At 74.8% G+C, this 55,652-nt stretch carries 57 protein-coding genes and 1 tRNA gene (2 of these 58 running past the window's edge); 13 read left to right on the plus strand and 45 right to left on the minus strand.

Going from position 1 to position 55,652, the window contains the following annotated elements:
* Positions 1-763, minus strand: partial view of a hemolysin family protein gene (locus tag AC4OR8_RS16810; protein WP_492166740.1) — the 5' portion only. Its footprint begins 728 nt before the window's first position; the window shows 763 of its 1,491 coding nt (coding positions 1-763); it begins with the start codon at positions 761-763; its stop codon lies off the left edge, out of view.
* Between the two features lie 463 nt (positions 764-1,226).
* Here AC4OR8_RS16810 and AC4OR8_RS16815 point away from each other — a divergent pair, with 463 nt between their 5' ends.
* Positions 1,227-2,816: a DUF1800 domain-containing protein gene (locus tag AC4OR8_RS16815; protein WP_492166741.1), complete on the plus strand. Its 1,590-nt coding sequence runs from the start codon at positions 1,227-1,229 to the stop codon at positions 2,814-2,816.
* Positions 2,817-2,827: 11 nt separating this feature from the next.
* Positions 2,828-4,099 (plus strand): DUF1501 domain-containing protein, encoded by a 1,272-nt coding sequence (locus AC4OR8_RS16820; protein ID WP_492166742.1) that lies wholly within the window; start codon positions 2,828-2,830, stop codon positions 4,097-4,099.
* 22 nt (positions 4,100-4,121) lie between these two features.
* Here AC4OR8_RS16820 and AC4OR8_RS16825 read toward each other — a convergent pair whose 3' ends face one another.
* Positions 4,122-4,976, minus strand: a complete 855-nt coding sequence (locus tag AC4OR8_RS16825; protein ID WP_492166743.1) for an NAD(P)-dependent oxidoreductase — start codon at positions 4,974-4,976, stop codon at positions 4,122-4,124.
* Between the two features lie 9 nt (positions 4,977-4,985).
* On the minus strand, positions 4,986-5,759 hold the full coding sequence (locus tag AC4OR8_RS16830) for a spermidine synthase (RefSeq protein ID WP_492166744.1): 774 nt from the start codon (positions 5,757-5,759) through the stop codon (positions 4,986-4,988).
* Between the two features lie 45 nt (positions 5,760-5,804).
* Here AC4OR8_RS16830 and AC4OR8_RS16835 point away from each other — a divergent pair, with 45 nt between their 5' ends.
* Both AC4OR8_RS16835 and AC4OR8_RS16840 read left to right on the plus strand, forming a co-directional pair.
* On the plus strand, positions 5,805-5,954 hold the full coding sequence (locus tag AC4OR8_RS16835) for a hypothetical protein (RefSeq protein ID WP_492166745.1): 150 nt from the start codon (positions 5,805-5,807) through the stop codon (positions 5,952-5,954).
* 54 nt (positions 5,955-6,008) lie between these two features.
* Positions 6,009-6,344, plus strand: coding sequence for a putative quinol monooxygenase (locus tag AC4OR8_RS16840; protein WP_492166746.1), 336 nt, complete (start codon positions 6,009-6,011; stop codon positions 6,342-6,344).
* A gap of 20 nt (positions 6,345-6,364) precedes the next feature.
* On the opposite strand, the gene AC4OR8_RS16845 is transcribed toward AC4OR8_RS16840, so the two are convergent.
* Together AC4OR8_RS16845 and AC4OR8_RS16850 are read right to left on the minus strand one after the other, a co-directional pair.
* Positions 6,365-6,787: a hypothetical protein gene (locus AC4OR8_RS16845; RefSeq protein ID WP_492166747.1), complete on the minus strand. Its 423-nt coding sequence runs from the start codon at positions 6,785-6,787 to the stop codon at positions 6,365-6,367.
* 283 nt (positions 6,788-7,070) lie between these two features.
* A complete protein-coding gene (locus AC4OR8_RS16850; protein ID WP_492166748.1) occupies positions 7,071-7,922 on the minus strand; it encodes an alpha/beta fold hydrolase in 852 nt (283 codons plus the stop codon).
* Positions 7,923-8,049: 127 nt separating this feature from the next.
* Between AC4OR8_RS16850 and AC4OR8_RS16855 the strand changes: the two genes are divergently transcribed.
* Positions 8,050-8,748: a nitroreductase gene (locus AC4OR8_RS16855; RefSeq protein ID WP_492166749.1), complete on the plus strand. Its 699-nt coding sequence runs from the start codon at positions 8,050-8,052 to the stop codon at positions 8,746-8,748.
* Positions 8,749-8,779: 31 nt separating this feature from the next.
* Here the strand turns inward: AC4OR8_RS16855 and AC4OR8_RS16860 are convergent, their stop codons facing one another.
* Positions 8,780-9,589, minus strand: coding sequence for a CPBP family intramembrane glutamic endopeptidase (locus AC4OR8_RS16860; protein ID WP_492166750.1), 810 nt, complete (start codon positions 9,587-9,589; stop codon positions 8,780-8,782).
* A 67-nt stretch (positions 9,590-9,656) separates the two neighbouring features.
* The gene (locus AC4OR8_RS16865; RefSeq protein WP_492166751.1) at positions 9,657-10,349 is read right to left on the minus strand and encodes an ANTAR domain-containing protein; all 693 of its coding nucleotides are present in this window, start codon (positions 10,347-10,349) and stop codon (positions 9,657-9,659) included.
* Positions 10,350-10,477: 128 nt separating this feature from the next.
* On the opposite strand from AC4OR8_RS16865, the gene AC4OR8_RS16870 reads away from it, so the two are divergent.
* Positions 10,478-11,140 carry a hypothetical protein gene (locus AC4OR8_RS16870; protein ID WP_492166752.1) on the plus strand — a complete coding sequence of 221 codons (663 nt, stop codon included), beginning with the start codon at positions 10,478-10,480 and terminating at the stop codon, positions 11,138-11,140.
* A gap of 43 nt (positions 11,141-11,183) precedes the next feature.
* Here the strand turns inward: AC4OR8_RS16870 and AC4OR8_RS16875 are convergent, their stop codons facing one another.
* The 5 genes from AC4OR8_RS16875 to AC4OR8_RS16895 all read right to left on the minus strand — a co-directional run bounded on the left by AC4OR8_RS16875 (position 11,184) and on the right by AC4OR8_RS16895 (position 14,833).
* A complete protein-coding gene (locus tag AC4OR8_RS16875) occupies positions 11,184-11,900 on the minus strand; it encodes an ANTAR domain-containing protein (RefSeq protein WP_492166753.1) in 717 nt (238 codons plus the stop codon).
* 307 nt (positions 11,901-12,207) lie between these two features.
* Positions 12,208-12,876, minus strand: a complete 669-nt coding sequence (locus tag AC4OR8_RS16880) for a class F sortase (protein ID WP_492166754.1) — start codon at positions 12,874-12,876, stop codon at positions 12,208-12,210.
* Positions 12,877-12,950: 74 nt separating this feature from the next.
* Entirely contained in the window at positions 12,951-14,156 is a 1,206-nt protein-coding gene (locus tag AC4OR8_RS16885; RefSeq protein ID WP_492166755.1) for an ice-binding family protein, read from the minus strand.
* 192 nt (positions 14,157-14,348) lie between these two features.
* Positions 14,349-14,654, minus strand: a complete 306-nt coding sequence (locus AC4OR8_RS16890; RefSeq protein ID WP_492166756.1) for a hypothetical protein — start codon at positions 14,652-14,654, stop codon at positions 14,349-14,351.
* The gene (locus AC4OR8_RS16895) at positions 14,651-14,833 is read right to left on the minus strand and encodes a hypothetical protein (protein WP_492166757.1); all 183 of its coding nucleotides are present in this window, start codon (positions 14,831-14,833) and stop codon (positions 14,651-14,653) included. The genes AC4OR8_RS16890 and AC4OR8_RS16895 overlap by 4 nt, the downstream gene beginning before the upstream one ends.
* A gap of 103 nt (positions 14,834-14,936) precedes the next feature.
* On the opposite strand from AC4OR8_RS16895, the gene AC4OR8_RS16900 reads away from it, so the two are divergent.
* Positions 14,937-15,302 carry a DUF1330 domain-containing protein gene (locus tag AC4OR8_RS16900; RefSeq protein WP_492166758.1) on the plus strand — a complete coding sequence of 122 codons (366 nt, stop codon included), beginning with the start codon at positions 14,937-14,939 and terminating at the stop codon, positions 15,300-15,302.
* Between the two features lie 148 nt (positions 15,303-15,450).
* Complete coding sequence (locus AC4OR8_RS16905) at positions 15,451-16,785, plus strand: DUF2254 domain-containing protein (RefSeq protein WP_492166759.1); 1,335 nt, start codon at positions 15,451-15,453, stop codon at positions 16,783-16,785.
* A gap of 38 nt (positions 16,786-16,823) precedes the next feature.
* Here AC4OR8_RS16905 and AC4OR8_RS16910 read toward each other — a convergent pair whose 3' ends face one another.
* Positions 16,824-17,468 carry a TetR/AcrR family transcriptional regulator gene (locus AC4OR8_RS16910; RefSeq protein ID WP_492166760.1) on the minus strand — a complete coding sequence of 215 codons (645 nt, stop codon included), beginning with the start codon at positions 17,466-17,468 and terminating at the stop codon, positions 16,824-16,826.
* Between the two features lie 142 nt (positions 17,469-17,610).
* On the opposite strand from AC4OR8_RS16910, the gene AC4OR8_RS16915 reads away from it, so the two are divergent.
* Complete coding sequence (locus AC4OR8_RS16915) at positions 17,611-18,390, plus strand: glucose 1-dehydrogenase (protein ID WP_492166761.1); 780 nt, start codon at positions 17,611-17,613, stop codon at positions 18,388-18,390.
* Entirely contained in the window at positions 18,387-18,842 is a 456-nt protein-coding gene (locus AC4OR8_RS16920; protein WP_492166762.1) for a nitroreductase/quinone reductase family protein, read from the plus strand. The genes AC4OR8_RS16915 and AC4OR8_RS16920 overlap by 4 nt, the downstream gene beginning before the upstream one ends.
* A 37-nt stretch (positions 18,843-18,879) precedes the next feature.
* Here the strand turns inward: AC4OR8_RS16920 and AC4OR8_RS16925 are convergent, their stop codons facing one another.
* Positions 18,880-19,086: a type II secretion system protein gene (locus AC4OR8_RS16925; RefSeq protein ID WP_492166763.1), complete on the minus strand. Its 207-nt coding sequence runs from the start codon at positions 19,084-19,086 to the stop codon at positions 18,880-18,882.
* A gap of 315 nt (positions 19,087-19,401) precedes the next feature.
* Here AC4OR8_RS16925 and AC4OR8_RS16930 point away from each other — a divergent pair, with 315 nt between their 5' ends.
* Positions 19,402-20,028, plus strand: a complete 627-nt coding sequence (locus AC4OR8_RS16930) for a CPCC family cysteine-rich protein (RefSeq protein ID WP_492166764.1) — start codon at positions 19,402-19,404, stop codon at positions 20,026-20,028.
* 364 nt (positions 20,029-20,392) lie between these two features.
* On the plus strand, positions 20,393-20,692 hold the full coding sequence (locus AC4OR8_RS16935; protein ID WP_492166765.1) for a hypothetical protein: 300 nt from the start codon (positions 20,393-20,395) through the stop codon (positions 20,690-20,692).
* A gap of 228 nt (positions 20,693-20,920) precedes the next feature.
* On the opposite strand, the gene AC4OR8_RS16940 is transcribed toward AC4OR8_RS16935, so the two are convergent.
* The 31 genes from AC4OR8_RS16940 to AC4OR8_RS17090 all read right to left on the minus strand — a co-directional run bounded on the left by AC4OR8_RS16940 (position 20,921) and on the right by AC4OR8_RS17090 (position 54,882).
* The gene (locus AC4OR8_RS16940) at positions 20,921-21,361 is read right to left on the minus strand and encodes a hypothetical protein (protein ID WP_492166766.1); all 441 of its coding nucleotides are present in this window, start codon (positions 21,359-21,361) and stop codon (positions 20,921-20,923) included.
* Between the two features lie 684 nt (positions 21,362-22,045).
* Positions 22,046-22,249 carry a hypothetical protein gene (locus AC4OR8_RS16945; RefSeq protein WP_492166767.1) on the minus strand — a complete coding sequence of 68 codons (204 nt, stop codon included), beginning with the start codon at positions 22,247-22,249 and terminating at the stop codon, positions 22,046-22,048.
* Between the two features lie 444 nt (positions 22,250-22,693).
* Positions 22,694-23,083 (minus strand): hypothetical protein, encoded by a 390-nt coding sequence (locus AC4OR8_RS16950; protein WP_492166768.1) that lies wholly within the window; start codon positions 23,081-23,083, stop codon positions 22,694-22,696.
* 213 nt (positions 23,084-23,296) lie between these two features.
* Positions 23,297-23,370, minus strand: a tRNA-Pro gene (locus AC4OR8_RS16955).
* Between the two features lie 95 nt (positions 23,371-23,465).
* Positions 23,466-26,903: an error-prone DNA polymerase gene (locus AC4OR8_RS16960; RefSeq protein ID WP_492166769.1), complete on the minus strand. Its 3,438-nt coding sequence runs from the start codon at positions 26,901-26,903 to the stop codon at positions 23,466-23,468.
* Positions 26,903-28,603, minus strand: a complete 1,701-nt coding sequence (locus AC4OR8_RS16965) for a DNA polymerase Y family protein (RefSeq protein WP_492166804.1) — start codon at positions 28,601-28,603, stop codon at positions 26,903-26,905. Before AC4OR8_RS16965 ends, AC4OR8_RS16960 begins: the two co-directional genes overlap by 1 nt.
* Before the next feature lie 12 nt (positions 28,604-28,615).
* A complete protein-coding gene (gene imuA' / locus AC4OR8_RS16970; RefSeq protein WP_492166770.1) occupies positions 28,616-29,308 on the minus strand; it encodes a DnaE2-dependent mutagenesis accessory factor ImuA' in 693 nt (230 codons plus the stop codon).
* Positions 29,309-29,443: 135 nt separating this feature from the next.
* Positions 29,444-30,742 (minus strand): nickel-dependent lactate racemase, encoded by a 1,299-nt coding sequence (gene larA, locus AC4OR8_RS16975; protein ID WP_492166771.1) that lies wholly within the window; start codon positions 30,740-30,742, stop codon positions 29,444-29,446.
* 130 nt (positions 30,743-30,872) lie between these two features.
* Complete coding sequence (gene der / locus AC4OR8_RS16980) at positions 30,873-32,249, minus strand: ribosome biogenesis GTPase Der (protein WP_492166772.1); 1,377 nt, start codon at positions 32,247-32,249, stop codon at positions 30,873-30,875.
* Positions 32,246-33,079: a lysophospholipid acyltransferase family protein gene (locus AC4OR8_RS16985; protein ID WP_492166773.1), complete on the minus strand. Its 834-nt coding sequence runs from the start codon at positions 33,077-33,079 to the stop codon at positions 32,246-32,248. The genes der and AC4OR8_RS16985 overlap by 4 nt, the downstream gene beginning before the upstream one ends.
* Positions 33,076-33,825 (minus strand): (d)CMP kinase, encoded by a 750-nt coding sequence (cmk, locus tag AC4OR8_RS16990; RefSeq protein ID WP_492166774.1) that lies wholly within the window; start codon positions 33,823-33,825, stop codon positions 33,076-33,078. Before cmk ends, AC4OR8_RS16985 begins: the two co-directional genes overlap by 4 nt.
* Before the next feature lie 11 nt (positions 33,826-33,836).
* Positions 33,837-34,916 (minus strand): prephenate dehydrogenase, encoded by a 1,080-nt coding sequence (locus AC4OR8_RS16995; protein ID WP_492166775.1) that lies wholly within the window; start codon positions 34,914-34,916, stop codon positions 33,837-33,839.
* Positions 34,909-35,307 (minus strand): chorismate mutase, encoded by a 399-nt coding sequence (gene aroH, locus AC4OR8_RS17000; RefSeq protein WP_492166776.1) that lies wholly within the window; start codon positions 35,305-35,307, stop codon positions 34,909-34,911. Before aroH ends, AC4OR8_RS16995 begins: the two co-directional genes overlap by 8 nt.
* A 305-nt stretch (positions 35,308-35,612) precedes the next feature.
* The gene (locus AC4OR8_RS17005) at positions 35,613-36,347 is read right to left on the minus strand and encodes a pseudouridine synthase (RefSeq protein ID WP_492166805.1); all 735 of its coding nucleotides are present in this window, start codon (positions 36,345-36,347) and stop codon (positions 35,613-35,615) included.
* A gap of 80 nt (positions 36,348-36,427) precedes the next feature.
* The gene (scpB, locus tag AC4OR8_RS17010; protein ID WP_492166806.1) at positions 36,428-37,033 is read right to left on the minus strand and encodes an SMC-Scp complex subunit ScpB; all 606 of its coding nucleotides are present in this window, start codon (positions 37,031-37,033) and stop codon (positions 36,428-36,430) included.
* A 95-nt stretch (positions 37,034-37,128) separates the two neighbouring features.
* A complete protein-coding gene (locus tag AC4OR8_RS17015; protein ID WP_492166777.1) occupies positions 37,129-38,073 on the minus strand; it encodes a segregation and condensation protein A in 945 nt (314 codons plus the stop codon).
* A gap of 7 nt (positions 38,074-38,080) precedes the next feature.
* Entirely contained in the window at positions 38,081-38,464 is a 384-nt protein-coding gene (locus tag AC4OR8_RS17020; RefSeq protein WP_492166778.1) for a hypothetical protein, read from the minus strand.
* Positions 38,446-39,399 (minus strand): ParA family protein, encoded by a 954-nt coding sequence (locus tag AC4OR8_RS17025; protein WP_492166807.1) that lies wholly within the window; start codon positions 39,397-39,399, stop codon positions 38,446-38,448. The genes AC4OR8_RS17020 and AC4OR8_RS17025 overlap by 19 nt, the downstream gene beginning before the upstream one ends.
* A gap of 414 nt (positions 39,400-39,813) precedes the next feature.
* Positions 39,814-40,107, minus strand: coding sequence for a GNAT family N-acetyltransferase (locus AC4OR8_RS17030; RefSeq protein WP_492166779.1), 294 nt, complete (start codon positions 40,105-40,107; stop codon positions 39,814-39,816).
* 78 nt (positions 40,108-40,185) lie between these two features.
* The gene (locus AC4OR8_RS17035) at positions 40,186-42,861 is read right to left on the minus strand and encodes a DEAD/DEAH box helicase (protein ID WP_492166780.1); all 2,676 of its coding nucleotides are present in this window, start codon (positions 42,859-42,861) and stop codon (positions 40,186-40,188) included.
* Complete coding sequence (locus AC4OR8_RS17040; protein WP_492166808.1) at positions 42,861-43,820, minus strand: site-specific tyrosine recombinase XerD; 960 nt, start codon at positions 43,818-43,820, stop codon at positions 42,861-42,863. Before AC4OR8_RS17040 ends, AC4OR8_RS17035 begins: the two co-directional genes overlap by 1 nt.
* 106 nt (positions 43,821-43,926) lie before the next feature.
* Positions 43,927-45,042 (minus strand): alanine dehydrogenase, encoded by a 1,116-nt coding sequence (ald, locus tag AC4OR8_RS17045; RefSeq protein ID WP_492166781.1) that lies wholly within the window; start codon positions 45,040-45,042, stop codon positions 43,927-43,929.
* Between the two features lie 53 nt (positions 45,043-45,095).
* Positions 45,096-45,749 carry an NUDIX domain-containing protein gene (locus tag AC4OR8_RS17050; protein WP_492166782.1) on the minus strand — a complete coding sequence of 218 codons (654 nt, stop codon included), beginning with the start codon at positions 45,747-45,749 and terminating at the stop codon, positions 45,096-45,098.
* Between the two features lies 1 nt (position 45,750).
* Positions 45,751-47,439 (minus strand): CTP synthase, encoded by a 1,689-nt coding sequence (gene pyrG / locus AC4OR8_RS17055; protein ID WP_492166783.1) that lies wholly within the window; start codon positions 47,437-47,439, stop codon positions 45,751-45,753.
* Positions 47,440-47,730: 291 nt separating this feature from the next.
* Positions 47,731-48,624 (minus strand): copper transporter, encoded by an 894-nt coding sequence (locus tag AC4OR8_RS17060; protein WP_492166784.1) that lies wholly within the window; start codon positions 48,622-48,624, stop codon positions 47,731-47,733.
* Complete coding sequence (steA, locus tag AC4OR8_RS17065) at positions 48,621-49,844, minus strand: putative cytokinetic ring protein SteA (protein ID WP_492166785.1); 1,224 nt, start codon at positions 49,842-49,844, stop codon at positions 48,621-48,623. The genes AC4OR8_RS17060 and steA overlap by 4 nt, the downstream gene beginning before the upstream one ends.
* Before the next feature lie 100 nt (positions 49,845-49,944).
* Positions 49,945-51,777 (minus strand): DNA repair protein RecN, encoded by a 1,833-nt coding sequence (recN, locus tag AC4OR8_RS17070; protein ID WP_492166786.1) that lies wholly within the window; start codon positions 51,775-51,777, stop codon positions 49,945-49,947.
* Complete coding sequence (locus AC4OR8_RS17075) at positions 51,770-52,732, minus strand: NAD kinase (protein WP_492166787.1); 963 nt, start codon at positions 52,730-52,732, stop codon at positions 51,770-51,772. Before AC4OR8_RS17075 ends, recN begins: the two co-directional genes overlap by 8 nt.
* The gene (locus AC4OR8_RS17080; protein ID WP_492166788.1) at positions 52,729-53,571 is read right to left on the minus strand and encodes a TlyA family RNA methyltransferase; all 843 of its coding nucleotides are present in this window, start codon (positions 53,569-53,571) and stop codon (positions 52,729-52,731) included. The genes AC4OR8_RS17075 and AC4OR8_RS17080 overlap by 4 nt, the downstream gene beginning before the upstream one ends.
* Before the next feature lies 1 nt (position 53,572).
* Entirely contained in the window at positions 53,573-53,872 is a 300-nt protein-coding gene (locus AC4OR8_RS17085) for a hypothetical protein (RefSeq protein ID WP_492166789.1), read from the minus strand.
* The gene (locus AC4OR8_RS17090; RefSeq protein ID WP_492166790.1) at positions 53,869-54,882 is read right to left on the minus strand and encodes an HAD-IIA family hydrolase; all 1,014 of its coding nucleotides are present in this window, start codon (positions 54,880-54,882) and stop codon (positions 53,869-53,871) included. Before AC4OR8_RS17090 ends, AC4OR8_RS17085 begins: the two co-directional genes overlap by 4 nt.
* Before the next feature lie 48 nt (positions 54,883-54,930).
* On the opposite strand from AC4OR8_RS17090, the gene AC4OR8_RS17095 reads away from it, so the two are divergent.
* A protein-coding gene (locus AC4OR8_RS17095) for a DUF1015 family protein (RefSeq protein WP_492166791.1) crosses the window boundary here: on the plus strand, positions 54,931-55,652 show its 5' portion. The gene runs 403 nt beyond the window's last position; only the first 722 of its 1,125 coding nucleotides appear in the window; its start codon is at positions 54,931-54,933; its stop codon lies off the right edge, out of view.

Genomic DNA, 55,652 nt, shown 5'->3' on the forward strand with positions numbered 1-55,652 from the left:
CGAGCACCGGGAAGCGGGAGTGGCCCGAGGAGCGGGTGAGGTCGATGACGGCGTGGGCGCGGTCGTTGCCCTCCAGCGACAGGGTGCGCACCCGCGGCGTCATGATCTCGCCGGCGGTGCGGGTGCCGAACTCCACCGACCGCTCCATGAGCTCGGCGGTGTCGGCGTCGAGGGTGCCCTCGGTGGCCGAGCGCTGGATCAGCGAGGCCAGCTCGTTGGAGCTGCGGGCCGAGCGGAGCTCCTCCTGCGGCTCGATGCCGAGGCGGCGCACCAGCGCGTTGGCGGAGCCGTTGAGGAAGCGGATCGGGACCCGGTTGACCGAGGTGAACAGGCGCATCAGGCGCTGGGTGGCACGCGCGGTCTCGACGGGCAGCGCGATCGCCAGGTTCTTCGGCACCAGCTCACCGAAGAGCATCGTCAGCACCGTGCTGATCACCAGGCCGAGCGCGAGCGCCAGCGGGCTCACCGCGCCGTCCGGCACGCCCGCGGCGCCCAGCGGCTCCTCGATGAGGTCGGAGATCGCGGGCTCGGCGAGGTAGCCGATGCCGAGGTTGGTCAGCGTGATGCCGACCTGGGCGCCCGACAGGTGGGTCGACAGCGAGCGCAGGGCCGTCTGCACGCCCCGCGCACCGGCGTCGCCCTCGGCGGCGGCCTGGTCGATCTTGTTGCGGTCGACCGTCACCAGCGCGAACTCCGCGGCGACGAACACCCCGCAGGCGGCCACCAGCAGCAGCGCCGCCAGGAGCAGGAGCAGGGCGGTCACGGGCGCTCTCCGTCGCGAGGACGACGGGGGCCGCGGCAGGCGGCGGTGCGTCGTGGGGCGAGGGAGAGCGGGCGACTTCTGGAGCCGTCCATCGAGGCGCTCAGTGTCCTTCGGGTCGAGGTGACGGGCAGCCCGGGCCGAGCCCGGTGGAGTAGTGCGAGTGTAGCGGCAGACCCCGCCACGGGCCGCGTCGCCGATCGGCGGGCCGGGGTGGCCCACCTGGGCCATGGCGCCGCAGACGCGCGGGGGCCTCGGACGTCCCGGTCGCCGACCTACGCTGCGGGTGCGCCGCCCGGGGCCATGGGGCTCGTCCGGGCGGCGCGACCGTGCTCCGGCGCCTCCCCCGCGCCGGCTCCCCCCACCCCGCCCCTGCACCCCCTTGCACCCCCCTGAACGCCCCTGAACGCCTGCGCTCCCCCGCGCACCCCGCCGCCCCCGCGGCCCACCCCTGGAGCGACCCCCCGTGCCCGACGTCCCCCCTCCCGCGTCCCGGCGCGCCCTGCTGCGCGGCGCCGCCACCGCCGGTGCTGCCGGCGCCGCGACGCTCGCCACCACCGCGGCCGCCCCGGCCGCGCACGCCGCGCCGTCCTACCAGCCGGCCCGCTTCCGCGGCGGCACCCCGCTGCTCCCGGCCGCCCAGCGCCACCTCGTCTCTCGCTTCTCCTACGGCGTGACACCGGGGCTGGCCCGGGCGGTGCGTGACGCCGGCGGCGCGCAGGCGTGGTTCGCCCAGCAGCTCGACCCCGGCGCCGTGCCCGACGGGGCCGGCGCCTACCGCGGCTGGTGGCCCAGCCTGGAGCGCGCGCCGCTCGACCTGTGGCAGCGCAGCGTCGCCGAGGTCGAGGGCGGCTGGGAGGTGATGGCCGACTACCAGCGGTGGGTGCTCGTGCGCCGCATGCACACCCGGCGCCAGCTGCACGAGGTGATGACGGAGTTCTGGGAGAACCACCTCCACGTGCCCGTCGACGGCGACGCCGTGTTCACCTGGCGCGTCGACTACGGCGACACCCTGCGCCGCCACGCGCTGGGGCGCTTCGAGGACCTGCTGCAGGCCGCGGTGACCCACCCGGCCATGCTGCTCTACCTCGACGCCGCCACCTCGACCGCCGTACGCCCCAACGAGAATCTCGGGCGCGAGCTGCTCGAGCTGCACACCGTGGGCCGCGGCGCGTTCGACGAGGGCGACGTCAAGGACTCCGCGCGCATCCTGACCGGCTGGTGGGTCGACATGTGGCGCACCTGGGCGGCCACCTACGAGACCCGCCACCACGCCACCGGGCCGGTGTCGGTGATGGGCTTCAGCCACCCCAACGCCGAGCGCGACGGGCGCGCGGTGACCACCGCCTACCTGCGCCACCTCGCCCACCACCCCGCCACCGCCCGGCGGCTGGCCCGCAAGCTCGCGGTGAAGTTCGTCGGCGACGAGCCGTCCACGGCCCTGGTCGAGCAGCTGGCGCAGGTCTACCTCGACGCCGGCACCGCGATCACCCCGGTGCTGCAGGCGCTGGTGGCGTCGCCGGAGTTCGCCGCGGCGCGCGGCGCCAAGGTGCGCGACCCCGGCGAGGACGTCGTGGCGACGTACCGCGCCCTGGGCGTGCGCCTGGCCGAGCCGCCGCAGGGCGGGGCCGGGGACTCGTGGGGCGCCAACGCCGTGCTGTGGCAGAGCGCCAACCTCGGCAGCACGCCCCACTCCTGGCCGCGACCCGACGGCGCCCCGCTCGACAACGCCTCGTGGTCGTCGCCGTCGCGGGTCGTGGCCTCCTTCGGCCTGCACTACTCGATGAGCGGGCGGTGGTGGCCCCGCGACGGCGTGCGCTACCGCACCCCGCGCCAGTGGCTGCCGCGCCGCCGCCTGCGCTTCGACGAGCTGGTCGACCACCTCGCCCAGCAGCTGCTCGGCACCCGCTCCACCTCCGCGCTCCTGCAGGCCTGCTGCGAGGCCACCGGGTGCACGCCCGGCGAGCGCATCCACGCCGACCACGGCCTCGTGAAGTGGTCGTTCCAGCGGCTGCTCACCACCTTCCTCGACTCCCCCACGCACATGACCCGGTGACGGTGACCCCCATGAGCAACACCCTGACCCCCACCGGCGCCGTGAGCGGTGCCGCCTGCTGCGACGAGTACGCCGGCCTGAGCCGACGCGGACTGCTGCGCGGCCTGGCCCTGGCCGGGGCCACCACGATGGTCGGCTCGGCCGTCGTCACGGCCTCTCCCGCACGCGCCGCGAGCGCCGACGCCGTGCTGGTGGTGCTGTCGCTGCGCGGCGCCGCCGACGGCATGTCGCTGGTCGTGCCGCACGGCGACCCCGTCTACTACCAGGCCCGCCCGCGCATCGCCGTGCCCGCCGAGCGCCTGCTGGTGCCCGACGCGATGTTCGGCCTGCACCCCGAGCTGGCCCCCCTCGTGCCGCTGTGGAGCGCCGGTCGCCTCGCCGCCGTGCACGCCACCGGCCTGCCGGTGGCCAACCGCTCCCACTTCGCGGCGATGGAGGAGGTCGAGGACGCCGACCCGGGCTCCGCGACCCGGGTGGGCTGGCTCAACCGCCTCGTCGACACCGGCGCCGACCCGTCGCCGCTGCGGGGACTGCAGGTCGGCCAGGGCGTCGTGCCCACCTCGCTCTACGGCCCCCACGCGGTCTTCGCCGCGCAGGACATCGACGCGGTGGAGATCCCCGGCGCCGACGAGCACGACACCGGCGGCGGGCGGCCGCGGTCGCTGCGCACGCTGTGGGACGGCGACACCGGCCCCCTCGGGCGCGGTGTGCGCGCCACGTTCGACTCGGTCGCCGGCTTCGCCCCCGTGCGCGCGGCCGCCGCGCGGCCCGCTCGCTACCCCGCCACCGACCTGGGCCGGGCGATGGCCGACGTCGCGCGGGTCGTGCGCGGCGACGTCGGGGTGGAGGTGGTCACCGTCGACCAGGGCGACTGGGACATGCACACCGACCTCGGCACGCTGGCGAACGGCGACCTGCGCCGCAACGCCGCCGACCTCGCCGGGTCGGTCGCGGCGTTCTTCGACGACCTCGGCGGCTTCGCCGACAAGGTGACGCTGGTGACCGTCAGCGAGTTCGGGCGGCGCGTGGTGGAGAACAGCAACCACGGCCTCGACCACGGCTACGGCAACGTCATGCTCGTCGCCGGGGCCGGCGTGCGCGGCGGGCGTCACTACGGCACCTGGCCGGGGCTCAGCAACACCAGCGACGCCGACCTGCTCGTCACCACCGACTACCGCCAGGTGCTCGGCGAGGTCGTCGCCACCCGCTTCCCCTCCGCCGGGGTGGGCAGCGTCTTCCCGGGGCTGTCCTACGCGCCGGTGGGGTGCATGCGGGCCGGCTGAGCGCCGCGCTGCCCAGCTCGGCTCAGTGCTCGGCGTACGTCGCCGCCATGTCCTGCTCGCCGTGGCCGGCGTCGACGGCGCGCGCGAGGTGCTCCCTCACCCCGGGCACCAGCGCCAGGTCGACGCCCGCGCCACGGGCGGCCTCGAGCACCAGGTCGGCGTCCTTGAGCGCACCGGACAGCGCGAACGACGGGTCGAAGGAGCCGGCCAGCATCGCGGCCCCCTTGACCTGCACGTAGGGCGCGTCGACGGCGCTGCCGGCGACCGCCTCGAGGAACAGGGCCGGGTCGAGGCCCAGCTCGCGGGTCAGGGCCAGGGAGTCGGCGATCCCCTCCAGCACCGTGAGCACCCACGCGTTGGCCGCCATCTTCAGCCGCGACCCCGCACCGGCCGCGCCCAGCCACAGCGTGCGGCTGCCGACGGCGTCCAGCACCGGGGCCACCCGCTCCTGCGCGCCGTCGGGCCCGGAGGCCAGCACGACGAGGGTGCCCTGCTCGGCAGGCCCGCGGGTGCCGAGCACCGGCGCGTCGACCAGGGTCACCCCCAGCTCGGCGGCGACCGCCACCAGCCGGTCGGACCCCTCCACGCCGACGGTGCTCTGCTGCAGCCACACCGCGCCCTCGCGCAGCCCCGGCGCGGCCTCGCGCAGCACCTGCTCCACGCTGGCGGCGTCGTAGAGCATCGTCAGCACGACGTCGGTCCCGCGCACGGCGTCGACGACGCTGTCGTGCACCTGCGCGACGTCGGCGAGCGGCCGGGCCCGCTCGGGCGTGCGGTTCCACACGTGGGTGGTCAGCCCGGCCGCGGCGACGTTGCGTGCCATGGCCGCGCCCATCGTCCCGGTCCCGAGCACGCTGACGGTCGGTGAGTCGCTCATGCCCCGACGCTAGCCCTCGGGGTCGGTGAGGGGGGTGCCGCCGCCGAAGGAGCTGTCGACCCGCACGGGGTCGAGCACCTGGTACGGCGCGGCCGAACGGGTGGCCCGCTCGCGCAGCGCGGCGTCGTCCACGGGCGTCCGCCCGGCCACCACCAGGAGGTTGCCGGGGCGCCGGCCGCGCAGCGTCGGCGGCTCGGCACTGACGACCGCGTGGGGCAGGTGCCGGCGCAGCCCGGCGAGCACGTCGCGGGTGTGGGCGAAGGGCGCGGCGTCGCTGAGGTTGAGCAGGGCCAGGCCGTCGGGCGCGAGCGCGCGGGCCACCAGCGCGAACGCCTCGGTGGTCACCAGGTCGGGCGGCACCGTCCCCTCGGCGTACGCGTCGAGCACGAGCAGGTCGGCGGCGCCCTCGCGCAGGTCGCCCAGCCCGGTGCGCCCGTCGACGGCGCGCACCTTGATGCCGCTGCGGCGCGGCAGCGGCAGCCGCTCGCGCACCAGCGCGGTGAGCGCCTCGTCGGGCTCGAGCACCACCTGGCTCGAGCGCGGGCGGGTCGCCGCGACGTAGCGGGGCAGCGTCAGCCCGGCGCCGCCCACGTGCACCACCCGCAGCGGGGCCCCCGGCTCGCCGTACCCGTCGACGACGTCACCGATGCGGCGCACGTAGTCGAAGTCGAGGCGCGTGGGGTCGGCCAGGTCGACCGCCGACTGGTCGCGACCACCCACCCGCACGACCCACGCGTCGGCACGCCCGGCCGCCACCAGCTCGACGTGCTCCGGCTCCCCCACGCCGCCACGGTAGGTGCCGCCACCGGACCCGGCTATCGTGGGTGCATGGGAATCATGAAGAAGATGGGCAGCCTCGGCGTCGCGAAGATGGTCTACACCGAGGCCCGCAAGCCGGAGAACCAGGCGAAGGTCAAGGCCGCCGCCGCCAAGGTGCAGGCCAAGGTGGCCGAGCGCCGGCAGTCGAAGCCCCGCTGACCTGACCTGCCGACCCCGCCCCTGACAGCGACCCCGCCTGCCCGAGGAGCCACGTTGATCTTCATCACTGCGAAGTTCCAGGTGCTCCCCGAGCACGCCGACGCCTGGCCGGAGATCTCGCGGCCGTTCACCGAGGCCACCCGCGCCGAGGACGGCTGCCTGTGGTTCGAGTGGTCGCGCAGCCTGGACGACGCCGACGAGTACGTGCTGGTGGAGGCCTTCCGCGACGGCGACGCCGGTGGGGCCCACGTGGGTTCCGATCACTTCCGACAGGCCCAGGCCGACCTGCCGGCCTACCTCGCCGCGACTCCCCGCATCGTCAGCCTCGAGGCGCCCGGCACCGACTGGTCGGCGCTGGGCGAGATGGCCGTGGAGCGCCCCGGCGACTGACGCCGGCCCGCAGGGCGGGCTCAGAGGTGGTCGGGCACGACCAGCGCGTCGGGGTCCTGCCGCACCGGCATCGCCCCCACCGCCAGCCTGGTCAGCTGGACGGCGCTCGCCACCAGCCGCGCCCGACGGCGCTGCGGCAGCCGGTCCCACGCGCCGGGACGGCGGTGCTCCATCACGCTGCGGGTCGCGCCCTCGGCGGCCCGTGCGTACTCGTCGTCGCTGAACTCGGGACGCGACCCCACCGTCGGTCGCTCCGGCAGCGCCGTCAGCACCGGCAGCACGACGTCACCGGCCGCCACCTTCGCGCGGTAACTCTTCTCCCGCGGCAGCCGAGACCAGGCGCCCTCCAGGTCACCGCGGGACCACGGCGGACGCGTCGTCGACCACAGCCGTCGGGCCACGGCGTCGACGGCCACGGTCATCTCGTGCTCGGTGAAGCGCATGGCCCCAGTCTCACCCATGGGCGGGCCGAGCCGCGCCCCGACGTCGGCGGGGGCTCACACCCCCCGGGGGCGTGGCCCCGGGGGGTGCGGCGTGCCACCTGCTCCCCCCGGGAGCGGGAACGCTCAGGGGCAACGGGCAGCCCTGGGTCCACCCGGAACCGGGTGAGGAGTCACCCGCCAGGAGTGAGCCGTCAGGGCGCGCCCAGGTAAGCACCCCTCCTGCCCCACCCGCCAGGGGGCTCGCCGGATCCCGTCCTTCGGGGTGACCCCGGGGTGGACGCCGTCACGCTCCGGCGCGCACCCGGTGGAGCACCGCGGCCGCGACGTCGTCGGGCCGCTCGTCGGGGGTCCAGTGCGAGGCGCCGAGGAGGGGCACGAAGCGGTAGTCGCCGATGACGTGGTCACCGCAGGCGTGCGCCGCGGCCGGCGCGGTGGCCTGGTCGTCGTCACCCCACACGAACGTCGTCGGCACGCTCACCGGGGCCATCGCCGCCAGCTCCCGCCCCATCGCGCGGTACCAGCCCAGCGCCGGGGTGAGCGCGCCGTCGCGCATCAGCTCGACGTAGGCCGCCACGTCGGCAGGGTCGACGCGACCGGCGTACAGCGCGCGCAGCCGGCGGGCGTCGTCGGCAAGCAGCAGCTCCTCGGCCTCGCCGGGACGCCGGAAGACCCGCAGGTACGCCGAGAGCCGCTGCTGCTCGGGGTCGTCGGCCAGGGCGGCGCCGAAGGCCGCGAGGTGGGGTATGGACAGCGCGGTGAGGCTCAGCACCCGGTCGGGGTGGGCGGCGGCCAGGGCCCACGCCACGGTGGCGCCCCAGTCGTGCCCGACGAGGTGGAACCGGTCGTGGCCCAGCGCGTCGGCGACGCCCAGGACGTCGTCGACGAGGTGGGTGACGGCGTAGTCGCCCACCTCGCCCGGCCGGGCGCCCGGGGAGTAGCCGCGCTGGTCGGGGGCCACCAGGCGCAGCCCGTGGCCGTCGAGGCGGGCCGCCACCGCCTCCCAGCTGCGCGCGGACTGGGGGAAGCCGTGCAGCAGCACGACGGGCGTGCCGTCGGCGGGGCCGTGCTGCGCGACGTCGAAGACGAGCTCGCCGAGCGTGACCTGGGTGCGCTCGGGCGGGGAGGCGGTGTCCACCGGGCCAGCATCGCAGAGCACCGGACGCGGGGGCAGTGGTGGGAACGGGTGCGGGGCCGCCGGCTCAGGCACGCGGCGCCGGGCCCCGTCGACCCCACCGTGACAGCGACGCTGTCATGATGAGGCCATGGACGACGCCGTGCGCGACATCGACGCCCTCGAACGCCTGCTCGCCGACCGCTGGAGCTGCCGCGGCTACCTCCCCTACCCCGTCGCCGACGCGGTGGTGGAGCGCCTGCTCACCGCCGCGCAGTGCACCCCGTCGTGGTGCAACACCCAGCCCTGGCAGGTCCACCTGGTCTCCGGCGCGGCCGCCCGTGAGCTGAGCGCCCGCATGCTGGCCTCGTTCGACCGCGCCGGGAGCGACTTCCCCTTCCCGCAGACCTACACCGCCGAGCGCCAGCAGCGACGCCGCGAGAGCGGCTGGCAGCTCTACGACGCCGTCGGCATCGCCAAGGGCGACCGGGAGGCGTCGTTCGCCGAGGGGCTGCGCAACTTCGAGCTGTTCGGTGCGCCGCACGTCGCGGTGGTCACCACGGCCGCCGAGCTCGGCACCTACGGGGCCGTCGACTGCGGGCTCTACGTGCAGACGTTCCTGCTGGCCGCGCAGGCCCTCGGTCTCGGCGCCTGCGCGCAGGCCGCCCTGGCAGGGCAGTCACCCCTGCTGCACGACGCGCTGGGCCTGGCCGAGGACCGCCGGGTCGTGTGCGGCATCTCCTTCGGCCACCCCGACCCCGCGCACCCCACCGCGTCCTACCGCACCCACCGGGCCGCGCTGGCCGACGTGGTGACCCACGTCGAGTCCGTCGGCGACCTGCGCGACTGAGGGCCTCGCGCGGCAGCGGTCGGGGCCCGGCTCAGGTCGGCAGCCACGACACCGAGCCCGCGAGCACGGCGTACCCGACGAACGCACCGACGTCGAGCAGGGTGTGGGCGACGACCAGCGGCGCCAGCCGGCCCCACCGGCGGTAGAGCCAGGCGAACAGCAGGCCCATCACCAGGTTGCCGACGAACCCGCCGAGGCCCTGGTAGAGGTGGTAGCTGCCCCGCAGCACCGCGGCCACGACGATGGCAGCGACGTCGCCGAGGCCGAGCTGGCGCAGGCGCACCAGCACGTAGCCGAGCACCAGCAGCTCCTCGAGCAACGCGTTCTCCAGCGCCGAGAGGACCAGCACCGGCACGTGCCACCACACATCGGGCAGCGCGTCGGCCACCACGGTGAGGCTCAGGCCGAGGGCGTGGGACAGCAGGTAGAACGCCACGCCCACCGACCCCACCGCGGCCGCCACCACGGCGCCCCGGACGAGGTCGAGCCCGGTGAGCCACCGGCCCCCGCGGGCCCACAGCCCGCGCACCGAGTCACCCGAGCGCACCAGCAGGTACGCCGCCAGGGCGACCGGCACCAGGGAGAACCCGAGGCCCAGCAGCTGGTAGGTGAGGTCGAACCACGGCCGGTCGGGGGCGTAGGAGCCGTTCATCGTGGCGCTCTGGTCCTGCAGCGCCCCGGGTGCGGTGGCCGACTCGAGCAGGCTGACCAGCGCGTAGACCCCGGATCGGCCCAGCGACAGCGACAGCACCACGACCAGCTCGACCAGCAGCAGGGCCCGGGGAAGCGGGGCGGGAGCCGAGGCGGGCCCGTGCGTGGAGCCGGCGGCGGAGGTCGTCACGGCCCCATCCTGCCGTCCCGGCACGAGGGCCGCCTGAGGACCGACCCCCGCTGGCGGCGCCGCGCGGTCAGGTCGCGGGCCCCGGGGCCAGCACCAGCTCCTCGGCCACGGCGCGGAGCTTGACCTGGCTGGTCGCCGAGACCCGCACCAGGTAGTCGAAGGCGCGGTCGGCGTCGAGGCCGTAGCGCTCCATGGCGATGCCGATGGCCTGGCCGATGACCTGCCGGGTCGCCACGGCCTGCTGCAGGTTCTCCACCTCGCGGCGGTGACCCAGCGCGAGCGCGGCGTGGCTGGCCAGGTACTGCGCCAGCTGGCGCGACTCCGGGCCGATCGTGTCGCTGGTCGTGGAGTAGAGATTCAGCGCGCCGATGCTCGTCTCGCCGACGTACATCCGCACGCCCAGCATCGACCGCACCCCGAGCTCCACCGCCTGCGGGACGTAGCGGTGCCAGCGCGGCTCGTGGCGGGCGTGCTCGACGAGGGTCACCGACGCCGCGTCGGGCTCGAGCGCGGTGAGGCACGGGCCCTCGCCGACGTCGTACTGCAGCCGGTCGAGGCTGCGCACCAGGTCGTCGCTGGCTGCGGAGGTCTCGAGGCGGCCGTCGCGGTGCACGAGGGTCACCCCGGCGTGGTCGACATCGGGGACCGACAGCGCAGCGACCTCGACGACCACCTGCAGGGTGGACTCCACCGTGGGCGCCCCGTGCACCGCCAGCGCGGCGCGCTCCATGGCGGTGGGGAGGTCCAGGGCGGCGGTCACAGGGGACTCCTCGGGGGTCGTACGGCGTAAGGCTGCGCGGCGCGCCCTGCCATCGTGCCCCGCGGACCGCCCGGGCGCCAGCCGACCTCGCCCCCGCCTGGTCAGGCCGGGTGCGGCAGGCTGGACCCATGACCTCCACCGACGGCCCGACGGGCGCCGACCGCGACCTGGGCGAGCGGCTCGCCACGTGGCTGGAGGGGCTGGGTCTCGCCGACCACCTGGCTGCCGCCGGGCTCCCCCACCTGGAGCGGGACGCCGGGGGCGCCGCGGTGTGGAGCGATCCCGGCACCGGCGCGCCGCTGACCGCTGACCAGCTCGTGCAGCTCGACCGGCTGCTGCACCACGAGGGATCCGACCCGCGGCACGCCGTACCGGTGCCGCTGGTGCAGGTGGCGCAGCAGGCGCGGGTGCGGGTCGCCCTGCTGGCCAGCGCCAGCCACACCTACGAGACGCTCGCCGCGCTGCGGGGGGCGAGCGTCAACGCCACCCGCTTCGAGGTGCACAAGGCCGCCAGCGCCCACCGGCTGCTGGTGGTGACCACCGACGCGGGGGCGGTGGTGCCGGCCTTCCAGCTGACCGAGGCCGGTGAGCCGCGGCCCGACCTGGCCCCGGTCGTCGAGGTGCTCCTGGCGGCCGGCACCGACCCGTGGCGCGCCTGGGCGTGGCTGACCCGGCCGGCGGCGCTGCTGGGCGGGCTGGTGCCCGAGCGGGCCGTCGCCGACCCCGAGACGTTCGACCTGGCCCACCACGCCGCGGTCCGGCTCGCCGAGCGGGTCACCGCGAACCGCTGACGCGGCCGCCGTCACCACGCGGTGGCGGCGCCGGGGCGAGAGCTCACCCGGCGGTGAAGCCGCCGCGCCCCTCGAGGACGGCCTCCGCGATCTCGACCTCCGTGACCCCGGTGCGCAACGACGCGTCGCGCAGCCGCGCCCGGGCCTCCTCCACGTCGATGTCGAGCGCAGCGGCCAGCACCCCCACGGCGGCAGCGATCCGGGCCTCGTCGCGCAGCACCTCGGGTGCCTCCTGGGCGGCACCCAGGGTGCCGAAGGTCAGGTCGGCGTTGACGACCGCTCCCCCGGCCCAGGCCCCGAACAGGTCGGCGATGGTCTCGTGGTGGCCGTCGAACGCGCTGATGGACGAGGCGTACATGTTGATGCTGCCCCGCACCGTGCCGCCCTCGAAGACCGGCAGGGTCAGCGTGCTGGCCACGCCGTACGACGACGCGGCGCGCGCGAAGGTGGCCCACCGGGCCTCGTCGATCACGTCGGTGCGCTTGAACGTCGTGGTGTCGCCCGCCTTGGCGGCGTCCACGCACGGGCCGCCCGCGACGTACTGCACGCCGTCGAGCACGGCCACGTCGGTGCCGGAGGCCAGGAAGGTGAAGGTCACTCCCCCGTGGTTCATGTAGGCGATGCTGACGCCGAGGCAGTCGGGCACCAGCACCTGCAGCACCTCCAGCGAGGCCCGGAACTCCTCGCCGAGCGCGAGGTCGTTCTCGGTGAAGTCGCTGAACGACTCGAGGGCACGCCGCGTGGCCGGGATGGGTTCCATGGGAGTCGGTACCCGGATCGACTCAGGCCCACCTCACCCCGATGGCGACCATCGACGCCCGCCCGGCCGCCCGCCCGGGGCTCGGCGGGCGACGTCGTGCAGGTCGGGCGCCACCCGGCCGGCCGGCCGGTCAGGGCGGCGAGGTCAGGGCGGTGAGGTCACGCCGAGGACCGGTGCGCTGGCAGGTTCGCTGGCAACCCGGCCCGCACCTCGACTGTTTGGGGTGCGGGCCAAGCCTGGGGACCCAGTACCCGTCGGCTGTGCGCACAAGCCCAGAAGGGTGAGGCGGACCCGTCCGTGACGAGGATCATGCCGGGCGCACGGCCCGGGTGAACACGACGACGTTGCTCTGGTAGCCACCCTGCGCGGCGTCGTAGTCCCCACCGCAGGTGACGAGGGTGAGGGCGGCACGCCGGGGGCTGCCGGCGTAGACCCGCTGGGCCGGGAAGTCCTCGTTGGCGTAGGTGGCGACCCGGCGCACCTCGAACGGGGCCAGGGTCCCGTCGGCGAGACGGACCTCCACCCGGTCACCGCGGCCCAGCTGCGAGAGGCGGTAGAACACCGCAGGGCCGGCCACGGAGTCGACGTGCCCGAGCACGACCGAGGAGCCGGGCTGCCCCGGCACCGGCCCCTGCTCGAACCACCCTGCCCTCGCGGCGTCGCTGGGCACCTCGACGGTCCGGTCGTCGTTCAGGCCGAGCCGCACGAGGTCGGTCGAGACGCCGATCGAGGGGATGCTCAGGTGCTGCGGAGGGGACGGCGACGGGGCGTCGCTCGGGACGGCCGGAGGCCCCGCGGGCCGCCCCGCAGGGCGCACCGCGGGCGACGGTGTCGTGGCGGCGGGTTCCGCAGCGGTCGGACCGCCGGTCGCGGCGGCCGGGTCCACCACCCGGGTCGCGGGGTCGCCCGGCGCAGGAGCCCGCAGCGCCACGGTCGCCAGGACGGCGGCCACCGCGACCAGCAGTGCGGTGACCACCGCCCACCGCCGAGCACGTGGGCGGCTGCTGCCCGACGACACGCGGTGCCTGCTCACCCGGAGGCCGCCGGCGCTCAGTGGGTGTGCGGCGTGCGCACGACCCGGGTGAGTGCGACCAGGGCGCCGAGAGCCGACAGCCCCGCCAGCCCGAGCAGGACGAGCGGGCCGCTGCCGCCGGCGTCGGGCTCCGCGCCGGTCGCCGGGTTGCCGACGGGCACGACCGGACCGCCCGGCGCACCCGGTGTGCTCGGTGTGCTCGGTGCGCTCGGTGTGGCCGGTCCGCTCGGTGCGAAGGGCCCGCCGCCGTCATCGGTGGTGTCGTCGACCGGCGTGCCGCCACCGGGGTTGCCACCACCCGTGGACGGCTGGGCAGGACTGCTCGACCCGCCGGTCGGACCGGACGGACCCGTCGGGGTGGCCGTCACCGTGCTGGTGGGGACGCCGCTGGGGGTGGTGGTCGCCGTCGCGGAGGCGGACGGGGGCGCCGACGACGTCGGCGGAGCCGCGGCGCAGGTGGGTGCGGTGATGTCGTTGGTGTCGAGGGTGACGGCGCCGTTGCGGGCGAGCACCCGGCCCACGACGTCGGCCCCGTTGTCCAGGGTCGCGGACGTGAGGGCCATGATCGTGCCCGCGAAGTCGGTCTCGGTGCCGAGCGTGGCCGAGCTCCCGACCTGCCAGAAGACGTTGCAGGGCGAGGCGCCGTTGAGCAGCACCACGCGGGAGCTGGAGCCGGTGGTCAGGGTCGACCCGGCCTTGAAGATGAACACCGCGTCGGGGTCGTCGCCGGCGTCGAGGGTGAGCGTGCCGGTGAGCTGCATGCTCGAGGAGTCGGCGTACACGCCGGGCAGCAGGGTGCGCCCGCCGAGGTCCACGCCGGTGACGTCGTCGGTGGTGGGTCGCCCTGCCGCGCTGGTGTAGGCGATCCTCAGGTCTCTCTTGGCCCGGTCCGCGACGCCGTCGGCGCGGTGCTCGGTGCCGTTGCTGATCAGACCGGGAGGGAAGCCGGTGACGGCCGTGCCGGGGCTGACCCCGAGGTCGCCGGCGATGTGGGAGACACCGGTGTTGGTGACGGTGCTGCCGGCGAGGACGGCGAACGACCCGGCCGTGCCGAGGTTCACGGTGGCCTCGGCGGCGTACGCCGTGGAGGCACCGGACCAGGCGACGCCGGCGACGAGCAGCGCGGCGGCCGAGACGCTGAACCCGGCGACGAGGCGGTGGCGGGCGGGGGTGCGGTGGGGAGCGAGCGGGGTCGGGGGCGTGCTGAGGTCAGAGGGGGGCATGCAGCTCTGCTTTCGGAGGGACTCCGCATGTGGGGGGAGGCCGGGGGGCCCATGCGTCCGTCCCCGTCGACGCTACGCGCCACCTGCCGCCGTATCAGCAGAACCGCACTTCTCCCCCGGTCTCACCAGGTGGGCCTCGGACGTCCGCACCACGGCCACGTGGACGACCTCGGCGCCTGAGCAGCAGGACGGCTAGGGCAGGAGCCAGCCGGGGTGCTGCACCGAGTAGGCCAGCACCAGTGCCATGGCGGCAGTGGCCTCGAGTGCAGCCGCGAGCACGGTCGCCGCGGCGACCCGGGCACCCGTCGCCCGCCACGTGGGGAGGGCCAGGAGCGACGACCCGCCCACGAGCGTCGCGGCCAGGCCGACGACCGGCAGCAGCACGGTCGCGGTGAGGGTCGACGTCCAGGCCGTGACGGCCGGGACGGCGAACAACCCGCAGTGCAGCAGCAGGGTCGCCCGGGCCCACGGGGCGTCGGCACGAGGGACGCCGGTCACGACTCGTGGGCCGCCCCGCCCCGCCGCACGCGACGCACGACCACGACGACGAGCAGGACCAGCAGGGCCAGCGCCACCAGCGCGACCGCGCCGGTGAGCAGCAGCTCCTCCAGGCCGGGGACGAGGGGGCTGAGCTCGCCCTCGTCCGAGGACAGCGAGACGTTCACCACCGACGACATGCGGTGACCCTAGGCGACGGCCGAGCCACCTCGTCGCGAAGGAGGAGGGTCGACGTGACCGAGCCTCGCCACCAGCGGGCGGTCCCCGTGCCAGGATCGTGACATGGCGATCGACCCGCGTGGTGCCGACCTCAAGCGCTACCTCCAGGAGGACCCCGGCGGACCCGTGGTGATGCTGAACCTGCTGCGTTTCGCCGAGGGTGGTCGCGAGCTGTACGACGAGTACGCCCGGGCCCTGGAGGCGACGTTCCTCCCGCGCTACGGCGGCGAGGTCCTCTACGCCGGCGACGGGTCGACGCCGCTGGTCGCCGAGACGGGGCAGAGCTGGGACGCCGTCCTGCTGGTGCGCTACCCGTCACGAGAGGCGTTCAGCACGATGGTCGCCGACCCGGAGTACCAGGCGGTGACCGAGCTGCGGACCCGCGCCCTGACCGAGGCGGTCCTCCAGCCGACGGCACCGTGGGCATGATCGGCCGGGTGCACGCCAGGGCTCGCGCGCGCGACCACGGGCGGTCTCCGGCGCGCCTGGCCTGCGGGTCCGGTCGTGGGCACGACGACGCGCACGGTCCGACTCGCGTTCCGGCTCCTCCCCCGCTCGGGGTCACCGGGCCTCGGCCATGACGCGGTGGTCGCGGCTCCAGCAGAGCTTCTGGTTCATCCCGGCCCTGCTGTGCCTGGCCGCGGTGCTGCTCGCCGAGGGCCTGATCTCTGTGGACCAGCGCCTGGGTGAGTCGAGCCTGGGACCGCTCGGTGCGGTGATCACCAGGGTGGGTGAGTCCGGCAGCAGGGACCTGCTCGGCGCCATCGCGAGCTCGATGCTCGCGGTCGCCTCCACGACGTTCTCCATCACCATCGCCGTGCTGGCCCTGTCCTCGTCGACCTACGGGCCCCGGCTCGTCCGCAACTTCATGGCCGACCGCGGCAACCAGCTCGTGCTCGGCGTCTTCGTGGCGACGTTCCTCTACAGCCTGCTGGTGCTGCGCTCGATCCGGGTCGTCAGCGACACCGCTGGGGACTACTTCGTCCCCCACCTGGCGGTCAACGTGGCCGTCCTGCTGGCCGTCGCGTCGATCGGCGTGCTGGTGTACTTCATCCACCACATCAGCGACTCGGTGCAGGTGTGGACCCTTGCCGAGCAGGTCCGCAGCGACTTCACCAGCACCGTGGACCGGCTCTACCCCGCGGAGCCCCCGCAGGACGCCGACGCGACGGCCCCCGTCGGGGCAGGGGTCGCTCCCCCGCACGCGAGCGACGGGGTGGCGATCACCTCGCGGCAGACCGGGTACGTGCTCGGCGTCGACGTCGAGCGCCTCGTCGCGCTGGCCAGTGAGCGGGACTGGGTCCTCGAGATGGAGGTCCGCGCCGGGGAGCACGTGACCAGCGGCGCCACCCTCGCCCACGCGTGGCCGGCCACCCGGCTCGAGGAGGAGCAGTCCGCGTCGGTCAGGCGGGCCGTGCGGGTCGGGCGGGCGCGGACCCCGGAGGGCGACATCGAGTTCCCCGCGCTGCTGCTGGAGGAGATGGCGGTGCGCGCGCTGTCGCCCGGCACCAACGATCCGTACACCGCGATCAACGCCCTCGACGACCTGGCCGCCGGCCTGGTCCTCCTCGCCGGCCGCCCGATGCCCTCACCGCACCGGTACGACGAGGACGGACGGCTGCGGGTCATCGCGCCGGGCGTCCCCCTGATGCACCTCCTCGACCACGTGCTGGACGCCATGCGCGTCTACGCGCTGCCCCACCCCACGGTCCTGCAGCGGACCCTCCGGCTCGTCGACCAGGTCGGCGAGGCCAGCGACGACCCGGACGTGCGCCGCCGGCTGGACGTCCACGTGCGCGACCTGGTGGAGGCGTTCGCCGCCACGTCGCCGCACAGTCGTGACCTCGACGCGTTGAGCCGGCACGCCGGCCGGGTGCGCGCGAGCCTCACGGGCTCCCCCGGGACCGGCTGACGCTCCCGTTCCCAAGCCGCGGTCCTGGGCCGGTGGACTCAGCCGTGGGCCGACGCACCTGGTCCGGACGCGGCGTACCGCGCCGTGGTGGTGCGGACGGCCTCGTCGACCACCTCGGCGACGCGTTCGGCGCTCACCTCCCAGCCCGGCACCAGGAGCGTCGGCCAGAACACGTAGTTGGAGATCATGCCCAGGAACTGGGTGGCGGCGAGGTCCACGTCGTCGACCCGCACCGTCCCCGCCTCGTGCTCGGCCAGCAGGTAGCCGCGCACGGACTCGAAGTAGGGCATCTTCCCCTGCGAGAACTGGGCACTGGCGAGCTCGGGGAACCGCGGCAGCTCGGCGATGACGATGCGGAACAGGTCGGTCATCTGGGCGCGGCCCAACAGCTCGGCGTAGCGGCGACCGATGGTGCTGAGCCCCTCGACGATGTCGCCTGCCGGCGGGGCGTCCTCGTCGTCAGCGGTCGACCAGGACTCGGTGACCATGGCGTCGAACAAGGCGGCCTTGGTCGGGAACTGCTTGAACAGCGTGGCTCGCGAGACGCCCGAGCGCTCGGCGATCCGCGCCAGCGACGTCCGGTCGTAGCCCAGCTCGAGGAACAGGGCGGTCGCGGCCGTCACGATCAGCGCGCGCTTCTCCTGGGCGATGCGCTGGTGGTACGTCGTCGCGACCCTGCTCATGGCACGAGCATACGAGGTGAGTGGCTTGACTCACCATCAGCACCGGCCTACTGTCTCGTAGTGGTGAGTCACTCGGCTCACCACTGGCCGCTGCCCACCACTGGTGGGCCCGGTCAGTCACCCACGTGCTGGAGGAAGACTGATGCGCCGTTTCGACGACAAGACCGTGCTCGTGACCGGTGGGACCGGTGGCCAGGGATCGAGCCACGTACGCGCCTTCCACGCGGAGGGGGCGAACGTGGTGATCGGCGACATCGACGCCGAGCGCGGCGTCGCGCTCGCCGACGAGCTCGGCACCCGCGCCCGCTTCGCCCACCTCGACGTCACCGACGAGGCCTCCTGGTCCGCCGCGGTGCTGGCCACCGAGAGCGCCTTCGGCGCCCTGGACGTGCTCGTCAACAACGCGGGTGTGCAGAACCCGCCAGCGCCGATCGAGGAGACCGACCAGGCCACGTGGTCGCGCATCCTCGACATCAACCTCACCGGGACCTTCCTCGGCATCAAGGTCGCCGCCCCCGCCCTGCGCCGCGCGTCAGGCGGAGCTATTGTCAACATCGCCTCGACGATGGGCCTGGGCGGCACGGCGCACTACGCGCCGTACGTCGCCAGCAAGTGGGCCGTGCGGGGTCTCACACGGACCGCAGCGCTCGAGCTCGGCCGGGACCGCATCCGCGTGAACACCATCCACCCCGGCGTGATCGCCACCCCCTTCATCAGCGAGCCGGCAGCCGGCGCCACCGCAGCGATCGCCGACTTCTACTCCCCCGAGCCGTTCGCCGTCCCCCGACTCGGAGAGCCGAGCGACGTCACCCGGCTCCTGCTGTTCCTCACGTCGTCGGACGCGTCGTTCATCACGGGGTCGGAGTACGTCATCGACGGTGGGCTCCTCCTCGGACCCGCCCTCCGGACCGAGGCCGCATGAGCGGTCCGGGCACGACCGCACGGGACCCGTCGTCGTCGCACCTGCCCGACGACGTCCGGCGAGCCATCGAGATCACCCCTGCCGCAGGCACCAGCGAACGGATCATCGACATCACGACACGGGGGCGCCGTACCGGCCGGCCACGCCGCATCGAGATCTTCTTCTACCGCGCTGCGGGCAACACCTACCTGTGCAGCGGCGCCGGCGGGGCCGCCACCGACTGGCACGCGAACCTGCTCGCGGATCCCACCTTCACCTTCCACCTCAAGCACGGGGTCCGGGCCGACCTGCCTGCCCGGGCCACGCCGGTCACCGATCCGACTGAGCGCCGGGCCGTGCTGGCGGAGATCGTCGCTGACCTCAACCAGCCCCACGACCCCGGCACCATCCGGCCGACTCGGCTCGAGGACTGGGCCGAGAGCCGGCTGGTGCGCATCAGCTTCGGCCGCTGACCGTGAGCGCGCCGATCCCAGGACGGCCCCGACCCCGTCAGTCCAGGCACCCACCGTCGGGTGACGGGAAGCCGATGACCCAGTCCGCACCGCGGTGCCGGTCGACCTCTTCGAGCGCCTCGGTGGTGTCGCGGAGCTCACGCTGGCACTGGGAGACCTCGGCCCGGCCGACCAGGTAGCCACCCACCCCGGCTGTCGCGGCCGTCAGGACCCCCGCGATGACGAGCAGCAGGACTCGGCGCATGCCCGGATACAACCATGCACGACCCGACGAGGCCCACGTGACGCCGCGACGAACCCGTACCGAGCCCTGCCACGACCGTCAGTCGGAGCGCGGACCCGCCTGCAGGTGCCACCGAGACTCGGCGTCCGACACCCGGGAGGGGGCGGTTCCCTGCGTGCTGTGCGCGTGTTCGAGGTCGGGGCGAGCGTCGGCGGCCCGGTGGTGCTCGCTGGCGGCTGCGGCGACGCCGACCTCACGACGACTGCCGGCCCGCCACCCGGGCTGACGGCCGCCACGTGCTGCTCGGCTGCGTCCCGGCCCACCTAGGCTGCGTCCGTGAAGGTCACGTGCCCGTGCTGCGGCTACCGGACCTTGCCGACCGGGCCGGGAGACTACGAGGTGTGCCCCGTCTGCTCCTGGGAGGACGACGGCCTCCCGCCCTGGACGTGCGACGGCCCGAACGGCCTGAGCCTGGTGGAGGCGCAGCAGCGGTTCGCGTCACGCGGCATCGTGCACCCCTCACGCCGCAGGAGAACCCGTCGCCCCGGGCCCGGCGAGGGCCGCGACGCAGGGTGGCGCCCGCCCGAGCTCACCGACGACCTCCTGCGGCGAGTAGAGCAAGCACACGCCGACCTGGAGCGAGAGACCGCAGAGGGGTGGGCCCGGGTCGAGGAGGACGACTCGCTGGCGACGTACGACGCGGACTTCGCGTCCCTGCGCGCCGATGCCCCTGACCTCTCGCGCGCAGAGGCGGAGAGCAGGCTCCGTGCACTCGGTGTGACGCACGGGTTCCGATTCCCGGACGCGGAGCTGGAGCTCCTCGTCCACCTGATGAGTGACGAGCACTGGCGCACCCGGCACCCCGTCCAGGCGCTGCGTTGGGTGTGGCGGCACCGCGGTTCCGCCTCGCTGCGCCAGCGGCTCCGCCAGCTGCGCAGCGGGTCGGTTCGCTACGCCGGCTGAGCTGGTTCCGCTTCACCACCGACCTGTGAGCGGGGTCAGCACCATCGCCCCTTGTGTGGGCGTGGGCTTCTGGAACGTCGGGCACGCCTGTGGATACCCTCTGCACATGGGTCAATCCGGTCGGCTCCGGGTGCTCGCCTCCGTCGCGGTCGCCAGCCTCACGGCGTGCACCTCGGCACCAACCGATGACGACGCCGTGCCGCCACGGTCCGCCACGTCCACGAACCCACCCACGACGACTGACTCGCCCACGACGACTGACTCGCCGAGCGTCGACACGGAGCCACGAGCTCTCCGCTGCCAGGACCCGACCGCGTCAGTCGAAGCGATGGCCGCGGCAGCGATCGCCACTCATCCTGGTCCTGTGCGGGGTGCGACGCTGGTTCGTGCCGCGACGACCGGCGCAGGCACGTGGTACGTCGTCGGCATCGACCGGGCCTACGTCCTGGACGACGGCACGCCGGCAGGAGGCGTCTCGCGCTCGCTCGCGCTCACGAACGCCCCGGTCGGTGCGAGCTTCATCCCGCTGGGCGAAGGCGTGGTGGACGAGCCCGTTGCGACGTCATGGCGCCGAGTGTCGTGGACCGGCAGCAGGCTCGCTGCCGGGCAGCGCGCACTCCGCAAGGCGGTCGATTGCCTGGACGCGCCGACCGACAGGTCCTAGCACCGCGCTGGGGTCACCGGGGCGCGGTCGAGCCATCTCGCTCATCCGGGTCGTACCCCCGACGGGGCGGCTCCGTCGCACCAGCCACCACCCGCATGATGCGCAGACGTGGCACGGTCCCGATCGAGGACCGAGGCGTTGGCGACCGGAAGAGGTCCTCGCGGGCAGCGGCCCACCCACTGCGCCCGTGTGCCCCGTGCTGCAGCGAGGTGCCGGCGCCAGCCGCCGCTACGGGGCACGGAACAGGTTGCGTGACCTGATGACCCGGCGGCAGGCGTTCACCACGAGGCAGATGGCGGCGCAGCCGAGACACATGCCGACGAACACCAGGGGCACGCCCACGAGCGCGAACGAGGCATCAGGCGACGGTGGCGCCAGGATCGTGAAGCTGACCACCATGCAGACAGTGAAGGTCGCGGAGAGGGTGAGCGAGGCCCGGAACGGGTCCACGCGCGCCACCAGGGCCACCACGAGCACCACGGCGAGCAGAACGAGTGCGATCTGCACCTGCCAGTCCTCGTAGGGCCCCGTCTCCTGGCCGTTCCGCACGTCCTTCTTGTTGTCCCAGCCCAGAAGCGCAAGCCACACGAGGACCGTGGCAAGAGAGACCAGGACCAGGGCGCGACGACCGCCGTGCTCTGTCGCGTGGCTGGGCGCTTCGGAGCTCACAGGGCCACCTCAGGTCAGGGTCACGCGGTGAGGGTGAGCCCACGTTCTCAGCCGGGCAGCTCGACCCGGACCTCGATCAGACCGAGCCGGGCCGGTGTCACTGGTGGCCCTCACGATGACAGTCTGCAGGCGCAGCCTGTGGCATCCGACCAGGCTCAGACTGTGAGCAGCGCCGGACAGCTCGCGGGTCTCGCGGGCGCCCTGAGCACGGCCCTGCCGCCCGCTTCGATGGAACCCGACTCAGGGTATGAGGCTGATTCCTCGTAGGACGGCGAACGCGAGGAGCGGAAGGGACGCGACGCCCAGGCACAAGCGCCAGGTGTGACGTCTCGTCGTCCCCCAGCGCAAGACGAGTGCAGCGAACGCGACGAAGTCCACCACGACGAACGTCAGGAAGGTCGCCGTGAACGGAAACGCGCCACCGCACACCGCTTCGGCCCCGGTCCCGAGGGGCTCGTAGGCGTCGTCCCAGGTGCCGCACGCACGTCCCCAAGCGAGCAAGAGGTATCCACCAGCACTCGAGAGGACGACCCACGCGACCGTCGCTGCGCCCAGGGCGGCGAGCCCACGCCGGTCCTCTGTCTCACACATCACGCGCGCCGACGGGTAGCCCACCTGCAGAGCTCCGCCAGCCCTCGGGCGGCAAGCCCGGGGGCGACGTGTGGAGCTCGCTGGTCCTGCCCATCAGTTCGAGCAACTGCCGCCAGAGACGCCGTACACCGCGCTGTCATCGCTGGCACGCGACTGCGCCCTCTCCAACACGTCGATGGTCGTCCGTAGCTCACTCTGACACCGGGACACCTCGGCGCGGCCGATGACGTACCCGCCCAGCCCGAACGTCACGGCTATCAGGACGGCGGCGACGCCTAGCAACAGAAACTTGCGCACAGGGTCACCATCTCACTCGAAGCACTGCGGCGAACTGGGGTGAACGTCAGGCCGCACCGATGGGACGGCGCATCTCACCGGGCCGCGCCCTCGAACCCGTCTTCGTCGGGCACGTCAGCAGGGAGACGGACGAAGGTCCCCCACCGTCCCCCGACGATCCGTTCGTGCGAGTCGTGACCCTTCACCGCGAACACCTGCACGTCACGCTCCGGCCCTAGCCCGCCCCCTGGGGACTCGCAACCAGGCATGGTCGCGAAGCCGAGCGCCCTACCTCGTCGGCTGGGCTCGTCAGCACCAGTGCCGACACAGGTCGCGCCGTCCAGGACCAAGACGAGGGCGCACACGGTGGTTGTTGGTCCGTCGGTCCGAGGTGCACCCCGTGAGGACCGATGCTCCGGCAAGGGCGAACGCCACAGGGTGGACCGACCCAAGGTGCTTCCTCCGCTACGACCCCTGGCTCACGAAGTAGACGAACGTCCAGGCAAAGTCGAGCACGCCGGCAGCTGTGGCGCCCACGAGCAGCCCGATGCCGAACCTCCGCCAGTCCCTGAGGCCGACGAAGCACAGCCCGGCCACCACGGTGACGCCGAGGAACAAGGCAACCGGTACTGCCCATTCTCCGTAGTAGTACGAGATGGAGCCGACGCCCGCATACCCGTACTCGTGAGTCACAGAGAACCAGAAGGCCACTGCCACCAATGCATTGAGGCAAGCTGCGCCGACGAGTCCCGCCCTCAACCCAGGTTGCTCCGCGTCACGGTCGACCGAACCCACCGTGGCCGGACCGCGCTGAGTCATGTCTCCGGTCACGGTCTGACCGTAGCCGTCGGTCATGTGTGCGACAGTCCTGAACCGCAGCCGCGGCCTGAGCCGATGAGGACGCCGGGTCCCCCTGACCCGCTGTGCGCCGTCGAGGGCACCAGGTGCCGTCGTGGCGCGGTCACTACCTGCGTGTTGCACGTCGCGCTCGACTGCGAAGGGGTACCGAGACGCAGGAAGAGGGTGCCGGATCTCTCCGGCACCCTCTTCGACCTGCCTCTTCTTCGGTCGGGCTGACAGGATTTGAACCTGCGACCCCTTGACCCCCAGTCAAGTGCGCTACCAAGCTGCGCTACAGCCCGAAGCCCGCCGGTGAGGGCGAGCGGGCGTGACATTACCGCAGGTGGGGACGGGTGCCGAATCCCACCCCCTCCCGCCGGCGCCCACCCGCCGCAGGTCAGCGGAAGTCGCGGGACGACTGGCGCAGCTGCAGGGCCGCGCCGGCCCCGGCGATCACGGTGTCGAGGGTCTCCACCCGGTCGGCCACCAGGTTGGTGACGCCCTCCTCGCGCTCCAGGACGCCGCGCACCACCACGGCCACCGCACCGCGGGCGGCCTTGCGGTGCACCCGCATCACCCCGACCGAGCACACGACGTTGAGCATGCCCGTCTCGTCCTCGACGTTGAGGAAGGTGATGCCCTGCGCGGTGCCGGGGCGCTGGCGGTGGGTGACCAGCCCGGCGACGTGGACGCGGCGTCCGGGACGGGTGCCGGCGAGGTCGGCGACGGAGAGGATGCCGCTGCTGGCGAGCACCCCGCGCAGGTGCTCCATCGGGTGGGCCTCCGGGGAGACCCGGGTGGCCCACAGGTCGGCCATCGTCAGCTCCTCGGGGCTCATCCCCGGCAGCGTCGGCGGCGCCGAGACCGGGGTGGTGCCCGGCAGGTGCTCCTCGGACTCCGAGGAGCCGGCCGCCCACAGCGCCTGCCGGCGGTCGAGGCCGAGGCAGTCGAGGGCACCCGCGGTGGCCAGCGCCTCCAGCTGGGCGGTGGTCAGGCCGGCGCGCCGCGACAGGTCGGTGACCGAGGCGTACGGCGCCTGCTCCCGCGCCGCCACGACGCGCTCGGCGACATCGGTGCCGATGCCCCGCACCGAGTCGAGCCCGAGCCGTACGGCGAGCCGCCCGTCGCGGCGGTGGGTCGTGGTCGGGTCGGGCCGCGACGGGTCCCAGCCGCGGCGCGGGAACGACGGCTGCAGGCACGCCGGCGGACCGGTGGCCGGAGTGGGGACGGGCGCCCCGGCCTCGCCGGGGGCGGGCTCGGCGACGGCCTCGAGCCCCGCCCGCACGCCGGAGCGGGCGAGGTCGGGCCGGCGCACCTCCACGCCGTGGCGGCGGGCGTCGCCGACCAGCGACTGCGGGGAGTAGAAGCCCATCGGCTGGGTGCGCAGCAGCCCCACGAGGAAGGCGGCGGGGTAGTGCAGCTTGAACCAGGACGAGGCGTAGACCAGCAGCGCGAAGCTGAGGGCGTGCGACTCGGCGAAGCCGAAGTTGGCGAACGACAGGATCTTCACGTAGATCGCGTCGGCGGCGTCCCCCACCAGGCCGCGTCGCGCCATGCCGGCGTACAGCTTCTCCTTGACGCTCTCGATGCGCTCGACGCCGCGCTTGGAGCCCATGGCACGGCGCAGCAGGTCGGCGTCGTCGCGGCTGCAGTCGCCCAGCGTCACCGCCATCGCCATCAGCTGCTCCTGGAACAGCGGCACGCCCTTGGTGCGCTCCAGCACCGGCACCAGCTCGGGGTGGTCGTAGGTCACCGGCTCCTTGCCGGTGGAGCGGCGCACGTACGGGTGCACCGCGCCGCCCTGGATGGGCCCGGGCCGGATCAGCGCGATCTCGATGGCCAGGTCGTAGAACTCGCGCGGCTGCAGGCGCGGGAGGGTGCCGATCTGGGCGCGGCTCTCCACCTGGAACACCCCGATCGAGTCGGCACGGCAGAGCATGTCGTAGACGTCGGGCTCCTCGCGCGGGATCGTCGCCAGCGTCCAGCGCTCCCCCAGGTGCTCCTCGGCCAGGCGCATCATGTGGTCGAGCGCGCCGAGCATGCCCAGGCCCAGCAGGTCGAACTTCACCAGCCCCATCGACTCGCAGGCGTCCTTGTCCCACTGCAGCACCGTGCGGTCGTCCATCCGGGCGCGCTCGATGGGGCACACCTCGCCGACGGGGCGCTCGGTGAGCACCATGCCGCCGGAGTGGATGCCGAGGTGGCGCGGCGCGCCCAGCAGCTGCTCGGCCAGCGCGACCACCGGGGCGGGGACGTCGTGCGCCTCGGGGTCGCCCTGGTCGCCGGCCACCACCGCGCTCCACCCGTCGATCTGCTTCGACCACGCGTCCTGCTGCCCCGAGGAGTGCCCGAGCGCCTTCGCGGCGTCGCGCACCGCCATCCGCGGGCGGTAGCTGATGACGTTGGCGACCTGGGCGGCGTTGCGGCGTCCGTAGGTGCGGTAGACCCACTGGATGACCTCCTCGCGGCGGTCGGAGTCGAAGTCGACGTCGATGTCGGGCTCCTCGTCGCGGTGGGCGGAGATGAACCGCTCGAAGGGCAGCCGGTAGAAGACGGCGTCGACCGCGGTGATCCCGAGGGCGAAGCAGACCGCCGAGCTCGCCGCCGACCCGCGCCCCTGGCAGAGGATCCCCTGGCTGCGGGCGAAGGCCACGATGTCGTGCACGATCACGAAGTAGCCCGCGAAGTCCTTCTCCTCGATCATCCGCAGCTCGTGCTCCACCCGCTCGCGGGCCTCGGCCTCCAGGGGCGTGCCGGCGTAGCGCTCGGCGAAGCCGGCCGCAGTCAGCTCGCGCAGCCACGACGCCGGCGTGTGGCCCTCCGGGATCTGGTGCTTGGGCAGACGCGGGGAGGCCTTGCGCAGGTCGAAGGCGAGCTCGGCGGCGAGGGTGACCGAGCGGGCCACCGCACCGGGGTGGTCGCGCAGGGCGGCGGCTGCCTCGGCCCCGCTGCGCAGGTGGGCCGCGCCGGACAGGTCGAGCCAGCCGTCCATGTCGGCCAGGCTGCGCCGGGCCCGCACCGCGGCCATCGTGGCGGCCAGGCGACGGTCGGCGGGGCGGGCGAAGTGGACCCCGCCGGTGGCCACGACGGGCAGCCCGTGGACGGCGGCCAGCCCGGCCAGCACGTCGTTGACCTCCCCCACCCCCGGACCCGGCTGCGCCGACAGCTCCACGACGACCCCGTCGAGACCGAAGCGGGCGGTGAGCCGGTCGAGCTCGGCGGCGGCGGCGTCGGGACCGTGGTCGGCCAGGGCACGGCGCACGCTGCCCTTGCGGCAGCCGGTGAGCACGACCCAGTGGTCGCGGCCGCGCTCGGCGAGCTCGTCGAGGTCGTGCACGGGTCGGCCCTTCTCGTCGCCGCGCAGGTTGGCCTCGGTCATCGCGCCGGCCAGCCGGTGGTAGCCGTCGACACCGCGCGCCAGCACCAGCAGGTGGTCGCCCTCGGGATCGGCGACGCCGTTCTGGTTGCGGGTGAGCCCCAGCGACAGCTCGGCACCGAAGACCGTGGGCAGGCCGTGGACGCCGGCCGCCTCCGCCAGCATCGGGGCGCCGTGGAAGCCGTCGTGGTCGGTCAGGGCGAGCCCGGTGAGCCCGAGGCGCACGGCCTCCTCGACCAGCGCGGCCGGCGAGCTCGCGCCGTCGAGGAAGCTGAAGTGGCTGTGGCAGTGCAGCTCGGCGTACGGCGTGACCTCCTCGGGGCGCTCGATCGCCGCGCGCGAGGGCCGCGGGGCCTTGCGCCGCGAGATGGGGGCGTCGTCGGCGCCGGGCAGCAGCGTGCGCCCCGACAGGCGCCGCTCGAGGTCGCGCCAGGGCACCGCGGGGTTGTTCCAGCCCATCAGTCGTAGCCCGCCTCGACCAGCCAGCCGGACGTCGACCACCGCAGCAGCCAGGCCCGCCCGTCGACCCCGACGACCTGGAACCGGGCAGCACGCCCGGCTCCCCCGCCGACCCCGTCGGGCGAGGACCACCACTCCTCGTCGACCGGCCACGGCCCGGCCCACGACCCCACCGGCTGCCAGGGCAGCCGCGCCCCGACCGCGTCGGGCTCGACCTGGGCGTCGAGCAGGTCGAGCTGCTCGCCGAGGCGTACGGCGCCCCGTCCGGCCTGTCCGGCCCGTCCGGCTCGCCCGTCGGTCCGGGTGTCGGGGACAGCGGGGACGGCCCCGAACCGGAAGCGGCACGGCTCGCCGGTCACCGCACCCCGCTCGGTGACGCCGACGACGCGGCCGGTCTCGTCGACGACCTCCGCGCCGCGCGGGCGGGAGAACACCCGCACCGGCGCGGGTCCGGGCACCCGGCTCGGCCACGGCCGCTCCCGGGGACGCAGCCCGGTGGGGCGCTCCCCCCACGGCACGCTGACCTGCCGCTCCGCCGGCGAGCGCCCGCCCTGCAGCACCGGGCGCACGACCGACTCGAAGCCGACCATGGCCTGCACCCGGGCCACGCCCTTCTCCACCAGGTCGTCGGTGCCGCCTCCCCACAGCGCCTGCGCGTGGGCGGCGGCCGGCTCGACGGTCACCGGCACGAACCGCACGCGCTCGACCGGCGCGGTGACCCGCCCGGCGTCGCGGCGGGAGCGCAGCGCGCCACCGGAGCCCTGCAGCTGCCAGTGCACCCGGTCGACCAGGTCGCGGGCGGTGAAGCACCGCGGGTGGAGCCAGGCCCGGGAGGAGACGACCACGCCGTCGCTCTCGGCCTCCACGCACACCTCGGTGGCCACCAGCTGGCGCGCGGCGAGCGCGGCGACGAAGCGCTCGGTGGTGGTGCGCACGCTGAAGCAGACCGCCTCCACCGAGTCGAGGGGCGGTTCGAAGACCACCTCGGCGTCGAGCTCGGGCGGTGCCTCACGCTCCCCCAGCACCGCACGACCGGCGCCCCGCACGCGGTGCCAGAGGTCGGCGCCGTAGCGGCCGAAGCGGTCCTGCACCGAGCCCAGCGGGAGGGCGGCGAGGTCGCCGAGGGTGGTCAGGCCCATCCGGGCCACCAGCGAGGCCACCTCGCGGCCCCGCGGACCGTCGCCCTCCAGCACCCGCACCGGCAGCGCCGCCAGGAAGTCGGCGGAGCCGCCGGACGCCACGACCACCGACTCCTGCACCGCGGCGTGTCGCGCGGCCTGCTCGGCGGTGAACAGGTCGTCGGCGACCCCGATGCGGCAGTCCCAGACCCCGGCCTCGACCAGGGTCTGGGCCACCAGCGCGGCCGCGCTCTCCTCCCCGCCGAAGTAGCGGCCGGGGGCGCGCACCGCCAGCAGGCCCGGGCGCAGCGGCGCCACGCCGGGGCGCAGCGCCTCCACCGCGGCCAGCACCGGCTCGAAGTGGCGGGCGTCGCGCTCGGGCACGTCGTCGAGCAGCAGCAGCTCGGGGCAGCGGGCCTGGGCGTCACGACGGCGCAGGCCGCGGCGCACCCCGGTCTCCCGGGCCGGGCCGTTGCAGACCTCCACCACCCCGGCCGCGAGCACCGCGGCCGGCTCCTTGGGCGAGCGCTGCGCCTCAGCGAGCGCGGCGACCACCGACCAGTCGGGGCACCACACCACCATGACCCGCACGGCTCAGCCCACCAGCGCGTCGGGACGCACCGGGGCGACCCGCGGGCCGCGACCGGCGTCGGTCTCGACGCGGGCCAGCGCCCCGCCCTCGCCGGGGAACCACAGGTCGGCCCGCGTCGGAGGCGCGGTGCCACGGCGCACCGAGAGCCGGGTCACCCGGGTGTGCAGGCGCCCTGCGCCCCGGTCGGGCCCGTTCCACCGCGAGCGCTCGAGGCTGACCCGCGCCTCGCAGCGCGGCCAGTCGCCGTGCACGACGAGCACGGCCGAGCGGGTGCGCAGCCGCGCGTCGAGGATGCCGGCCGACCGGGCGTCCACCGAGGCGGGCGGGCGCAGCACCACCACGCGCAGCACGTCGACGAGGGCGGCGGTGACCTCCAGCCAGTGCTCGCCGGGGTCGGGCACCAGCACGGTGCGCGAGAGGTCGACGCCCAGCTCGGCGGCCGCCTCGGCGCCGAAGTCGTCCCACCCCGCGAAGCCGACCCACTCCCCCGACCGCGACGCCTCCGCGGCCAGCACCATGCCGAGCGAGGCCGCGTCGACGCCGTACGTCGCCCCGGCCCGCAGCTGCACCAGGCCGGACAGCGCGCCGTGGGTGGCCACCGGCTCGCGCACCGGGCCGCCCTCGAGCGCCGCCACCCGCTCGCGCAGCTGGTCGAGCACCGGGCGGTCCGGGTCGAGGGCGGGGAGGGTGGTCACCGGTCCATGATCGAACACCTGTTCGAACACGTCAAGCGGACCGCGACCCGGAGGTGCACCGCCGGGGCGACCGGGTCGCCAGCGGGGCGGCCCAGCATGGCACGGGCCTCCCCCGGGCCCCGACCGGGCGGTGGCTCAGACGCCCTCGACCACGTACGGGATGGTCTGCGGGCCCTCGGGGAGCACGCAGACCCGGGCGTCTGGCCCCACCCGCTCCAGCTCCGCGCGCACGGCGGCGGCCACGTCGTCGACCAGGAACAGGTGGGCGGTGCGCAGCTCGGCGTCGCTGAGGTGGGTGGTGTGCACCCCGACCCGCGCCGTGGACAGCACCCGGGCCAGCACCTGCACCTGCCACTGGTCCGGGACCGTCTCGGTGCGCTGCGAGATGCTGCGCAGCAGCGCCTCGGGGGTCTGCTCGGAGGCCAGCACCTCGCGGAACGTGCCGTGGTCGGGGAAGCCGTCGCGGCACTCCGCCACACAGATGATCAGCCCGCCGGGTCGTACGACGGTCGCCGCGGCGGTCATCCCCTTCACCGCCTGGTAGAGGTTCTGGTCGAGCGGGAAGCCGGAGTTGCTGGTGACCACGACGTCGTAGCGCTGCGGCACCGGTCGCATCGACAGCTCGCGCACCACCTCGCGGGCCTCGGCGTGCATCGCGAGCACCTCGCCCCCGAAGGCCCGCACGACCCGCTGCTCGCGGTCGAGCACCACGTCGAGGGCGAAGTCGACCCCGGTCGCCGCGGCGATGGCCCGCACGTCGTCGTGCACCGGGTTGCCCTCGCACACCGCCCACGTCGCCCGGTCGCTGCCGATGCGGGCGGCGTCGTGCAGGGTGAGCACCGTCTCCAGGCCGGCCAGGCCCGGGGCCACCATCTTCGGGCCCCCGCTGAACCCCGCGAAGAAGTGCGGCTCGACGAAGCCGGTGGTGATCTTGACGTCGGCCTCGACCCAGTGCCGGTTGAGCCACACCGGCACCCCGTCGCCGTGCGTGCCGACCCAGCGCAGCGACTCGGGGTCGCGGCTGTCGTGGTCGACGACGCGCACGGTGTCGACGAGGTCGTCGCCGAGCATGGCGCGCAGCTCGGCGTCGGTGCTGGCGCGGTGGGTGCCGGTGGCCACCAGCAGCACCAGGTCGTCGCGGGTGGTGATGCCCTCGAGCTCGTCGAGCAGCGCCCGCACCATCTGCTCGCGCGGCTGCGGCCGGGTGGCGTCGCAGATCGAGACCGCCACCCGCTGCCCGGGCCGTACGACGTCACGCAGCGGCGGGCCCGCCACGGGCCGCGACAGGGCGGCGCGCAGCGTGGCGGCGACGTCCTCGGCCGGCTCGAGGTGGGTGGGCGCGACGACCGTGGTGAGCGCGGCCGGCAGCTCCACGTCGAGCCCCGTGCTGCCGTAGGCGACCCGCACGGTCGTGGTGGCGTCGGGGCTCGTCACAGCAGGCTCTCCTCGTCGTCGGCGGCGCGGGAGCGCTGGGCCGTCCGGCGATCCAACGCCGCCCCGCTGGCCCCGTCAACCGCCCCGTCAACCGCCCCCGTCGACCGCCCCCGGCGCAGCCGCGACCGGGTCAGCGCTTGCGCTTCTCCCGCGGCCGCTGCTCCAGCACGATCGGGGTGCCGGCGAAGCCGAACTGCTCGCGCAGGCGACGCTCGATGTAGCGCTCGTAGCCGGCGTCGAGCTTGCCGGAGGTGAACAGGACGAACGTCGGGGGCGCGGTGGTGGCCTGGGTGGCGAAGAGCACCTTGGGCTGCTTGCCGCTGCGCACCGGGTGGGGGTGCTCGGCGACCAGGCGCCCGAGGAAGGCGTTGAGCGCCCCGGTGCCGATGCGGGTCTCCCAGCCCGCCAGGGCCTTCTCCAGGGCCGGGACGAGCCGGTCGACGTGCCAGCCGGTGCGGGCGGTGATGTTGATGCGCGGGGCCCACTGCACCTGCACGAGGTCGCGCTCGATCTCGCGCTCGAGGTAGTGGCGGCGCTCCTCGTCGACGAGGTCCCACTTGTTGAAGGCGATGACCAGCGCCCGGCCGGCCTCGCGCACGGTCTGGATGATCCGCACGTCCTGCTCGCTGATCGACTGCCCACCGTCGACGACCAGCACCGCCACCTCGGCACGGTCGATGGCGGTGGTGGTGCGCAGTGAGGCGTAGTACTCGTGGCCGGAGGCCTCCTTGACCCGCTTGCGGATCCCGGCGGTGTCGATGAAGCGCCAGGTCTGCCCGCCCAGGTCGATGAGCTCGTCGACGGGGTCGACGGTGGTGCCGGCGACGTTGTCGACGACGACGCGCTCGGAGCCGGCGAGCCGGTTGAGCAGCGAGGACTTGCCGACGTTGGGCTTGCCGACGATCGCGATGCGGCGCGGGCCGCCGAGCTCGGCGTCGCGGTCGGGCGGCGGCTCGGGGAGGGCGGCCAGGATCGCGTCGAGCATGTCGCCCGAGCCGCGCCCGTGCAGCGCCGAGACGGGGTAGGGCTCGCCCAGCCCGAGGTTCCACAGGCCGTGCGCCTCGGCCTCGGCGCGCTGGTCGTCGACCTTGTTGGCCGCCAGCACGACCGGCTTCTCGGCGCGGCGCAGGATCTTCACGACCGCCTCGTCGGCGTCGGTGATGCCGACGGCGGCGTCCACGACGAACAGCACGGCGTCGGCCAGCTGCACCGCCACCTCGGCCTGACCGGCGATGCGCTCGGCGAGACCGCGGGCGTCGGGGTCCCAGCCGCCGGTGTCGACGACGGTGAAGGCGCGGCCGTTCCAGTTGGCGTCGTAGGACACCCGGTCGCGGGTCACGCCGGGCACGTCCTCGACCACGGCCTCGCGGCGGCCGATGATGCGGTTGACCAGCGTCGACTTGCCGACGTTGGGTCGTCCGACGACGGCCAGGACGGGCACGGGACCGTCGACCTCGTCCGCGCCCCCGTGGGTCGAGGGGGCGGGCTCGGGCAGGCTGTCGGTCATGGTGCTCCTTGGTCGGTGACCCCGGTGGCGGGGTCTGGTTCGAGGTCTCCGGGGGGCAGCGGACCGGGGAGGTCCCGCCCGGTCGACGCGCGCGAGGCGGCGAGGTGCGCCAGCATGTGCTCCCTCAGCAACACCGACGTGGCCCCCACCTGTTCCTTGCTGCGCGGCCACGGCTGGGCCGGCACCCGGAACGGCTCGCCGTGGACGATGTCCACGACGCTCCCGCGCGGCGGCAGCTCGCCGCTGCGCCCGCCGGGCTCGCGGGTGCCGAACATCACCACCGGCACCACCGGCGCCCCCGTGACGAGTGCGAGGTACGCCGCGCCGCGGTGGAACCGCTCCAGCTCACCGGAGCCGCGCCGGCCCTCGGGGAAGATGCCGACCGCGCCGTCGTCGCGCAGCACCCGCAGGCAGGTGCGCACCGCGGCGAGGTCGGTGTGGAAGCGGTCGAGCGGCACCTGTCCCGAGCGCAGCAGGAAGGTGCCGAGGGCGCCGCGGAACATCTCCGACTTGGTCAGCGCGTGCACGGGGCGGGGGGCGAAGACGGCCAGCAGCGGCCCGTCCATCACGCCGACGTGGTTGGCGGCGAGGATCACCGGGCCGGTGGCCGGCACGTGCTCGGCGCCGTGCACGACGACGCCGTAGCGGCGCTGCACCAGCCACGAGGACACGGGCCGCAGGCCGTGGAGCATGGCCCGCGGCGGGAACGGCGTCCGGTCGCTGCGGGGCAGCTCGGTGTGGGCGTCGACGCGGGTCGCCAGCCGCGGGCCGGCCCGTCGTCCAGCGTGGTGGTCGGCCCGCTCCTCGGAGCCGCGGGACGACGCGGTCACGCGGGGGCCTCCGTGGGCCCGACCGTCGACTCGACCAGGGCCACCACCTGCTCGACGACCTCGTCGAGGGTCCAGGGGGTGGTGTCGAGGTGCACGGCGCCGGGCGCCATCGTCAGAGGGGCGGTGGCGCGCCCGGAGTCGATCCGGTCGCGCGAGAGCAGCAGCGCCTCCGTGGCGGCGAGGTCGACGACCCCCTGCTCGGCGGCGCGGCGGGCGGCGCGGGCGGCGGGGTCGGCGGTGAGGTAGAGCTTGACGGGGGCCTCGGGCGCCACCACCGAGCCGATGTCACGGCCCTCGACGACGATCCCGCCGTCGGCGGCGGCGATCTCGGCGCGCTGCATCGCCAGCAGGCGGGCGCGCACCTCCGGCACGGTGCTGACCGGCGAGACCGCCCCGGTCACCTCGTCGGTGCGGATCGCCTCGCCGACGTCGGTGCCGTCGACGTGGATGGTGGGGGCCGCCGGGTCGGTGCCCGACACGATCGTGGGCTCCGTGCAGCGGGCCGCCACGGCCGCGGCGTCGTGCACGTCGACGCCGGCGCGCAGCATCCACCAGGTCATCGCGCGGAACATCGCCCCGGTGTCGAGGTAGGCCAGGCCCAGGCGCTGCGCGACCGCGCGGCAGGTGCTCGACTTGCCGGAGCCGGAGGTGCCGTCGACGGCCACCACCAGGGCACGACCGCCCCGGGGCCCGTCGTGGAGGGGGGCGGACGCCTCGGACGGCGTGCGGGGTGCGGGGGTGGTCACGGCCCCGCAGCCTACCGGTGGGTGAGCCACCCCCGTGACTCGAGAGATCCGAGCAGGTGCTCGGCGCGGGTCTCGTCGACGACCAGCTCGACGAGGCCGACGGGTCGGCCGGGGTCGTGGTCGATGCGGATGTCCTCGATGTTGACCTCGCTGGCCACCGCGTCGGCGAAGAGCCGGGCCAGCTCGCCGGGGTGGTCGGGCACGGCCACGAACACCGAGCGGGTGGGGGTGACCGGGCCGCCGTGCTTGCCGGGGATGCTGCGGGTGCCGGCGACGCCCTGGTCGAGCAGGGCCTCCAGCCCGGCGCGGTCGCCGCCGCCGACCGCGGCGATCAGCCGGTCGAGGTCGGCGCGCACCTCGCCGAGCAGCGCGGTCACCGCGGTGGCGTTGCCGGCCACGATCTGGCCGTAGAGGCGGGGGTCGCCGGCCGCCACCCGGGTGACGTCGCGCACGCCCTGCCCCGAGAGCCGCAGGTGGTTCTCCGGCGCCTCGGCCAGGCGGGCGGCCACCAGCGCCGCGAGCAGGTGCGGCACGTGGGAGGTGCGGGCCACGGCGCGGTCGTGCTCGGCGGGCGTCAGCCACACCGGCACCGCCCCGCACAGGCGCACCAGCTCCTCCACGAGCTCCACCGCCTCGACGTCGGCGGCGGGGTGAGGGGTGACCGCCCACGGGCGGCCGTCGAAGAGCGAGGCGGTCGCGGCCAGGGGCCCGGAGCGCTCGCTGCCGGCCATCGGGTGGCTGCCGACGTAGCGGTGGGCGCCGGGCAGCGCCTCGACGTCGGCCAGCGGCCCCGACTTGATGCTGCCGACGTCGGTCACCACCGCCGCGCCCTCGTCGAGCACGCGGGCGATCACGTCGCCGAGCAGGTCGGGCGGCACGGCGACCACCACGAGCTGCGGCTCGTCGTCAGGACGTCGGGCGCGCCCGGCCCCCAGCCCCGACGCGGTGCGCACGTTCTCCGGCGACACGTCGGTCAGCAGCACCTCGAGACCGGCGCGGGCGCAGGCCAGCCCGATCGAGGCGCCGAGCAGCCCGGCGCCCACGACCTCCACCGGGCCGGTGAGGCGCTGCTGCGGCGCCGGGTCAGCCATCGACGGCGTCGGCGTCCGGCACCGAGCGGACCTTGGTCAGGTCGCTGCGCAGCGCCGCGGCGCCGTGGAGGTAGACGTGGGTGACCTCGGCGCGGGGCCGGTCGGTCTCGACGTGCGCCATCATCCGCACCACCCGCGGCATCGACCGCTCGATCTCCAGCTCGCGGGCACACAGCAGCGGCACCTCGCCGAACCCCAGCTGGCGCGCGGCGTACGCCGGGAACTCCGAGACCAGGTCGCTGGTGGCGGTGAAGATCACCGAGATGAAGTCGTCGACCTCCAGGTCGTTGGACGTCATCACGTCGACCACCATCTCGGCCACCCGGTCGAGCATGTGGTCGCGGGAGTCCTCCTCGAGCTGGGTCGCGCCCCGGATCGCTCGCACCGCCACGTCTGCCACCTCTCGCGTCGTGGCCCGCGCTCACGGGCCGCCCACCAGGCTAGCCACGTCCGGGCCCTCCCCCGCCGCCTGCCACCGGATCTGGACCCGCCACCCGCTTGCCGGACCTCCGCTGGTCAAGTGCCGAGGAGCGCCAGCGACGAGGGGAACCTCCGCTGGTCAAGTGCCGAGGAGCGCCAGCGACGAGGGGAACCTCCGCTGGTCGAGTGCCGAGGAGCGCCAGCGACGAGGGGAACCTTCGCTGGTCGAGTGCCGAGGAGCGCCAGCGACGAGGTGTGTCGAGACCTCTCGTCCTGCTAGAGCTCGGCGCTGTCGAGCAGGACGCCGAGCTCGGCGGTGGTGAGGTCGCGCATCTCCCCCGACGCCAGCCGGCCGAGCTCCACCGGGCCGATCGCGGTGCGGGTGAGGCGCAGCACGGGGTGGCCGACCTGCTCGAGCAGGCGCCGCACGATGCGGTTGCGCCCCTCGTGGATGACCAGCTCGACGATGCTGCGGCCCGGGGTGTTGCGGCCGTGCCCGCCGGAGACCACCCGCGCCTGGGTGACGGTGACGGGGCCGTCGTCGAGCTCGACACCCTCGAGCAGCTGCTTGACGGTGCGCTTCCACACCTCGCCCTCCACCTCGGCGACGTAGGTCTTGTCGACCTCGTGGGAGGGGTGGGCCAGGCGCTGGGCGAAGTCGCCGTCGTTGGTCAGCACGATCAGCCCGGAGGTGTCGGTGTCGAGGCGACCGACGTGGAAGAGCCGCTCGGGGCGGTCGGCGACCAGGTCGCCGAGGCTGCGACGTCCCTCGGGGTCCGACATCGTGGAGACGACACCGCGCGGCTTGTTCAGCACGAGGTAGACGTGGGGGCTGATCGGCGGCAGCCGGCGCCCGTCGACGCGGATGACCGCGACCCGGGGGTCGACCTTCGTGCCGAGGCGGGTGACCACCTCGCCGTCGACCTCCACGTGGCCGCCCAGCATCAGCTCCTCGCACTTGCGGCGCGACGCGACGCCGGACTGCGCGAGCAGCTTCTGCAGCCGGATCAGGCCCTCCTCGTCGGTCTCGACGAGCGGCCCGCTGCCCTGCTCCTGCGCGTCGGGACGGGTCTCGGGCTCTTCGGGGTCGCTCACGTGGGCTCCGTTCCACCGTCGGGCTCGCTGCCCGGTCCGGGTAGGGGGGTGTGCTCGGGGGCAGCGGACGCGCCGGTCGGCGCCGCCGGGGCGGCGAGGCGCTCCAGCTCGTCCTCGACGTCGTCCATGTCGGGCAGGTACGGCGCCAGCTCGGGCAGCTCGTCGAGGGAGGTGACCCCGATGCGCTCGAGGAAGTAGCGCGTCGTGCGGTAGAGGTTGGCGCCGGTCTCGGCGTCCTGGCCGGACTCCTCGACCAGCCCGCGGGTCAGCAGGGTGCGCATCACGCCGTCGACGTTGACCCCGCGCACGGCGGAGACGCGGGCGCGGGACACCGGCTGCTTGTAGGCCACCACGGCGAGGGTCTCCAGCGCGGCCTGGGTGAGCCGCGCCGACTGGCCCTCGAGGACGAAGCCCTCGACGACCGCGGCGTACTCCTCGCGCGTGTAGTAGCGCCACCCGCCCGCGACGTGGCGCAGCTCGAAGCCGCGCCCCTGCTCGGCGTACTCCTCGGCCAGCAGCTGCAGCGCCGCGACGACCTTCTCGACGGGGTAGCCCACCGCGGAGGCCAGCGACACCGCGTCGAGCGGCTGGTCGGCCACCATCAGCACCGCCTCCAGCGAGGGTCGCAGCGCCGCCAGGGGGACGGCGAGGCGCTCCGGCGGCGGCGCGGCCTCGGGCGCGGGTCGGGGCTCGTCGCTCACGGGTGCTCCTCGGGGTCGGGATCGGCGGGTACGTCGGCGGGGGGGTCGGAGGGCACCTCGGGCGGGGCGCCCTCGAACTCGTCGGTGACCAGGTCGTCGACGAGCGCCTCCACGTCGGTCTCGGCGTCGCCGGTCCAGCGCACCGACAGCTCGCCGAGCGCGCTGGCCTGGTCGAAGGCCACCGCGCCCTCCCGGAACAGCTCGAGCAGCGAGAGGAAGCGCGCGACGGTGGTCATCGTGTCGGGTGAGTCACCGCACAGCGCCCGGAAGGTGAGGGTGCCGGAGCGGCGCAGCCGCGCCACCACCACCGCCGCCTGCTCGCGCACCGACACCGTCGTGGCGTGGATGTGCTGCAACGACACCTCGAGCACCGGCTTGGGCTCCAGCGCCCGTGCGGCCAGCGCGGCGAACTGCTGCAGCCCGATGCCGATCAGCACCTCCGGCAGCAGCGTGGCGAAGCGCTCCTCGAGCCCCACGACGCGGGGGTGGCGGCGCGACTCGTCGCCGAGGCGCCGTTCGAGGACGCCGGCCACCTGCTTGAACGCGCGGTACTGCAGCAGCCGGGCGAACAGCAGGTCGCGGGCCTCCAGCAGCGCGAGGTCCTCCTCGTCCTCCACGTCGCCCTGCGGCAGCAGCCGGGCGGCCTTCAGGTCGAGCAGGGTGGAGGCCACCAGCAGGAACGACGTGGTCTGCTCGAGGTCGTCGACCGCGCTGCGCGGCCCGCCGGGGCCGACCGGCCGGTCGCGCAGCGCCTTGACGTGGGCGATGAACTCGTCGGTGACCTGCGACAGCGACACCTCGGTCACGTCGAGGCGGTGCTTGGAGATCAGGCTCAGCAGCAGGTCGAACGGGCCCTCGAAGTTCGTCAGCCGCACCGCGAACGCCGTCGACTCCTCGCCGCCGACCTCCGCCGCGCCGGCTGCAGCCGCGGCACCCGTCACGGCAGGGTCATTCCGGGGAGAGCCGGCGCACGAGCGCGCTGTCGGCGCCGGCCGCCTCGAGGTCGGCCAGCACCAGCGCCACCGCCTCGCGCACCAGGCGGCCGCGGTCGACGGCCAGGCCGTGGCGGCTGCGCAGCGAGAGCCGGGCCTGCTCGATGGCGAGCAGCTCCTCGGAGGTGACGTAGACCGTCATCTTCTCGTCGTGGCGCACCCGACCACTGGGCCGGGCGGTCGCCGGGCGCGGCTGCGGTGCCGCGTCCGACGCCGGCTCGGCGTCCGCGACGGGCTCGGGCTGCACCTCGGGCTGGGCGGTCGGCTGGTCCTCGGTCGGGGCGACCGTGGGGCGGAAGAGGTCGTCGGCGGAGGGCAGGCTCACCCGTCGTGCTGCCACCGGGCGAGCACCTCCCGGGCCAGCGAGCGGTAGGACTCGGCGCCGGCCGACGACGAGGCGTACGACGTGATCGGCTCCCCGGCCACGGTGGAGTCGGAGAACTTCACGGTGCGCCGGATGACGGTGTGGAACACGGTGTCGCCCCAGGCCTGCACGAGCCGCTCCATGACCTCACGGCTGTGCAGCGTGCGCCCGTCGAACATGGTGCCGAGCACGCCGTCGATCTCCAGGCGCGGGTTGAGCCGCTCACGCACCTTGTCGATGGTCGTCTTGAGCAGCGCCACCCCGCGCAGCGCGAAGTACTCGCACTCCAGCGGCACCACCACGCCGTCGGAGGCGGTCAGCGCGTTGACGGTGAGCAGGCCCAGGGAGGGCTGGCAGTCGATGATGATGACGTCGTACTGGTCGAGCGCCGGGGCCAGCACCCGCTGCAGGGTCTGCTCGCGCGCGACCTCCTGCACCAGCTGCACCTCGGCGGCCGACAGGTCGATGTTGGAGGGCAGCAGGTCCATGCCCTCGACGCCGGAGGGCACGACCACGTCGTCGAGGGTCACCTCGCGCTGCATCAGCAGGTTGTAGACCGTCATGTCCATCTCGTGCGGGTTCAGCCCGAGGCCCACCGACAGCGAGCCCTGGGGGTCGAAGTCGACCAGCAGCACCTTGCGGCCGTACTCCGCCAGCGAGGCACCCAGGTTGATCGTGGTCGTGGTCTTGCCGACCCCGCCCTTCTGGTTGCACATCGAGATCACCCGGGCGCGGCGCGGCGTGGCCACCGGGCCCGGCTCCGGGATGACCGGCCACGGTCGCCCGGTCGGGCCGAGGGCCGCCGGGTCGACCGGCGGGGTCGCCGGGGCCGGACGCTCGAACGGGAGGGGCTCGGTCAACTGCTGCTCATCTCCGGTGGTGGGGGCGGTACGTCGGGGCCGTGGGGGCATCGCGGGGGCCGCGCTGCCGAGGGGGCCGGGGACCATTCCACCATCGTTCACCAGGTGCTCCTCGCTCGGGATCCCCGCGCGGCGCGGGCGGGACGCACCTGCGCGACGTGGGGGCTGCCGTGCCGACCCGACGACGTGCCGGTCGGCGTTCGCGCGAGCCTAGGTGCGCCCCGCGCCGCCGACAACCCGCACGCACCACGACGTGGCCCCTGGTCGGCGTCGTTCCCGCGCGATCGCGCCGCTCGAGGGTGCTGCGGGGCGGGACCAGTGCTCGACCAGCGCAATCCGCACCGTTCGCCGTCCGGTCGTGACTGACCACGGCAGCCGCCCACACCGCCCCGACCGCGCGACTGCGCCACGTGGGCCGCCCCGGACCCGCCGCGACTGCCCGACCGGCGCAGACCGCCGAGTCGCTCAGGAGGCGACGAGGTCGGCGTACTCGGGGTGCTTGTCGACGTAGCCCGCGATGAACGAGCACTGCGGCACGACCTGCCGCTCGCCCTCGGCGCGCACGGCGTCGAGCGCCGCCCGGGCCAGCGCGGAGCCGACGCCGCGGCCCTCGGCGGCCTCCTCCACCACGGTGTGGGTGAAGACCACGACGGCGGGGTCCTCGCCCAGCTCGTAGGCGGCGACGCCAGCCAGGTCGTCGCCGTCGTAGGCCGCCCAGCGGCTCTGGTCGGGCTCGTGGCGCACGTCGATGTCGGTCATGGCCCCAGCCTAGGACGCAGGCGGCGAGCCGACCTGCCAGCGGCAGCCAGCGCGACGGGCAGCAGGCAGCGGGCAGGCTCAGCCGCCGAGGCGGCGGAAGGCCGTGGTGGCGATCACCAGCTCGCCGATCTCGTCGGTGGCGTCGAGGTCGGCGACTGCCTCGATGACCCAGTCGTGGTGGCCCTCGGGGTCGTGCACCGTCTGGCGCACCCGCCACAGCCGGGCCTCGACGTCGTCACCGTCGGCGCCGTCGGCCAGGTCCAGCCCGGCCGGCTCGCCGGTCGTGGCCTCGACGTGCAGCAGCGCCGGCCCGCGGGCGTCGGGGCCGAGGTCGACGCGGTCGTGCTCGGCGTAGTACTCCTCGATGCCGGCGTCCCACGCCGAGCGGGTCATCACGACCGCGCGCGGCGGGTCGGTGCGGTCGGCGGCGGCGCGCTCGGCGGCCATCAGGCCGTCGAGGTCGTCGCGGGCCACCAGCTCGACGCGGCGCCACATCGCGTTGCGCACCATCGTGGTGAACGCCCGCTCCTGCTTCGACAGGGGACGCGGCGAGGCCGGCGGGGCGCCCGAGGCCAGCTCGGCGGCGCGGCGGGCCACCGCGGCGGGGTCGGTCATCGCCTCCCACTCGTCGAGCAGCGAGGAGTCGGTCTGCCGGATGACCTCGCCCAGCCACTCGGCGAGGTCGTCGAGCTCGGGGGTGCGGTGCCGCTCCGGCACGGTGACGCGCAGGGTGCGGTAGGCGTCGGTGAGGTAGCGCAGGACCAGGCCCTCGGAGCGGGCGAGCTGGTAGCGGCCGACGAAGTCGGTGAACCCCATGCCCTGCTCGTACATCTGGCGCACCACCGACTTCGGCGACAGCGCGTCCTCGGCCAGCCAGGGGTGGCTCTGGCGGTAGATCTCGTACGTCGTGGTGAGCAGCTCCGAGAGCGGCTGCGGCCAGGAGATGTCGTCGAGCAGCGCCATCCGCTCCTCGTACTCGACGCCGTCGGCCTTGAGCTCGGCCACCGCCTCGCCGCGCGCGGCCCACTGCTGGGCCATCAGGATCTGCCGCGGCGCCTCGAGGACCGCCTCGACGACCGAGACGACGTCGAGGGTGTGCTCCTCGGCCTCCGGGTCGAGCACCTCCAACGCGGCCAGCGCGAAGTGGGCCAGCGGCTGGTTCAGCGCGAAGTCGGCGGGCAGGTCGACGGTCAGCTCGTAGCGGCGTCCGTCGGGACCCGGCTCGTCGAGGCGGGTCACCACGCCCGACTGCACCAGGCTGCGGGTGAGCCGCAGCGCCCGGCGGGCCAGGCGCACCCGGTTGCGCGGGTCCTCGTGGTTGTCGGTGAGCAGGCGGCGCAGCACCGGGAAGGGGTCCTCGTCGCGGGCCAGGACGTTGATGATCATCGCGTTGTCGACGCGCATGCGGGAGACCAGCGGCTCCGGGGTGCCCTCGACGAGCTTGTCGTAGGTCTGCTCGGTCCACACCACGGAGCCCTCGGGCGGCTTGCGCAGCTGCGCCTTGCTCTTGCGCTTGGCCTGCTTCTCGACGCTCATCGCGGCGTTCTTCGCCTCGGCCTTGCGCTTGGCCTTCTCGTTCTCGATGGTGTGCTCGGGCGCCTGGACGACGACGTACCCGCGGGTGTCGTAGCCCGCGCGGCCCGCGCGGCCCGCGATCTGCAGGAACTCGCGGCTGCGCAGCACGCGCGAGCGGGTGCCGTCGAACTTGGCCAGGCCCGTGAACAGCACGGTGCGGATCGGCACGTTGATGCCGACCCCGAGGGTGTCGGTGCCGCAGATGACCGAGAGCAGCCCCTCCTGCGCCAGCTGCTCCACCACGCGCCGGTAGCGCGGCAGCATGCCGGCGTGGTGGACGCCGACCCCGCGGCGCAGCAGCTTGGCCAGCGTCTTGCCGAAGCCGGCCCCGAACCGCACCCCGGCCATCCGCTTGGCCAGCTCGGGCCCCGGCTTCGGCACCCACTTCGCGTTGAGCAGGTGGGTGGCCTGCTCGACGGCGGCGGCCTGGGTGAAGTGCACGACGTACACCGGCGCCTGACCGGTGGTCACCAGCTCCTCGAGCTCGTCGACCAGCGGGGTGAGCGACCAGCTGAAGTCGAGCGGCACGGGGCGCTCGGCGTCGTCGACGACGGCGGTGGCGCGCCCGCTGCGCCGGGTGAGGTCGGCGGCGAGACCGGTGACGTCGCCGAGGGTCGCCGACATCAGCAGGAACTGCACGCGCGGCAGCTCGATGAGCGGCACCTGCCAGGCCCAGCCGCGGTCGGGCTCGCCGTAGAAGTGGAACTCGTCCATCACGACCAGCCCGACGTCGGCCCCCTGGCCCTCGCGCAGGGCGAGGTTGGCCAGCACCTCGGCGGTGCAGCAGATGATCGGGGCGTCGGCGTTGACCGAGGCGTCACCGGTGAGCATGCCGACGTTGTCGGCGCCGAAGACCGCGCAGAGCGCGAAGAACTTCTCGCTCACCAGCGCCTTGATCGGGGCGGTGTAGAACGACACCTCGTCGCGCGCCAGGGCCGCGGCGTGGGCCGCGACCGCCACCAGCGACTTGCCGGAGCCGGTGGGGGTGGCCAGCACGACGTGGCTGCCGCCGAGCAGCTCGATCACCGCCTCGTCCTGGTGGGGGTAGAGCTCCACGCCGGTGCCGGTGGCCCAGGTGACGACGCTGTCGTAGACCTCGTCGGCGTCGGCCCCGACCCGCGGCGGCCACGCCGCGCCCGTGGTGCCGGCGGTGCTGGTGCTGCTGTCCGTCGTCGCCATCAGCCGCGCGCCCGCGGGTGGGCGGTGGCGAAGACCTCGCGCAGGTTGTCGACGGTGACCAGCGTGTAGACCTGGGTCGTGGTCACCGAGGCGTGCCCGAGCAGCTCCTGCACCACCCGCACGTCGGCGCCGCCGTCGAGCAGGTGGGTGGCGAAGGAGTGGCGCAGCGTGTGGGGCGAGACGTCGCGGGTGACCCCGGCGCGCTCGGCGGCCTTCACCAGCGCCGCCCACGCCGACTGCCGCGACAGCCGCCCGCCGCGGGCGTTGAGGAAGAGCGCTCCCCCGGCGCCGGGCCGGGTCCCGCGCCCGGTGCCGGTCGCCCCGGACGTGGCGGTGGCGGCCGAGACCAGCTCGGGGCGACCCCGCACCAGGTACGCCGCGACCGCCTCCTGGGCGTAGGTGCCGACCGGCACGATCCGCTCCTTGCTGCCCTTGCCGCGCAGCAGCACGGTGGCGTCGGGGCCGCTGGTGCTGCGGTCGACGTCGTCGACGTCGAGCCCGACGGCCTCGGAGATGCGCGCGCCGGTGCCGTAGAGCAGCTCGAGCAGGGCGCGGTCGCGCAGGGCGAGCGCGGTGCCGGGCGCACCGGCAGCCTCGATGATGGCCTCCACGTCGGCCAGCGGCAGCGCCTTGGGCAGCCGCTTGGCCGGGGCGGGCGGCTTGACGCCCGAGGCGGGGTCGACCTGGGCGAGGCCGTCGGCCACCGCGAACTTGTGGAACCCGCGCACGGCCACCACGGTGCGCGCCGCCGACGTCGAGGTCAGCGGCGGGTGGTCGGCGTCGCCCTCGCGCAGGCGCACCAGGAAGTCGGCGACGTGGGCCTCGGTGACGTCGTCGAGGCGCTCCACGCCCCGCGCGGCGAGGTGGGCCAGGTAGCGGCGCAGGTCGCGGCGGTACGACGACAGCGTGTTCGCAGCCAGGCCGCGCTCGACCGAGAGGTGGTCGAGGTAGGTGCGCACCGCCACCGCGGGGGCGCCGTCCGCCACCCCGCCGGCCCCGCGGCCGGTGGGCCGGGGGGTCTCGGGCAGGGCGGGGGCGGCGTCCATCGCGGCGGTCGGCACCGGCTCAGGCCAGCACGTCGTCGAGGGCGACGGCGTCGATGCCGACGGCCTCGCCCACGGGGGCGTTGGTGAGGAGCCCGGCGTGGGTGTTCAGGCCCAGCGCGAGGCTGCGGTCGTCGCGGCAGGCCTGCGCCCAGCCCTTGCCGGCCAGGGCGACGGCGTACGGCATCGTGGCGTTGGTCAGGGCGTAGGTCGACGTGGTCGGCACCGCCCCGGGCATGTTCGCCACGCAGTAGAACGTGGAGCCGTGCACCGTGAAGGTGGGGTCGTCGTGGGTGGTGGGGCGAGTGTCCTCGAAGCAGCCGCCCTGGTCGACGGCGATGTCGACCAGCACCGAGCCGGGCTTCATCTGGGCCACCAGGTCGTTGGTGACCAGCTTCGGGGCCTTGGCGCCGGGGATCAGCACCGCGCCGATCACCAGGTCGGCCTGGGTGACCTGCTGCTGGATGGTCAGCTGCGACGACGCCAGGCCGTGCACCCGGTTGTCGTAGCGCCAGAACGACATCCGCAGCTTGTCGAGGTCGGTGTCGAGCAGGGTGACGTCGGCGCCCATGCCGAGGGCGATGTTGGCGGCGTTCTGCCCCGACACCCCGGCACCGATGACCACGACCTTGGCGTTGGCCACGCCACCGACGCCGCCGAGCAGCACGCCGCGCCCGCCGCGCGCCTTCAGCAGCTCGTGGGCCCCCACCTGGGGCGCCAGGCACCCGGCGACCTCCGACATCGGGTAGAGCAGCGGCAGCCCGCCGGAGGGCAGCTGCACGGTCTCGTAGGCGATCGCGGTGACCTTGCGGTCGATCAGCTCGCGGGTCAGCGTCGGGTCGGCGGCCAGGTGGAGGTAGGTGAAGAGCAGCTGCCCCTCGCGCATGCGGTCGTACTCCTCGGCGACCGGCTCCTTCACCTTCAGCACCATCTCGGCGCTGCCCCACACGGCGTCGGCGTCGGGCAGGATCCCCGCACCGGCGGCGACGTACTCGTCGTCGGTGATGGAGGAGCCGAGCCCGGCGCCGGCCTGCACCACGACCTGGTGGCCGTGGGCGACCAGCTCGTGCACCCCGAGCGGCGTGAGCGCCACCCGGTACTCGTGGTTCTTGACTTCCTTCGGGACGCCGACCTTCAACGGATCACTCCTCGCGTGGGTGTGCGCCACGACACTGTGGCGGCCCGCCGACCCTAACGCGCGGTCCGGGCGGAGCCGGCGAGGCCCCGGGCGTGCGCGGTGAGCACCGCGATCAGCACCGGCGCGTCCTGCACCCGCCCGTCGAGCACGGCGGCCAGCAGGTCGTCGAACGGCACCCACGCGGCCTGCATCTCGGCCTCCTCGTGCACCAGCTCGAAGTCACCGCGCCCCACCTCGGTGAGGTCGCGAGCGAGGTAGAGGTGGGCCAGCTCGGCCGAGATGCCGGGTGAGGAGTACGTCGAGACCAGGTGGGTCCACCTGGTCGCCTCGAACCCCGTCTCCTCGGCCAGCTCGCGCCGGGCGACGTCGAGCGGCTCCTCGCCGCCCTGGTCGAGCAGGCCGGCCGGGATCTCCACGAACCGGTGACCCGCGGCGTGGCGGTACTGCCACAGGCACAGCACCCGCTCGTCGTCGTCGACGGCCAGGACGACCGCGGCGCCCGGGTGCTCCAGCACCACCCGGCGGAACGGCTCCTCGTCGGGGTGGTCGGGGCGGCGGATGCGGTCCTCCCGCAGCGCCACGACCCACCCGTCGCGGTGGAGGTCGGCGCTGGCCGCGACCGGCCAGGTCACCGGCTCGTCGCGCAGCGGCAGGCCGTCGTACGTCGGCACGTCGGTGCCCTGGGGGCCGGCGGGGTCGTGCGTCATCTCAGCCGTCCTCCGGCTCGCGGCGCAGCCCCGACTCGTCGAGCGGGAAGCGCAGCTCGCGCTGGCGGTCGATCGCCGCGCCAACCAGTCCGGCGAACAGCGGGTGCGGCCGGGTGGGGCGCGAGCGCAGCTCGGGGTGGGCCTGGGTGGACACGTAGTACGGGTGCACCTCGCGGGGCAGCTCGACGAACTCCACCAGGCTGTCGTCGGGGGCGGTGCCGGAGAACACCAGGCCGCCCGCCTCGAGCTGCTCGCGGTAGGAGTTGTTGACCTCGTAGCGGTGGCGGTGGCGCTCCTCGACCAGTGCCTCGCCGTACGCCGCGCGCACGACCGTGCCCGGCTTGAGCGCCGCGGGGTAGAGCCCGAGGCGCATGGTGCCGCCGAGGTCGCCGGCGCCGTCGACGTACTCGAGCTGCTCGGCCATCGTGGCGATGACCGGCTCCGGGGTGCCGGGGTCGAACTCGGTAGAGCCGGCCTTCTCCAGGCCCAGGACGCTGCGGGAGTACTCGATGACCATGCACTGCAGGCCCAGGCACAGGCCCAGCGTCGGGATCCCGTGGGTGCGGGCGTAGGTCAGCGCGCCGAGCTTGCCCTCGAGGCCGCGGATGCCGAAGCCGCCCGGCACGCAGACGGCGTCGACGTCGGCGAGCTGGCGCTGGGCGCCGGCCTGGGTGGCGCACTCGTCGGAGGGGATCCACCGGATGTGCACCTTGGCCTCGTGGGCGAAGCCACCGGCGCGCAGCGCCTCGCCGACCGAGAGGTAGGCGTCGGGCAGGTCGATGTACTTGCCGACCAGGCCGACCGTCACCTCCTCCTTCGGGTGGTGCACCCGGCGCAGCAGGTCGTCCCACACGGTCCAGTCGACGTCGCGGAACGGCAGGTCGAGGCGGCGTACGAGGTAGGCGTCGAGACCCTCGCGGTGCAGCACCTTGGGGATGTCGTAGATCGACGGGGCGTCGGCGCAGGTGATGACCGCCTCCTCGTCGACGTCGCACATCAGCGCGATCTTGCGCTTGATGGACTCCGGGAGGTCGCGGTCGGCGCGGCAGACCACGGCGTCGGGCTGGATGCCGACCTGGCGCAGCGCCGCCACCGAGTGCTGGGTGGGCTTGGTCTTCAGCTCTCCCGACGGGCCGATGTAGGGCACCAGCGAGACGTGGATGAAGAAGCAGTTGGCGCGGCCGACGTCGTGGCGCACCTGGCGGGCGGCCTCGAGGAACGGCAGCGACTCGATGTCGCCGACGGTGCCGCCGACCTCGGTGATCACCACGTCGATGTCGGGCCCGCCCATCGCGATGACGCGGTCCTTGATCTCGTTGGTGATGTGCGGGATGACCTGCACGGTGTCGCCGAGGTAGTCGCCGCGGCGCTCCTTGGCGATGACGCTGGAGTAGACCTGCCCGGTCGTGACGTTGGCGATCTGGCTCAGGTCGGTGTCGAGGAACCGCTCGTAGTGACCGATGTCGAGGTCGGTCTCCGCACCGTCGTTGGTCACGAAGACCTCGCCGTGCTGGAACGGGTTCATCGTGCCGGGGTCGACGTTCAGGTACGGGTCGAGCTTCTGCATCGTGACCCGCAGCCCGCGCGAGCGCAGCAACCGCCCCAGGCTGGACGCCGTGAGCCCCTTGCCGAGCGAGGAGGCGACGCCTCCGGTGACGAATACGTGCTTGGTCGGGCCTGGGTTCCTCACGGAACTCCATGCTACGTCAGGTCGCCGCCCGCGGTGACCAGACGCTCCGACAGCCCTCGTCCGTCGGTGCGGCCGGCCGTGCTGCTGCCGCGCGGCTGCTCTCCGCCCGGTGCTGTCGGCCCGGTGCGTGAGTGGCGCAACTGCGCTGGTCGGGCAGCCGCTGCGCGGGCCCCCGTTGTCCCACCGGCGCAATCGCGCTGGTCGAGCAGCCGCTGCGCCGGCCGCCGCACGCGAACCGCGCTGACAGGGCGAGCCGCGCCGACTGGGGCAGCAGGTGGGACGACCGGGGCGTCAGTCGAGCGGGACGGCGCCCTCGGCGCCGGAGAGCCCGAAGTCGCCGCCGGCGCCGGCGGGGGCACGCAGCAGCGCGAGCACGGTGGTGACCTGACCGAGCCCGGTCTCCACCCCGTCGACGGTCGGCACGCCGACGACTCCCCCGGCCTCGCGGATGCCGGCGAGGTCGCCGTCCACGCCGGACGCGGCACTGCCGGCCAGCACGACGCCCTGGGCGGTGCTGGAGAGCCCGGAGACCAGGTCGGTGACCACGTCGGGGTCGGTCTCGCCCTCGGCGCCCATCACGACCAGGAGCAGCGGGGCGCGGCGGGCGTCGGGCTCCGCACCGGTGACCAGGTCCGCGCGGCTCAAGCTCTGCCGCACGGCCGCGCCGGTCTCGTCGACGGCGGCGCCGTCCTCGGCGGTGCTGCCGAGCGCCAGGCCGGCGAGCTGCCCGAGCCGCACGTACGGCGGCGCGTCGGGGTCGACGGTGTCAGCAGCGGCACCGAGCTCGTCGACGAGCTGGGTGCCGAGGCTGTCGACCAGCGAGCTCGAGGTGGGGTCGGTGAGGCGCGGGCGCAGGTCGTAGCGGGCGGCGACCTCGCCGCCGGCGGCCCGCACCTGGTCGCCGAGCCCGGTGAGCACGTCCTCGTCGGCGCCCGGCAGGGCCAGCACGGCCACCGGCCGGTCCGCCAGCGCACCGTCGTACAGGCGGGTGGCGGACGCGGCGGCGAACGCGTCGGCGAAGCGCGACTGCGCCAGCGGACCGGTCTCGGCGGAGGCCTGGCGGGCGGCGCCCGCCTCCTGGGGGCGGCCCAGCTCGCCGAGCGGTCCCCCGCCGAGCACCACCCCGACGGAGAGGGCCAGGAACACGGCCACGAGGGAGACGATGTGGTGGCGGTACGAGATCACGTGCGCAGTCCTTGCCAGAGGTCGGAGATCGAGCCGCCGAGGTCGTCGAGCGTGCCGGCCCACTGCGCCAGCCACTCCTGGCCGACGGGGGTCACCGACACGGCGGCGGCCAGGGCGAGCAGGCCCGCGAGCATCACGAGCAACAGGTGGACGGGTCGGACCCGCCCGGAGTAGAGCCGCGGCACCGCGGCCGCGCCGACGAGGCGGGAGCCGAGCACCATGCGGGCCAGGTGGCTCCCGGCGGCGCCGGTGCGCTCACCGTCGAGCAGGTCGGGCAGCCCGGTGCGCAGGCCCACCCCGACCACCAGCGAGGGGTCGTGGGCGTCGGCGAGCAGCAGGCCCGCGTCGACGACGTCGAGCGAGGTGTCGAGCCGAGCCCCGCGCACCCCGATGCGGTCGAGCGACTCCACGACGCCCTGGGCGCCGCGGGTGGTGGGGTCGCCCACGAGGACGACGGCGCCGGCGGCACGCAGGGTGCGCGCCGAGGGCAGCACCGGCTCGGGCACGCCGAGGTCGACCAGCACGACGTCGACACGCACCCGGGCGGCCGCGAGCTCGTCGGCCAGCGGGGCCAGGACCAGCACCACCGGCTGCTGCTCGCGCAGGAACGGGCGCAGCCCCGCCAGCTCGCGACGGTGCTCGGCACCGTCGCCGACGACGACAGCGGTGCGGCCGGCGAGGTCGACGTCGAGGCGGGGCAACCCGTCGCGGTGGAGCAGCAGGCCCTCCTCGCGTCGCACCAGCTCGCTGACGTGGTGGGTCAGCACGTCGAGCTGGGTGGCCAGCCCGCCGCGGGACGCCTCGAGCTCGGCGTGCACCGTGGCGACGTCCACCGCCCGGCCCGGCACCTCCTCACCCGAGAGCAGGCGCAGCCGGCCGTCGGCCAGGCGCACGTCGGCCCCGTCGGCGAGCCGGCGCAGCCCTGGCGCCCCCACGCCGTCGACCAGCAGCACGCCGGCCTCGGCCAGCAGCAGCGGTCCCCGGCTCGGGTAGCGGCCCGAGACGAACGGGCCGGCGTTCACCACGGCCAGCACGCCGGCGTCGAGCATCCGCTGCGCCGTGGCGCGGTCGAGGTCGGGGTGGTCGACGACGGCCACGTCGCCGCGGCGCAGGCGCGGCAGCACGTCGGCGGTGCGCGCGGCGGCACGCACGGTGCCCACCACGCCGGCCTCGCCGGGACCGGGGCGCCGTCGTTCGGAGAGTCGTTCTGGGAGCCTCATGTCGCCCCACACTGTGCCACCCGGGGAGGGTCGCTCCGCTCACCTGACGACCCCGGGCGCGTCGGACCGCCCGACCGTCGACAGGTCCCAGGAGAGCGGGTCAGCGGGCGCCAGGGGTGAGCGCCCGGGCGGGCCCGGCCACCTCGAGCAGCTCGCGGGCGTGGGCCAGCGCGGTGTCGGAGCCGGTGAGCCCGGCCATCATCCGGGAGAGCTCCCGCTCCCGCTGCGCGTCGTCGAGGAGCACCAGGCCCGAGCTGGTCACCGTGCCGTCGCTGGACTTGCTCACCACGACGTGGCGGTCGGCGTACGCCGCCACCTGCGGCAGGTGCGTGACGACCAGCACCTGCGCGTCGCGGGCCAGGCGCGCCAGCCGCCGGCCGATCTCGACGGCGGCGGTGCCACCGACGCCGGCGTCGACCTCGTCGAAGACGAACGTCGGCACCGGGCTGGTGCCGGCCAGGGCCACCTCCAGGGCCAGCATCACCCGGGAGAGCTCACCGCCCGACGCGCCCTTGTGCAGCGGCCGGGGCTCCGAGCCGGTGTTGGCGGCCAGCATCATCTCCACCTCGTCGACGCCCGAGGGGGCGTAGCGCAGCCAGCGGCCCCCGACCGACAACGGCGCCCCGGGACGCTCGGCCCCGGCGACCGTGGGGTCGGCCACGGCCGCCGCACCGGTCGGGCCGGTCGGGCCGGCGGGGCCGGTCGACGGGGCGGCCACCTCGTGCTGGCGCACCTCGACCTGCAGCCGGGCGTGCGGCATCGCCAGCGACGTCAGCTCCCCGGTCACCGCCTCCCCCAGGAGCGTGGCGGCCTCGCGGCGCAGGTCGCTCAGGACCGAGGCGGCGTCGGCGAGCTCGGTGCGCAGTCGGGCGCGCTCGGTGCGCAGCTCCTGCACCCGCTCGTCGGCCCCGTCGAGGCCGAGCAGCCGCTGCGACGACGTCCGCGCCCACTCCAGCACCTCCTCGACCGTGTCGCCGTACTTGCGCGTCAGCGAGGTGAGCGCGGACCGCCGCTCGGAGACCGCGGCGAGCCGGGCGGGATCGGTGTCGATGCCGGTGGCGTACGAGGCGACGTCGGCGGCGAGGTCGGAGAGCAGGTAGGTGAGCTCGGCGAGCCGGTCGGCCAGCGCCCCCGCCTCGGGGTCGTGGTCGCGCACCGACTGCAGCGCTGCACGGGCCACCGCGGTGGTGCCGAGCGCGTCGGGGGCGCCCTGGTCGCTGGAGAGCGCCTCGCGCGCCTCCTCGGCCGCGGCGCGCAGGGTGTCGGCGAACCCGAGCCGTGCCTCCTCGGCCGCCAACGAGTCCTCCTCGCCGGGCTGCGGGTCGACTGCCTCCACCTCGCCGAGGCCGAAGCGCAGCAGGTCGGCCTCGCGGGCGCGCTCCCGTGCGTGGGTGACCACGTCGACCAGCTCGGCCTCGACGGCCCGCAGCCGGGTGTAGAGGTCGGTGTAGGCAACGGCGGCGTCGGAGACCGCGGCCCCGCCGAAGCGGTCGAGGGCGTCACGCTGGGCTCGGGCCTGCAGCAGGCGGTGCTGGTCGGACTGGCCGTGCACGGCCACCAGCGGCTCGCTGACCCCGGCCAGCGTGGAGACCGGCACCGAGGCGCCGCCGACGAAGGCACGCGAGCGGCCCTCGGCCGACACGTTGCGGGCGAGCACGACCCGGTCGTCCTCCACCTCCCCGCCGGCGTCCTCGACCGCGCTGACGAAGGCCGAGAGCCCTGCGGTGCGCACGACGCCCTCCACCCGGGCGGCGCGCGAGCCGGTGCGCACCGCGCCGCTGTCGCTGCGTCCGCCGAGCAGCAGACCGAGGGCGGTGACGATCATCGTCTTGCCGGCGCCGGTCTCCCCGGTGATCACCGTGAGGCCGGGCCCGAGCTCGAGGGTGGAGGCGTCGATCACGCCGAGCGAGGAGATCCGGATCTCCTCAAGCACCGGGGTGCTCCTGGCGGCGTCGCTCCGCCGCGCCCCGCCAGCCCTCGACCGGCAGGCCGAACTTGGCGACGAGCCGGTCGGTGAACGGGGCCTCGTGCAGGCGCACCAGGCGCATCGGGCGCTCGCCGCGGCGCACCTCGATCCGGGCGCCGGGTGGCAGGTCGACCGCACGGCGACCGTCGCACCACAGGACCCCGGACACGCCGGTGCGGGCCAGCACCTCGACGGCCAGCACGGACGTCGGGGCGACCACCATCGGCCGGGCGAACAGGGCGTGGGCGCTGATCGGCACCATCAGCAGGGCCTCGACGCCGGGCCACACGATGGGGCCGCCGGCGCTGAAGTTGTAGGCCGTGGACCCGGTCGGCGTCGCGCAGACCACGCCGTCGCAGCCCCACCGAGACAGCGGGCGGCCGTCGACCTCGACCACCACCTCGAGCATCCGCTCGCGCGAGGCCTTCTCGACGCTGGCCTCGTTGACGGCGTAGGTGCGGGTGACGAGCTCGCCGTCGCGGTAGACCTCGACGTCGAGGGTCATCCGGTCCTCGGAGGTGTAGCGCTTCTCCACGATGGCGGCGATGGTCGACTCGACGTCGTCGTACTCCGCCTCCGCGAGGAAGCCGACGTGGCCGAGGTTGACCCCGAGCACCGGGGTGCGGCTGGCGTGGGTGATCTCGGCGGCGCGCAGGATCGTGCCGTCGCCACCGATGACCAGCGCCAGCTCGCAGCCGGCGCTGGGGTCGTCGTCGAGCTCGGTGAGCTCGAGGGCACCGGGGTAGTCCTCGGCGGTGACGCCCAGGTCGGCGGCCTCGGTGCTCAGCAGGCGCACCACCAGGCCGTTGCCCGTGAGGGCCTTGCAGGAGGCGCGGGCGACCTCACGGGCCTCCTCGCGGCCGGTGTGGGTCAGCATGAGCACCCGGCGCACCGCCGGGCGGTCGGGCTCGTGGTCGCTCATGGCTCCACCCTCTCACCCGCCACCCCCGGAGCCCCGGCTGCCGTGACGACGGCGCGCACCTGGGCGTCGTCGACCGCCGCCGGCCCGCGGCGCAGCCACAGGAAGAACTCGACGTTGCCCGACGGCCCGGGCAGGCGGCTGGTCGTCACCGCCTGCGCTCCCCACCCGCGCCGGGCCGCGGCGCTCGCGACGCCGACGACGGCGTCGGCGCGCAGCTCGGAGTCGCGCACCACGCCACCCTTGCCGACGCGCTCCCTGCCCACCTCGAACTGCGGCTTCACCATCAGCGCGAGGTCGCCGTCGGGGTCGGTCACGGAGATCAGCGCGTCGAGCACCAGCGCCAGCGAGATGAAGGACAGGTCGCCCACCACCAGGCCCACCGGCTCCCCGACCACCTCGAGGCCCAGGTCGCGGATGTTGGTGCGGTCGTGCACCTCGACCCGGGGGTCCTGGCGCAGCGGCCACGCCAGCTGGCCGTAGCCGACGTCGACGGCCACCACCGCCGTCGCGCCGCGGCGCAGCAGGACGTCGGTGAACCCGCCGGTCGACGCCCCGGCGTCGAGGCACCGACGTCCCTCGACCCGCAGCCCCAGGGGGCCCAGGTCGTCGAGGGCACCGGCCAGCTTGTGGCCGCCGCGCGAGACGTAGTCGGGGCGGTCGTCGGAGGCCTCGGCCACCACGATCGCCACGTCGGTGGTGACCCCGGTCGCGGCCTTGCGGGCCAGCGCACCCGAGACCTTCACCCGTCCGCTGCTCACCAGCTCGGCGGCGTGCTCACGGGAGCGGGCGTGACCCCGCCGGACCAGCTCGGCGTCGAGCCGGAGCCGCCGTGGCGGCACCTCAGACCCCCTGCGGATCGACCGGGTCGACCGGGTCGTCGAGCGAGTCGACGTCGTCGAGCGCCCGACGCAGCTCGGCGTGCGCGGTCTCGAACACCGCCACGTGCTCGGCCACCGGCAGCTCGTCGAGCCGGGACACCGCGTCGACGACGGCGTCGACCCGGCCCGCTCCCGTGCCCCCGACGTCCGAGGTGACCGGGGCCGGCGCAGGCGCGTCGCGGCGGGGAGCAGCCGGTGGCCGCGGACCCGGTCGGGGCGGGGTGGGCCGGGGCACGTCGTGGGGCGCGGCTCCCTCGCTCATGACGCGAGGCTACCGGTCGTCGGGGGCTGCAGCCCGTCGGTGCCGACGACCTCGCCGGTGGCGTCGAGGTGGCGCCAGCCGGCCACGGCCACGGACCGCCACCAGTCGGCGGGGGCGCCGTCACCACGCACCCGCAGCGCGCCGCCCTCCACCTCGGCGTGCCAGCCACCGCAGGAGGCACCGGCGTCGGTCCCGGTGACCCCGGGCTGCGGCTCGAGCAGGCCTGCCAGGTCGGGCGCGAGGTACGTCGGTCGCTCGTCGCCCCGGGCCGCCACGAGCTCGGCGAGACCGGTCACCCCGGTGAGCACGAGCAGCGACGGCAGCCCCGCCGCAGCGGCGCCGGCGATGTCGGTGTCGAGGCGGTCGCCCACCATCAGCGCCCGCTCCCCACCGACGCGCCGCACCGTCTCGTCGAGCAGGGGGCGAGCCGGCTTTCCGGCCACCACGGGGTCCACGCCCGCGAAGCGGCTGATGGTCTCGACCAGGACCCCGTGGCCCGGCGCGACGCCGTAGGCCGTGGGGATGCTCAGGTCGGTGTTGCTGGCCACCCACCACAGGCCGTCGCGCACGAGCACCGCCGCCCGCATGATGTCGCGCCACAGCACGTCGGGGCCGTAGCCGGTGGCCAGGGCCTCGGCGTCGTCGTCGACCCCCACCGGTCGCAGGTCCTCGGCCCGCAGCGCGGTCAGCAGCCCGTCGGCTCCCAGGGCCGCGACGGCGGCGCCGGCGCCCAGCCGGTCGCGCAGGACCCGGGCGGCGGCCTGCGCCGAGGTCACCACGTCGGCGGCCTCGGCCGCGACGCCGAGGTCGGTGAGGTGGGCCGCGACGGTGTCGGGGGTGCGCGAGGCGTTGTTGGTGACGAACGCGACCCGCTGGCCCGCGCCGCGTGCGGCGGCGATGGCGTCGGGGGCCCCGGGCACCGCCTCGCCGCCGACGTAGACCACCCCGTCGAGGTCGAGCATGGCGAGGTCGTGGACCTCGCTCAGGGGCCGGTCGGTGGGGGTGAGCATGGGGTCCTCCTGGGCCTCGGCGCGTCGGGCGCACCCTACGATGCGCAGATGGAACCCCCGGCCACGGTCACCCCGCCGTACGTCGCCGGACCTCTCAGCCTGGGACCCTTCCGGGCCCTGCGGATGGCACCGTCGCGGGTGGGCGACCCGAGCACGGCACGCACCTTCGCCCGCTCCCAGCGCAAGGTGGCCGACCGGCTGGCCCGCTGGGAGGAGCACGGCCAGGTGACCCGCGACCGGGCGCCGGCGCTGCACGTGCACGAGTACACCTCCGGCGGGCTCACCGTGCGGGGGCTGGTGGGCGTGCTCGACCTGTCGCGGCGGGCGGCCTCGCCGGGCCAGCGCGCCGTGCTGCCGCACGAGGGGGTGCGCCCCGCGCAGACCGACGACCTCGCCGACCGGCTCGACGAGATCCAGCTGCACCCCGCGCCCATCCTGCTGGTGCACCGTGCCCCCGAGGAGCTGCGGCGACTCACCCTGGCCCAGCTCGAGCGCACCCCACGCCACAGCTTCCGCGACCGCGCCGGGCAGCACCATCGGCTGTGGACGGTGACCGACGACGACGAGGTCGCCGCGATCCGCGACGCCCTCGCGCCGAGCCGGGTGCTCATCGCCGACGGGCACCACCGCTATGCCGCCTACCTGCGTCTGCAGGCACGGCACCCGGGCGGACCGGCCGACCACGGTCTCGCGATGGTCGTGGACCAGAGCGACACGCCCCTCCACCTGGGGGCGGTGCACCGGGCGTTGGTGGGGACCACCCACGACGA

The sequence above is a fragment of the Nocardioides sp. FY1077 genome, assembly GCF_058681775.1.

What these genes read in the sequence shown, in the direction of transcription:
- AC4OR8_RS17085 (WP_492166789.1), bottom strand. Translation starts at nt 53,872, where the DNA reads ATGAGCGAGGGAGCCGCGCCCCACGACGTGCCCCGGCCCACCCCGCCC.
- AC4OR8_RS16825 (WP_492166743.1), bottom strand. Translation starts at nt 4,976, where the DNA reads ATGAGCGACTCACCGACCGTCAGCGTGCTCGGGACCGGGACGATGGGC.
- AC4OR8_RS16995 (WP_492166775.1), bottom strand. Translation starts at nt 34,916, where the DNA reads ATGGCTGACCCGGCGCCGCAGCAGCGCCTCACCGGCCCGGTGGAGGTC.
- AC4OR8_RS16885 (WP_492166755.1), bottom strand. Translation starts at nt 14,156, where the DNA reads ATGCCCCCCTCTGACCTCAGCACGCCCCCGACCCCGCTCGCTCCCCAC.
- AC4OR8_RS17025 (WP_492166807.1), bottom strand. Translation starts at nt 39,399, where the DNA reads ATGCCCCCACGGCCCCGACGTACCGCCCCCACCACCGGAGATGAGCAG.
- AC4OR8_RS16960 (WP_492166769.1), bottom strand. Translation starts at nt 26,903, where the DNA reads ATGGGCTGGAACAACCCCGCGGTGCCCTGGCGCGACCTCGAGCGGCGC.
- AC4OR8_RS16910 (WP_492166760.1), bottom strand. Translation starts at nt 17,468, where the DNA reads ATGAGCAGGGTCGCGACGACGTACCACCAGCGCATCGCCCAGGAGAAG.
- AC4OR8_RS16820 (WP_492166742.1), top strand. Translation starts at nt 2,828, where the DNA reads ATGAGCAACACCCTGACCCCCACCGGCGCCGTGAGCGGTGCCGCCTGC.
- AC4OR8_RS16870 (WP_492166752.1), top strand. Translation starts at nt 10,478, where the DNA reads ATGACCTCCACCGACGGCCCGACGGGCGCCGACCGCGACCTGGGCGAG.
- AC4OR8_RS16925 (WP_492166763.1), bottom strand. Translation starts at nt 19,086, where the DNA reads ATGCGCCGAGTCCTGCTGCTCGTCATCGCGGGGGTCCTGACGGCCGCG.
- AC4OR8_RS16875 (WP_492166753.1), bottom strand. Translation starts at nt 11,900, where the DNA reads ATGGAACCCATCCCGGCCACGCGGCGTGCCCTCGAGTCGTTCAGCGAC.
- der (WP_492166772.1), bottom strand. Translation starts at nt 32,249, where the DNA reads ATGACCGACAGCCTGCCCGAGCCCGCCCCCTCGACCCACGGGGGCGCG.
- AC4OR8_RS17035 (WP_492166780.1), bottom strand. Translation starts at nt 42,861, where the DNA reads ATGGCGACGACGGACAGCAGCACCAGCACCGCCGGCACCACGGGCGCG.
- AC4OR8_RS16950 (WP_492166768.1), bottom strand. Translation starts at nt 23,083, where the DNA reads ATGACCGACGGCTACGGTCAGACCGTGACCGGAGACATGACTCAGCGC.
- AC4OR8_RS16965 (WP_492166804.1), bottom strand. Translation starts at nt 28,603, where the DNA reads ATGGTGGTGTGGTGCCCCGACTGGTCGGTGGTCGCCGCGCTCGCTGAG.
- AC4OR8_RS16900 (WP_492166758.1), top strand. Translation starts at nt 14,937, where the DNA reads ATGGCGATCGACCCGCGTGGTGCCGACCTCAAGCGCTACCTCCAGGAG.
- AC4OR8_RS16920 (WP_492166762.1), top strand. Translation starts at nt 18,387, where the DNA reads ATGAGCGGTCCGGGCACGACCGCACGGGACCCGTCGTCGTCGCACCTG.
- scpB (WP_492166806.1), bottom strand. Translation starts at nt 37,033, where the DNA reads ATGGTGGCCGACCAGCCGCTCGACGCGGTGTCGCTGGCCTCCGCGGTG.
- AC4OR8_RS17090 (WP_492166790.1), bottom strand. Translation starts at nt 54,882, where the DNA reads ATGCTCACCCCCACCGACCGGCCCCTGAGCGAGGTCCACGACCTCGCC.
- AC4OR8_RS16905 (WP_492166759.1), top strand. Translation starts at nt 15,451, where the DNA reads ATGACGCGGTGGTCGCGGCTCCAGCAGAGCTTCTGGTTCATCCCGGCC.
- steA (WP_492166785.1), bottom strand. Translation starts at nt 49,844, where the DNA reads ATGAGGCTCCCAGAACGACTCTCCGAACGACGGCGCCCCGGTCCCGGC.
- AC4OR8_RS17075 (WP_492166787.1), bottom strand. Translation starts at nt 52,732, where the DNA reads ATGAGCGACCACGAGCCCGACCGCCCGGCGGTGCGCCGGGTGCTCATG.
- AC4OR8_RS16895 (WP_492166757.1), bottom strand. Translation starts at nt 14,833, where the DNA reads ATGTCGTCGGTGGTGAACGTCTCGCTGTCCTCGGACGAGGGCGAGCTC.
- AC4OR8_RS16845 (WP_492166747.1), bottom strand. Translation starts at nt 6,787, where the DNA reads ATGCGCTTCACCGAGCACGAGATGACCGTGGCCGTCGACGCCGTGGCC.
- AC4OR8_RS16835 (WP_492166745.1), top strand. Translation starts at nt 5,805, where the DNA reads ATGGGAATCATGAAGAAGATGGGCAGCCTCGGCGTCGCGAAGATGGTC.
- AC4OR8_RS17050 (WP_492166782.1), bottom strand. Translation starts at nt 45,749, where the DNA reads ATGACGCACGACCCCGCCGGCCCCCAGGGCACCGACGTGCCGACGTAC.
- AC4OR8_RS17030 (WP_492166779.1), bottom strand. Translation starts at nt 40,107, where the DNA reads ATGACCGACATCGACGTGCGCCACGAGCCCGACCAGAGCCGCTGGGCG.
- AC4OR8_RS16915 (WP_492166761.1), top strand. Translation starts at nt 17,611, where the DNA reads ATGCGCCGTTTCGACGACAAGACCGTGCTCGTGACCGGTGGGACCGGT.
- AC4OR8_RS16855 (WP_492166749.1), top strand. Translation starts at nt 8,050, where the DNA reads ATGGACGACGCCGTGCGCGACATCGACGCCCTCGAACGCCTGCTCGCC.